This is a genomic window from Pseudomonas sp. Marseille-Q1929, assembly GCF_017316265.1.
GTDB lineage: Bacteria > Pseudomonadota > Gammaproteobacteria > Pseudomonadales > Pseudomonadaceae > Aquipseudomonas.
Genome location: NZ_JAFLWU010000034.1, coordinates 1 through 51,520, shown reverse-complemented (window position 1 = coordinate 51,520; position 51,520 = coordinate 1). Strand labels below are relative to the sequence as shown.

General features: G+C 57.1%; 46 protein-coding genes. 38 read left to right on the top strand and 8 right to left on the bottom strand.

What is annotated here, in order from left to right; all coding sequences use genetic code 11:
* Positions 1-173: 173 nt before the first annotated feature.
* The 3 genes from mupP to J1G37_RS25555 form a co-directional block, all read right to left on the bottom strand.
* The gene (gene mupP, locus J1G37_RS25565; RefSeq protein ID WP_207046228.1) at positions 174-845 is read right to left on the bottom strand and encodes an N-acetylmuramic acid 6-phosphate phosphatase MupP; all 672 of its coding nucleotides are present in this window, start codon (positions 843-845) and stop codon (positions 174-176) included.
* A gap of 4 nt (positions 846-849) precedes the next feature.
* Positions 850-1,548 (bottom strand): bifunctional 2-polyprenyl-6-hydroxyphenol methylase/3-demethylubiquinol 3-O-methyltransferase UbiG, encoded by a 699-nt coding sequence (gene ubiG, locus J1G37_RS25560; protein ID WP_017734479.1) that lies wholly within the window; start codon positions 1,546-1,548, stop codon positions 850-852.
* Between the two features lie 64 nt (positions 1,549-1,612).
* A complete protein-coding gene (locus tag J1G37_RS25555; RefSeq protein ID WP_207046226.1) occupies positions 1,613-2,944 on the bottom strand; it encodes a TRZ/ATZ family hydrolase in 1,332 nt (443 codons plus the stop codon).
* A 109-nt stretch (positions 2,945-3,053) separates the two neighbouring features.
* Here J1G37_RS25555 and mtnA point away from each other — a divergent pair, with 109 nt between their 5' ends.
* From mtnA to J1G37_RS25420, 27 genes are all read left to right on the top strand, one after another.
* The gene (gene mtnA, locus J1G37_RS25550) at positions 3,054-4,124 is read left to right on the top strand and encodes an S-methyl-5-thioribose-1-phosphate isomerase (RefSeq protein ID WP_207046224.1); all 1,071 of its coding nucleotides are present in this window, start codon (positions 3,054-3,056) and stop codon (positions 4,122-4,124) included.
* Positions 4,125-4,547: 423 nt separating this feature from the next.
* Complete coding sequence (gyrA, locus tag J1G37_RS25545; RefSeq protein WP_207046222.1) at positions 4,548-7,202, top strand: DNA gyrase subunit A; 2,655 nt, start codon at positions 4,548-4,550, stop codon at positions 7,200-7,202.
* A gap of 243 nt (positions 7,203-7,445) precedes the next feature.
* Positions 7,446-8,531 (top strand): 3-phosphoserine/phosphohydroxythreonine transaminase, encoded by a 1,086-nt coding sequence (gene serC / locus J1G37_RS25540; protein ID WP_207046220.1) that lies wholly within the window; start codon positions 7,446-7,448, stop codon positions 8,529-8,531.
* Positions 8,531-9,625 (top strand): prephenate dehydratase, encoded by a 1,095-nt coding sequence (pheA, locus tag J1G37_RS25535; protein ID WP_003172650.1) that lies wholly within the window; start codon positions 8,531-8,533, stop codon positions 9,623-9,625. The genes serC and pheA overlap by 1 nt, the downstream gene beginning before the upstream one ends.
* Before the next feature lie 9 nt (positions 9,626-9,634).
* Positions 9,635-10,747, top strand: a complete 1,113-nt coding sequence (gene hisC / locus J1G37_RS25530; protein WP_207046218.1) for a histidinol-phosphate transaminase — start codon at positions 9,635-9,637, stop codon at positions 10,745-10,747.
* Positions 10,748-10,775: 28 nt separating this feature from the next.
* Positions 10,776-12,986: a bifunctional prephenate dehydrogenase/3-phosphoshikimate 1-carboxyvinyltransferase gene (locus J1G37_RS25525; RefSeq protein WP_242551730.1), complete on the top strand. Its 2,211-nt coding sequence runs from the start codon at positions 10,776-10,778 to the stop codon at positions 12,984-12,986.
* Complete coding sequence (gene cmk / locus J1G37_RS25520) at positions 12,983-13,672, top strand: (d)CMP kinase (protein ID WP_124528091.1); 690 nt, start codon at positions 12,983-12,985, stop codon at positions 13,670-13,672. Before J1G37_RS25525 ends, cmk begins: the two co-directional genes overlap by 4 nt.
* A gap of 120 nt (positions 13,673-13,792) precedes the next feature.
* The gene (rpsA, locus tag J1G37_RS25515) at positions 13,793-15,478 is read left to right on the top strand and encodes a 30S ribosomal protein S1 (RefSeq protein WP_207046213.1); all 1,686 of its coding nucleotides are present in this window, start codon (positions 13,793-13,795) and stop codon (positions 15,476-15,478) included.
* Positions 15,479-15,626: 148 nt separating this feature from the next.
* Positions 15,627-15,911, top strand: coding sequence for a hypothetical protein (locus tag J1G37_RS25510; RefSeq protein WP_207046211.1), 285 nt, complete (start codon positions 15,627-15,629; stop codon positions 15,909-15,911).
* 131 nt (positions 15,912-16,042) lie between these two features.
* Complete coding sequence (gene ihfB / locus J1G37_RS25505; protein ID WP_003189779.1) at positions 16,043-16,339, top strand: integration host factor subunit beta; 297 nt, start codon at positions 16,043-16,045, stop codon at positions 16,337-16,339.
* A 23-nt stretch (positions 16,340-16,362) separates the two neighbouring features.
* Positions 16,363-16,605, top strand: coding sequence for a lipopolysaccharide assembly protein LapA domain-containing protein (locus J1G37_RS25500; RefSeq protein WP_207046209.1), 243 nt, complete (start codon positions 16,363-16,365; stop codon positions 16,603-16,605).
* A 337-nt stretch (positions 16,606-16,942) separates the two neighbouring features.
* The gene (locus J1G37_RS25495) at positions 16,943-18,289 is read left to right on the top strand and encodes a Wzz/FepE/Etk N-terminal domain-containing protein (protein WP_207046207.1); all 1,347 of its coding nucleotides are present in this window, start codon (positions 16,943-16,945) and stop codon (positions 18,287-18,289) included.
* 302 nt (positions 18,290-18,591) lie between these two features.
* A complete protein-coding gene (gene wbpA, locus J1G37_RS25490) occupies positions 18,592-19,905 on the top strand; it encodes a UDP-N-acetyl-D-glucosamine 6-dehydrogenase (protein ID WP_034112505.1) in 1,314 nt (437 codons plus the stop codon).
* An 80-nt stretch (positions 19,906-19,985) separates the two neighbouring features.
* On the top strand, positions 19,986-20,936 hold the full coding sequence (locus tag J1G37_RS25485; RefSeq protein WP_034112507.1) for a Gfo/Idh/MocA family oxidoreductase: 951 nt from the start codon (positions 19,986-19,988) through the stop codon (positions 20,934-20,936).
* 279 nt (positions 20,937-21,215) lie between these two features.
* On the top strand, positions 21,216-21,833 hold the full coding sequence (locus J1G37_RS25480; protein ID WP_207046205.1) for a NeuD/PglB/VioB family sugar acetyltransferase: 618 nt from the start codon (positions 21,216-21,218) through the stop codon (positions 21,831-21,833).
* A 56-nt stretch (positions 21,834-21,889) separates the two neighbouring features.
* Positions 21,890-23,068 carry a DegT/DnrJ/EryC1/StrS aminotransferase family protein gene (locus J1G37_RS25475; RefSeq protein ID WP_207046203.1) on the top strand — a complete coding sequence of 393 codons (1,179 nt, stop codon included), beginning with the start codon at positions 21,890-21,892 and terminating at the stop codon, positions 23,066-23,068.
* Positions 23,069-23,204: 136 nt separating this feature from the next.
* The gene (locus J1G37_RS25470) at positions 23,205-25,199 is read left to right on the top strand and encodes a nucleoside-diphosphate sugar epimerase/dehydratase (protein WP_034112556.1); all 1,995 of its coding nucleotides are present in this window, start codon (positions 23,205-23,207) and stop codon (positions 25,197-25,199) included.
* A gap of 88 nt (positions 25,200-25,287) precedes the next feature.
* The gene (locus J1G37_RS25465; RefSeq protein ID WP_207046201.1) at positions 25,288-25,872 is read left to right on the top strand and encodes an acyltransferase; all 585 of its coding nucleotides are present in this window, start codon (positions 25,288-25,290) and stop codon (positions 25,870-25,872) included.
* Positions 25,869-26,960 (top strand): DegT/DnrJ/EryC1/StrS aminotransferase family protein, encoded by a 1,092-nt coding sequence (locus tag J1G37_RS25460; protein WP_207046199.1) that lies wholly within the window; start codon positions 25,869-25,871, stop codon positions 26,958-26,960. Before J1G37_RS25465 ends, J1G37_RS25460 begins: the two co-directional genes overlap by 4 nt.
* Positions 26,944-27,459 (top strand): DapH/DapD/GlmU-related protein, encoded by a 516-nt coding sequence (locus J1G37_RS25455; protein WP_207046197.1) that lies wholly within the window; start codon positions 26,944-26,946, stop codon positions 27,457-27,459. The genes J1G37_RS25460 and J1G37_RS25455 overlap by 17 nt, the downstream gene beginning before the upstream one ends.
* Entirely contained in the window at positions 27,456-28,859 is a 1,404-nt protein-coding gene (locus J1G37_RS25450; protein WP_207046194.1) for an oligosaccharide flippase family protein, read from the top strand. The genes J1G37_RS25455 and J1G37_RS25450 overlap by 4 nt, the downstream gene beginning before the upstream one ends.
* Positions 28,856-29,992: an O-antigen ligase family protein gene (locus J1G37_RS25445; protein ID WP_207046192.1), complete on the top strand. Its 1,137-nt coding sequence runs from the start codon at positions 28,856-28,858 to the stop codon at positions 29,990-29,992. Before J1G37_RS25450 ends, J1G37_RS25445 begins: the two co-directional genes overlap by 4 nt.
* 12 nt (positions 29,993-30,004) lie before the next feature.
* Positions 30,005-31,108: a glycosyltransferase gene (locus J1G37_RS25440; protein WP_207046190.1), complete on the top strand. Its 1,104-nt coding sequence runs from the start codon at positions 30,005-30,007 to the stop codon at positions 31,106-31,108.
* Between the two features lie 106 nt (positions 31,109-31,214).
* Positions 31,215-33,062, top strand: coding sequence for a hypothetical protein (locus J1G37_RS25435; RefSeq protein WP_207046188.1), 1,848 nt, complete (start codon positions 31,215-31,217; stop codon positions 33,060-33,062).
* A gap of 20 nt (positions 33,063-33,082) precedes the next feature.
* Complete coding sequence (locus J1G37_RS25430) at positions 33,083-34,312, top strand: glycosyltransferase family 4 protein (RefSeq protein WP_207046186.1); 1,230 nt, start codon at positions 33,083-33,085, stop codon at positions 34,310-34,312.
* Between the two features lie 8 nt (positions 34,313-34,320).
* Positions 34,321-34,914 (top strand): sugar transferase, encoded by a 594-nt coding sequence (locus J1G37_RS25425; RefSeq protein ID WP_207046184.1) that lies wholly within the window; start codon positions 34,321-34,323, stop codon positions 34,912-34,914.
* 114 nt (positions 34,915-35,028) lie between these two features.
* Positions 35,029-35,361 carry a ComEA family DNA-binding protein gene (locus J1G37_RS25420; RefSeq protein ID WP_207046182.1) on the top strand — a complete coding sequence of 111 codons (333 nt, stop codon included), beginning with the start codon at positions 35,029-35,031 and terminating at the stop codon, positions 35,359-35,361.
* A gap of 17 nt (positions 35,362-35,378) precedes the next feature.
* On the opposite strand, the gene J1G37_RS25415 is transcribed toward J1G37_RS25420, so the two are convergent.
* The gene (locus J1G37_RS25415; RefSeq protein ID WP_207046180.1) at positions 35,379-35,957 is read right to left on the bottom strand and encodes a TetR/AcrR family transcriptional regulator; all 579 of its coding nucleotides are present in this window, start codon (positions 35,955-35,957) and stop codon (positions 35,379-35,381) included.
* Positions 35,958-36,087: 130 nt separating this feature from the next.
* Between J1G37_RS25415 and J1G37_RS25410 the strand changes: the two genes are divergently transcribed.
* Positions 36,088-36,732: a GntR family transcriptional regulator gene (locus J1G37_RS25410; protein ID WP_207046178.1), complete on the top strand. Its 645-nt coding sequence runs from the start codon at positions 36,088-36,090 to the stop codon at positions 36,730-36,732.
* A gap of 15 nt (positions 36,733-36,747) precedes the next feature.
* Positions 36,748-37,596, top strand: coding sequence for a DUF1989 domain-containing protein (locus tag J1G37_RS25405; RefSeq protein WP_207046176.1), 849 nt, complete (start codon positions 36,748-36,750; stop codon positions 37,594-37,596).
* 8 nt (positions 37,597-37,604) lie between these two features.
* Here the strand turns inward: J1G37_RS25405 and J1G37_RS25400 are convergent, their stop codons facing one another.
* Complete coding sequence (locus J1G37_RS25400) at positions 37,605-37,772, bottom strand: DUF2897 family protein (protein WP_008437727.1); 168 nt, start codon at positions 37,770-37,772, stop codon at positions 37,605-37,607.
* 111 nt (positions 37,773-37,883) lie between these two features.
* Complete coding sequence (gene eat, locus J1G37_RS25395) at positions 37,884-39,248, bottom strand: ethanolamine permease (RefSeq protein ID WP_124528130.1); 1,365 nt, start codon at positions 39,246-39,248, stop codon at positions 37,884-37,886.
* Positions 39,249-39,662: 414 nt separating this feature from the next.
* Between eat and kdpF the strand changes: the two genes are divergently transcribed.
* The 6 genes from kdpF to J1G37_RS25365 all read left to right on the top strand — a co-directional run bounded on the left by kdpF (position 39,663) and on the right by J1G37_RS25365 (position 47,641).
* Positions 39,663-39,752: a K(+)-transporting ATPase subunit F gene (kdpF, locus tag J1G37_RS25390; RefSeq protein WP_003218754.1), complete on the top strand. Its 90-nt coding sequence runs from the start codon at positions 39,663-39,665 to the stop codon at positions 39,750-39,752.
* Between the two features lie 10 nt (positions 39,753-39,762).
* Positions 39,763-41,457: a potassium-transporting ATPase subunit KdpA gene (kdpA, locus tag J1G37_RS25385; RefSeq protein ID WP_207046174.1), complete on the top strand. Its 1,695-nt coding sequence runs from the start codon at positions 39,763-39,765 to the stop codon at positions 41,455-41,457.
* Positions 41,458-41,469: 12 nt separating this feature from the next.
* Entirely contained in the window at positions 41,470-43,527 is a 2,058-nt protein-coding gene (kdpB, locus tag J1G37_RS25380) for a potassium-transporting ATPase subunit KdpB (protein WP_207046171.1), read from the top strand.
* 64 nt (positions 43,528-43,591) lie between these two features.
* Entirely contained in the window at positions 43,592-44,137 is a 546-nt protein-coding gene (gene kdpC / locus J1G37_RS25375) for a potassium-transporting ATPase subunit KdpC (RefSeq protein ID WP_207046169.1), read from the top strand.
* A 125-nt stretch (positions 44,138-44,262) separates the two neighbouring features.
* Positions 44,263-46,914, top strand: a complete 2,652-nt coding sequence (locus J1G37_RS25370; protein WP_207046167.1) for a sensor histidine kinase KdpD — start codon at positions 44,263-44,265, stop codon at positions 46,912-46,914.
* Positions 46,915-46,951: 37 nt separating this feature from the next.
* Entirely contained in the window at positions 46,952-47,641 is a 690-nt protein-coding gene (locus J1G37_RS25365; RefSeq protein WP_207046165.1) for a response regulator, read from the top strand.
* 136 nt (positions 47,642-47,777) lie between these two features.
* Here J1G37_RS25365 and J1G37_RS25360 read toward each other — a convergent pair whose 3' ends face one another.
* Positions 47,778-48,815, bottom strand: a complete 1,038-nt coding sequence (locus J1G37_RS25360) for a patatin-like phospholipase family protein (protein ID WP_124528135.1) — start codon at positions 48,813-48,815, stop codon at positions 47,778-47,780.
* 196 nt (positions 48,816-49,011) lie between these two features.
* Here J1G37_RS25360 and J1G37_RS25355 point away from each other — a divergent pair, with 196 nt between their 5' ends.
* From J1G37_RS25355 to J1G37_RS25345, 3 genes are all read left to right on the top strand, one after another.
* Positions 49,012-49,290 carry a hypothetical protein gene (locus tag J1G37_RS25355; protein WP_017734442.1) on the top strand — a complete coding sequence of 93 codons (279 nt, stop codon included), beginning with the start codon at positions 49,012-49,014 and terminating at the stop codon, positions 49,288-49,290.
* A 43-nt stretch (positions 49,291-49,333) separates the two neighbouring features.
* Positions 49,334-50,095, top strand: a complete 762-nt coding sequence (locus J1G37_RS25350) for a CHAD domain-containing protein (RefSeq protein ID WP_207046163.1) — start codon at positions 49,334-49,336, stop codon at positions 50,093-50,095.
* 155 nt (positions 50,096-50,250) lie between these two features.
* A complete protein-coding gene (locus tag J1G37_RS25345) occupies positions 50,251-51,048 on the top strand; it encodes a thioesterase family protein (protein ID WP_207046161.1) in 798 nt (265 codons plus the stop codon).
* A gap of 3 nt (positions 51,049-51,051) precedes the next feature.
* On the opposite strand, the gene J1G37_RS25340 is transcribed toward J1G37_RS25345, so the two are convergent.
* Positions 51,052-51,414, bottom strand: coding sequence for an Mpo1-like protein (locus J1G37_RS25340; protein ID WP_207046158.1), 363 nt, complete (start codon positions 51,412-51,414; stop codon positions 51,052-51,054).
* Positions 51,415-51,520 lie beyond the last annotated feature (106 nt).

Sequence of the window (51,520 nt, the reverse complement as noted above, 5' to 3'; positions counted from 1 at the left end):
CAATCACCATGCTTACGGCGTTGAGTTTGAACTCGCTGGAATAGGACTTTCGCATCATCTGCACACCTCAGGTTTGGGCGCCATCATAGTGCCCTATTGATGTGTCCAAATTCATTAGGCCAGTTCAAGCCAGCTCCCACATTGACATCAGCGGTTTTGAGATAGGTAAGCAATCAGCAACTGCACAGTGCGTTATCCAGCACCTTGCGCAGTTCCAGCGGGTGGTCCACCACCACGTCGGCGCCCCAGTTGCGTGGGTTGTCGTCCGGGTGGATATAGCCGTAGGTCACCGCCGCGGTGCGGGTGCCGGCATCGCGGCCAGACTCGATGTCACGCAGGTCATCGCCCACGAACAACGCGCTGGCCGGGTCCAGGTCGAGCATCTTGCACGCCAGGATCATCGGCTCCGGGTCCGGCTTGCTGTTTTTCACGTGGTCCGGGCAGATCAGCAGGGCCGAGCGCTCGGCCAGGCCCAGTTGCTGCATGATCGGTTCGGCAAAGCGCAGCGGCTTGTTGGTGACCACGCCCCACACCAGCTTGGACTTCTCGATGTCCGCCAGCAGTTCGGCCATGCCGTCGAACAGTTTGCTGTGCACCGCGCAACCCTTGAGGTAACGCTCCAGGAACTCCAGGCGCAGTTCTTCGAAGCCTGGGGATTCCGGGTCCATCGAAAAGGTCACGGCGACCATCGCCCGCGCACCGCCGGAGATTTCATCGCGGATGTGCGCATCGTTGATCGGCGCCAGGCCGCGGTCGGCGCGCATGGCCTGGCAGATGGCGATAAAGTCCGGCGCGGTGTCCAGCAGCGTACCGTCCATATCGAAGAGAACCGCTCGCAACTTCACAGGCTTACTCCTCGCGCAGGGTCTGGATCATGTAGTTGACGTCGACGTCGCTGGCCAGCTTGTAGTGCTTGGTCAGCGGGTTGTAGGTCAGGCCGATGATGTCCTTGACGGTCAGCCCGGCCTGGCGGCTCCAGGCGCCCAGCTCGGACGGGCGGATGAATTTCTTGAAGTCATGGGTGCCACGCGGCAGCAGCTTCATGATGTATTCGGCGCCGATGATCGCGAACAGGTAGGCCTTGGGGTTGCGGTTGATAGTGGAGAAGAACACCTGGCCGCCTGGCTTGACCATGCGGAAGCACGCGCGGATCACCGAGGACGGGTCCGGCACGTGTTCGAGCATTTCGAGGCAGGTGACCACGTCGAACTGCTCGGGCATTTCCTCGGCGAGGTCTTCGGCGGTGATCTGGCGGTATTCGACGTTCACGCCGGATTCCAGCTGATGCAGTTGGGCCACGGCCAGTGGCGCTTCGCCCATGTCGATACCCATCACCGTGGCGCCGCGCTGGGCCATGGCTTCGCTGAGGATGCCGCCGCCGCAGCCGACGTCCAGCACCTTCTTGCCGGCCAGGTTGACGCGTTCGTCAATCCAGTTGACCCGCAGCGGGTTGATGTCGTGCAGGGGCTTGAACTCGCTTTCGCGGTCCCACCAGCGGTGAGCCAGGGCTTCGAATTTGGCGATTTCGGCGTGGTCGACGTTGCTCATGGTGCATCCTCTAAATCTGATAAATCGGTTTGTCGGTCTTGAACGTGCGGCGTCAAGGCCAGCGTTATTCGTGGTGCCCGCTGATGCGCTTGCCCCAGGCCATGGCCGTGGCGGTCAGTTGCTGTTCATCCATGCGGGTCAATTGCCGATCGTCGAGCAATTGCTTGCCGGCGACCCAAAGGTGTTTCACGCAATCCCGTCCGGTGGCATATATAAGCTGTGAGACTGGATCGTAGACCGGTTGTTGCGCCAGCCCCGACAGATCGAAGGCGACCATATCCGCCGCCTTGCCGACTTCCAGTGAGCCAATCTCGCTTTCCAGGCCCATGGCCCGTGCGCCATTGAGGGTGGCCATGCGCAAGGCGCGGTGGGCATCCAGGGCGGTGGCCGAGCCGGCGACGGCCTTGGCCAGCATCGCTGCCGTGCGGGTTTCACCCAGCAGGTCGAGGTCATTGTTGCTGGCGGCGCCATCGGTGCCGATGGCCACATTGACGCCAGCCTGCCACAGGCGCTCTACCGGGCAGAAGCCGCTGGCCAGTTTCAGGTTCGATTCCGGGCAGTGGATCACGCTGGTGTTGCTTTCTACCAGCAAAGCCAGGTCGTCCTCGCTGATTTGGGTCATATGAACGGCCTGGAAGCGCGGGCCCAACAGCCCAAGGCGGCCCAGGCGTGCGAGCGGGCGCTCGCCGGTCTGTTCGACGGCTTGCTGCACTTCAAAGGCGGTTTCGTGCACGTGCATGTGGATCGCGGCGTCCAGCTCTTCGGCGATCACGCGGATTTTTTCCAGGTTGGCATCGCACACGGTGTAGGGCGCGTGGGGGCCGAAGGTGACCTTGATGCGCGGGTGGTGCTTGAGGTCGCCGAACAGCTCGACACCCTGGCGGATGGCCTCGTCGGCGCTGCCGGCGCCGGGAATCGGGAAGTCGAGGATCGGAATCGCGATCTGCGCACGCATGCCGCTGTTATGCACGCAGTCACTGGCGACCTTGGGGTAGAAGTACATGTCCGAGAAACAGGTGATGCCACCCTTGAGCTGCTCAGCGATGGCCAGGTCGGTGCCGTCGCGTACGAACGCCTCATCGACCCACTTGGCCTCGGCGGGCCAGATGTGTTTTTCCAGCCAGGTCATCAGCGGCAAATCATCGGCCAGGCCGCGAAACAGGCTCATTGCCGCATGCCCGTGGGCGTTGACCAGGCCGGGGCTGAGCAGCATGCCCGGCAACTCGCGGACCTCGGTGGCTGCCAGCTTCAATGCCGCCGCCCGTGGGCCGATAAAGGCGATGCGCCCATCACGGATGCCCACGCCATGTTCCTTGAGCACCACGCCGGCAGGTTCGACGGGCACCAGCCAGGTGGGCAGTAATACCAAGTCGAGCGGGGCGGCAGTGGCGGTCATCGCGGGCTTCTTCCCAGGCAGCTATAAAAGAAGGCCGAAGTATACCCGAGCGTCCTGGCTGGCGGATCGCTATAATCGGCGGCTTTTGTTCATGAGTGCGGAGTAAGGGATGCGCGATCGACTGTTGGCTGCGGAGAAAGTGAAGGCCATCGATTGGCGTGATGGCGCGCTGTACCTGCTCGATCAGCGTGCCTTGCCGTCCCGGGAAAGCTGGGTGGCGTGCTCCACGGTTGAGGCGGTGGCCGCAGCGATTCGCACCATGGTCGTGCGCGGTGCGCCGGCCATCGGCATCAGCGCGGCCTATGGCCTGGTGCTCGCCGCCCGTGAACGTATCGCCGAGGGCGGTGACTGGCAGGCTGCATGGGAAGAAGACTACGCACTGTTGGCTGAAAGCCGTCCCACCGCGGCGAACCTGTTCTGGGCCCTGAAACGCATGCGCGACCGTCTGGACCGGCTCAAAAAGCACGCTGATCCGCTGGCAGTGCTGGAGGCTGAGGCCATTGCGATTCATGAAAGTGATCGGGAAGCCAACTTGAACATGGCCCAGCTGGGCGTCGAGCTGATCCGCAAGCACCAGGGCAACGCCCAAGCGATCCTGACCCATGGCAACGCCGGCGCCTTGGCTACGGGTGGTGTGGGCACGGCCCTTGGGGTGATTCGCGCGGCCTTCCTGGAAGGCATGGTCGAGCAGGTCTACGCCAACGAAACCCGCCCCTGGCTGCAAGGCTCGCGGCTGACTGCCTGGGAGCTGGCGGGCGAGGGCATCCCGGTGACGGTGAATGCCGACTCGGCGGGCGCGCATATCCTCAAGACCAAAGGCGTGACCTGGGTGATCGTCGGCGCCGATTGCATTGCCGCCAATGGCGATGTGATCAGCAAGATCGGCACCTACCAGCTTGCCGTGTGTGCCATGCACCATGGTGTGCGCTTTATGGTGGTGGCGCCGAGTTCGACCGTCGATTTGATGATGGCGACGGGCGATGACGTCGCGCTGGAAGAGCGTGATCCGGGCGAGTTGCTGGAGATTGTCGGGCAGCGCCTGGGGGTGGATGCGTTCAATCCGGTGTTTGACGTGACGCCGGCGGATCTGATCGACGTGATCGTCACGGAGAAGGGCATTGTCGAACGGCCGGATGTGGCCAAGATGGCCAAGTTGATATGCCGTAAGCGTCTGCATTGAGGGCTCTTTTGCCACTGAAATCGCTATCGCAGGCAAGCCAGCTCCCACACTGACGGTGTACGCCGATTAAAATGTGGGAGCTGGCTTGCCTGCGATTGGCCCTCAAAGTCAACAAAACCCTCGGATCTACCCACAAAAAATAGCCTCAACGCTTCTCTAAGCCCCTCTCGTCCCCCTCAAGCCTGTCACCCGTCAACTAACTATGCTCCATGCGCATCTGGGGGATAGGTGCGTGGCGGCGATTGTGATAACATCCGGCGGTTTCCAAGGCCGCCCCGAGGGGTTGCCTATAACGTGCAGATCCGTGTCATAACTCGTTGATTTGTCGTAAGTCGTTGTCAGGCACCGTGCCGGCAGCGGCGAGCTTCGTTCGTCCCATATGGATGTGACGAGGTTTCACCCGAAAAAGGAATCAGGCTTCTCATGGGCGAACTGGCCAAAGAAATCCTCCCGGTCAATATCGAAGACGAGCTGAAACAGTCCTACCTCGACTACGCGATGAGCGTAATTGTCGGTCGGGCACTGCCTGATGCGCGCGATGGCTTGAAGCCCGTGCACCGGCGTGTGCTGTTCGCGATGAGCGAGCTGGGTAACGACTGGAACAAGCCGTACAAGAAATCTGCCCGTGTTGTCGGTGACGTGATCGGTAAGTATCACCCTCACGGCGACACTGCGGTGTACGACACCATCGTTCGGATGGCGCAGCCGTTTTCCCTGCGCTACCTGCTGGTAGACGGCCAGGGCAACTTCGGTTCGGTCGACGGCGACAACGCCGCGGCCATGCGATACACCGAAGTGCGCATGACCAAGCTGGCGCACGAGCTGCTGGCTGACCTGCACAAAGAAACCGTGGACTGGGTGCCGAACTACGACGGCACCGAAATGATCCCGGCTGTGATGCCAACCCGTATTCCCAACCTGCTGGTCAACGGTTCCAGCGGTATCGCCGTGGGCATGGCGACCAACATCCCGCCGCACAACCTCGGTGAAGTCATCGACGGTTGCCTGGCCCTCATCGACAACCCTGAGCTGACCGTCGATGAGCTGATGCAATATATTCCCGGCCCGGACTTCCCGACCGCCGCGATCATCAACGGTCGCGCCGGCATCATCGAAGCCTACCGCACCGGCCGTGGCCGCATTTACATGCGCGCCCGCTCGATGATCGAAGACATCGACAAGGTCGGTGGCCGTCAGCAGATCGTCATCACCGAACTGCCTTACCAGCTGAACAAGGCGCGTCTGATCGAGAAGATCGCCGAGCTGGTCAAAGAGAAGAAGCTGGAAGGCATCACCGAACTGCGCGACGAGTCCGATAAAGACGGTATGCGCGTGGTGATCGAGCTGCGTCGTGGCGAAGTGCCTGAGGTGATCCTCAACAACCTCTACGCCCAGACCCAGCTGCAAAGCGTGTTTGGTATCAACGTGGTTGCACTGATCGACGGCCGCCCGCGCATCCTGAACCTCAAGGATCTGCTCGAAGCCTTCGTGCGTCACCGCCGCGAAGTGGTCACCCGCCGTACCGTGTTCGAACTGCGCAAGGCCCGCGAGCGCGGCCACATCCTGGAAGGCCAGGCGGTTGCGCTGTCGAACATCGACCCGGTGATCGCCCTGATCAAGGCCTCGCCAACCCCGTCGGAAGCCAAGGAAGCGCTGATCAGCACGCCTTGGGAGTCCAGCGCTGTGGTAGCGATGGTCGAGCGTGCCGGTGCCGATTCGTGCCGTCCAGAGACCCTGGACCCACAATACGGTCTGCGCGAAGGCAAGTACTTCCTGTCGCCGGAACAGGCCCAGGCCATCCTGGAGCTGCGCCTGCACCGCCTGACCGGCCTGGAGCACGAGAAGCTGCTGGCCGAGTACCAGGAGATCCTCAACCAGATCGGCGAGTTGATCCGCATCCTCAGCAGCGCCGTGCGCCTGATGGAAGTGATCCGCGAAGAACTGGAAGTGATCCGCGCCGAATACGGCGACGTGCGTCGCACCGAGATCCTCGATGCCCGCCTCGACCTGACCCTGGGTGACATGATCCCGGAAGAAGAGCGCGTGGTGACCATCTCCCACGGTGGCTACGCCAAGACCCAGCCTTTGGCTGCCTACCAGGCCCAGCGCCGTGGTGGTAAAGGCAAATCGGCTACCGGCGTGAAGGACGAGGACTACATCGCTCACCTGCTCGTGGCCAACAGCCACACCACGCTGCTGCTGTTCTCCAGCAAGGGCAAGGTGTACTGGCTCAAGACCTACGAGATCCCGGAAGCCTCCCGTGCCGCCCGTGGTCGTCCGTTGGTCAACCTGCTGCCGCTGGACAGTGATGAGTACATCACCACCATGCTGCCGGTCGAGGAATACACCGAAGGTCACTTCATCTTCATGGCGACTGCCAAAGGCACCGTCAAGAAGACCCCGCTGGAATCCTTCAGTCGCCAGCGCAGCGTGGGTCTGATCGCCCTGGAACTGGACGAAGGTGACGTACTGATCTCCGCCGCCATCACCGATGGCGAGCGTGAAGTCATGCTGTTCTCCGACGGTGGCAAGGTAACGCGCTTCAAGGAATCCGACGTTCGCGCCATGGGCCGTACCGCCCGCGGTGTGCGCGGCATGCGCCTGCCAGAAGGGCAGAAGCTGATTTCGATGCTGATCCCGGAAGAAGGCAGCCAGATCCTTACCGCTTCGGCGCGTGGTTACGGCAAGCGTACTGCCATCAGCGAGTTCCCGGAGTACAAACGTGGCGGCCAGGGCGTGATCGCCATGGTCAGCAACGACCGCAACGGCCGTCTGGTCGGCGCGGTCCAGGTGCTCGATGGCGAGGAAATCATGCTGATTTCCGACCAGGGCACCCTGGTACGTACCCGTGTGGCCGAAGTGTCGAGCCTGGGCCGTAACACCCAGGGCGTGACGCTGATCAAGCTGGCCAGCGACGAGACACTGGTGGGCCTGGAGCGAGTCCAGGAGCCATCGGAAGTCGAAGGCGAGGAGCTGGAAGGTGAAGGCTTCGATGGCGAGGTGATCGCAAGCGGCGATGACAACGTGGACGAGCCAACCCTCGACGCTGCCGCAGACGAAGAAGAACCGCAGGAATAAGCGGACACACAGGGGGCGGATGAAGATTCGCCCCCTTGTTGTTTGTCCCCTTTGAAACAACATGTCCTTTGGCTGGACGCGGTCAATGTGGGAGCTGGCTTGCCTGCGATGGCAGCGCCGCGGTATCACTGCGATACCGAGGTGCCCTTATCGCAGGCAAGCCAGCTCCCACAAGGGTTCGCTCCAGAGAAAGGGTGTTGCCGAACATGATTGCAGCCCCACCAGATCAGAGTGAGATTGGATGTGAGCAAGAGAGCCTATAACTTCTGTGCCGGTCCCGCGGCGCTTCCTGAAGCAGTCCTGCAGCGTGCGCAGGGTGAACTCCTCGACTGGCATGGAAAAGGCCTCTCTGTGATGGAAATGAGCCATCGCAGCGATGAGTTCGTGTCCATTGCCAACAAGGCCGAGCAGGATCTGCGCGACTTGCTGGACATCCCATCAAACTACAAAGTGCTGTTCCTGCAAGGCGGCGCCAGCCAGCAGTTCGCGCAGATCCCACTGAACCTGCTGCCGGAAGATGGCACTGCCGACTATATCGACACCGGTATCTGGGGCCAGAAGGCCATTGAAGAGGCCTCGCGCTACGGCAACGTCAACGTCGCCGGTACCGCCAAGCCCTACGACTACTTCGCCATTCCAGGTCAGAACGAGTGGAAGCTGTCGAAGGATGCGGCCTACGTCCATTACGTGCAGAACGAAACCATCGGCGGCCTGGAATTCGACTGGGTGCCGGAAGTGGGCGACGTGCCGCTGGTGTGTGACATGTCCTCGGACATCCTTTCGCGCCCGATCGACGTGTCCAAGTACGGCATGATCTACGCCGGCGCGCAGAAGAACATTGGCCCGAGCGGCATCCTGGTCAACATCATCCGTGAAGACCTGCTGGGTCGCGCCCGTTCGCTGTGCCCGACCATGCTCAACTACAAGGTCGCGGCCGATAACGGCTCGATGTACAACACCCCGCCGGCGTTCGCCTGGTACCTGTCCGGCCTGGTGTTCGAGTGGCTGAAAGAGCAGGGCGGTGTCGCCGCCATGGGCAAGCTCAACGAAGAGAAGAAGCGCACCCTGTACGACTTCATCGACGCCAGCGGCCTGTACAGCAACCCGATCAATCTCAGCGACCGCTCGTGGATGAACGTACCGTTCCGCCTGGCTGACGACCGCCTGGACAAGCCGTTCCTGGCCGGCGCCGACGAACGCGGCCTGCTCAACCTCAAGGGTCACCGTTCGGTCGGTGGCATGCGCGCCTCCATCTACAACGCTGTCGACATCCACGCGATCAACGCGCTGGTTGCCTACATGGCAGAGTTCGAAAAGGAACACGGCTAATGTCTGAGCAAGAACTCAAGGCCCTGCGCGTACGCATTGACAGCCTGGACGAGAAGGTCCTGGAGCTTATCAGTGAGCGTGCGCGATGCGCCCAGGAAGTGGCGCGGGTGAAGATGGCGTCCCTGGCGGAAGGTGAAGTGCCGGTGTTCTACCGGCCTGAGCGTGAAGCCCAGGTGCTCAAGCGCGTGATGGAGCGCAACAAAGGGCCGCTGGGTAACGAAGAGATGGCGCGGTTGTTCCGTGAAATCATGTCGTCGTGCCTGGCCCTGGAGCAGCCGCTGAAAGTGGCTTACCTCGGCCCTGAAGGCACCTTTACCCAAGCGGCGGCCATGAAGCACTTCGGTCACGCGGTGATCAGCAAGCCAATGGCAGCGATCGACGAAGTGTTCCGTGAAGTGGCAGCCGGTGCGGTGAATTTTGGCGTGGTCCCGGTGGAAAACTCCACCGAGGGCGCGGTCAACCACACCCTGGACAGCTTCCTTGAGCACGACATGGTGATCTGCGGCGAAGTCGAGCTGCGTATCCACCACCACTTGCTGGTGGGCGAGAACACCAAGACCGACAGCATCAGCCGTATCTACTCCCATGCGCAGTCCCTGGCCCAGTGCCGCAAGTGGCTGGATGCGCACTACCCGAATGTCGAGCGCGTGGCGGTGTCCAGCAACGCCGAAGCGGCCAAGCGGGTCAAGGGCGAGTGGAATTCGGCGGCGATCGCCGGTGATATGGCAGCGGGCCTGTACGGCCTGACACGCCTGGCTGAGAAAATCGAGGACCGCCCGGATAACTCCACGCGCTTCCTGATGATTGGCAGCCAGGAAGTGCCGCCGACTGGCGACGACAAGACCTCGATCATCGTCTCCATGAGCAACAAGCCCGGCGCGCTGCATGAGCTGCTGGTGCCGTTCCATGACAACGGGATTGACCTGACGCGCATCGAGACTCGTCCTTCGCGCAGCGGTAAATGGACCTACGTGTTCTTTATCGACTTCATCGGCCATCACCGCGACCCGCTGGTCAAGGGTGTGCTGGAGAAAATCAGTCAGGAAGCGGTGGCACTCAAGGTGCTGGGCTCCTACCCGAAAGCGGTTTTGTGAGGCGTTAACATGAGTGGCAACTTCCTCGCCCTGGCGCAGCCGGGCGTGCAACAACTGTCGCCTTACGTCCCGGGCAAGCCTGTGGACGAGTTGGCGCGTGAGTTGAACCTGGACCCGGCGAAGATCGTCAAGCTGGCCAGTAACGAGAATCCGTTGGGCCCAAGTCCCAAGGTGTTGGCAGCGATTCGTGAAGAGCTGGCCGAGCTGACGCGTTATCCCGATGGCAACGGCTTTGCCCTGAAGTCGCTGCTGGCCGAAAAGTGCCGGGTCGAGCTGAACCAGGTAACCCTGGGCAACGGCTCCAACGACATTCTTGAGCTGGTCGGCCGTGCTTACCTGGCGCCGGGCCTCAACGCGGTATTCAGTGAGCACGCGTTTGCCGTCTACCCGATCGTCACCCAGGCGGTTGGCGCAGATGCGCGGGTGATTCCGGCGAAGGACTGGGGTCACGACCTGCCGGCCATGCTGGCGGCCATCGATGCACAGACCCGCGTGGTGTTTATTGCCAACCCGAACAACCCGACCGGGACCTGGTTCGATGCGCAGGCGCTGAACGATTTCCTGCAGGACGTGCCCGAGCACGTGCTGGTGGTGCTGGACGAGGCCTATATCGAGTACGCCGAAGGCAGCGATCTGCCGGATGGTCTGGACTTCCTGGCGGCCTACCCGAACCTGCTGGTCTCGCGCACGTTCTCCAAGGCTTATGGCTTGGCGTCGTTGCGGGTTGGCTACGGTTTGTCCACGGCCGTCGTCGCCGATGTGCTAAACCGCGTACGCCAGCCGTTCAACGTCAACAGCCTCGCCCTGGCGGCGGCCTGTGCGGCGGTGAAGGATGCCGAGTACCTGGAAGAAGGCCGTCGCATCAACGAAAGCGGCATGTTGCAACTGCAGGAAGGTTTCCGTGAGTTGGGCCTGGGCTGGATTCCGTCCAAGGGCAACTTTATCTGTGTCGATCTTGGCCAAGTGGCGGCCCCGGTGTTCCAGGGCCTGCTGGCTGAAGGTGTGATCGTGCGCCCGGTGGCCAACTACGGCATGCCGAACCACCTGCGTATCACCATTGGTTTGCCGGCCGAGAACGCCCGCTTCCTGGAGGCGTTGGCCAAGGTTCTGGCTCGTGGTTGATGTCACTGCAATGCAACCTGATGTGCCTATGATCGGTCGCCTGGTGGTGGTCGGCCTGGGGTTGATCGGTGGCTCCTTTGCCAAAGGCCTGCGTGAAAGCGGGTTGTGTGGCGAAGTGGTCGGTGTGGACCTGGACCCGCAATCGCGCCAGTTGGCGGTTGAGCTTGGGGTAGTCGATCGCTGTGAGGCGGACCTGGCGCTTGCCTGCCAGGGCGCGGATGTGATCCAGCTGGCTGTGCCGATCCTGGCCATGGAGAAGTTGCTGGCGTTATTGGCTGGCATGGACCTGGGCCAGGCGATCCTGACGGACGTCGGCAGCGCCAAGGGCAATGTGGTGCGCGCGGCGCAACTGGCCTTTGGCGGCATGCCTGCGCGCTTTGTGCCGGGGCATCCGATTGCGGGCTCCGAGCAGAGCGGGGTGGAAGCTTCCAACGCGCAGTTGTTCCGTCGCCACAAGGTGATCCTGACGCCTCTGGAGCAGACCGATCCGGCCGCGCTGGCCGTTGTGGATCGGCTCTGGCGCGAGCTGGGTGCGGACGTCGAGCATATGCAGGTCGAGCGCCACGATGAAGTGCTGGCGGCGACCAGTCATCTTCCGCACCTGCTGGCCTTTGGCTTGGTGGATTCGCTGGCCAAGCGCAACGAGAACCTTGAGATTTTCCGTTACGCCGCCGGTGGCTTCCGTGATTTCACGCGGATTGCCGGCAGTGATCCGGTGATGTGGCACGACATCTTCCTCGCCAATCGCGAAGCGGTGTTGCGTACCCTGGACACCTTCCGCAGCGACCTCGACGCCTTGCGTGACGCGGTTGACGCGGGTGATGGGTACCAATTGCTGGGCGTGTTCACTCGTGCGCGGGTGGCGCGGGAGCATTTCAGCAAGATCCTGGCGCGTCGCGCCTACATGGAAGCGGCGGTGGATGCCGATGAACTGACGTTCCTGGCCAATCCGGGTGGCTGCTTGAGCGGTCGTATTCGTATGCCGGGCGACAAGTCGATCTCCCATCGCTCGATCATGCTGGGTTCGTTGGCTGACGGTGTGACGGAAGTCGAAGGTTTCCTCGAAGGCGAAGATGCCTTGGCGACCTTGCAGGCGTTTCGCGACATGGGTGTGGTGATTGAAGGACCGCACCATGGGCGCGTGACCATTCACGGCGTGGGCTTGCATGGCTTGAAGGCCGCGCCAGGGCCGATTTACCTGGGGAACTCCGGTACGTCCATGCGGTTGCTTTCCGGGCTGCTGGCCGCGCAAAGCTTCGACAGTGTGCTGACGGGCGATGCTTCTCTATCCAAGCGCCCCATGAATCGTGTGGCCAAGCCGCTGCGGGAAATGGGCGCGGTGATCGAGACCGGCCCTGAAGGGCGGCCGCCGCTGACTATTCGTGGCGGCCAGGCGTTGAAAGGGCTGACGTACGCGTTGCCGATGGCCAGCGCGCAGGTTAAGTCCTGCCTGTTGCTGGCCGGGCTGTACGCGTCAGGCAAGACCTCGGTGACCGAGCCTGCGCCGACCCGTGATCATACCGAGCGCATGCTGCGCGGTTTTGGTTATCCGGTGACGGTTGACGGGGCGACGGCGTCGGTCGAGTCCGGGCATGCGCTGACGGCAACCCGTATCGAGGTGCCGGGGGATATTTCTTCTTCGGCGTTTTTCCTGGTGGCCGCTTCGATTGCCGAAGGCTCCGACTTGTTGCTGGAGCACGTTGGCATCAATCCGACGCGTACCGGGGTGATCGACATCCTGCGCCTGATGGGGGCGGATATCACTTTGGAAAACCCGCGTGAAGTGGGTGGGGAGCCTGTGGCCGATCTGCGTGTGCGCGCGGCGGCGTTGAAGGGGGTCGAGATTCCCGAAGCGCTGGTGCCGTTGGCGATCGATGAGTTCCCGGTGCTGTTTGTGGCGGCAGCTTGTGCAGCGGGGCGCACCGTTTTGCGGGGCGCTGAAGAGCTGCGTGTTAAAGAGTCTGATCGTATTCAGGTCATGGCCGATGGTCTGCTGGCGCTGGGGGTCAAGTGTGAACCGACCCCTGATGGGATTATTATCGACGGTGGCCCGATTGGGGGTGGTGAAGTCCATGCTCACGGTGATCATCGGATTGCCATGGCCTTCAGCGTTGCTTCCCTGCGGGCGGCAGCGCCGATTCGTATCCGTGACTGCGCCAATGTTGCTACATCTTTTCCGAACTTTCTTACACTGTGTGCCCAAGTCGGCATCCGTGTAGCCCAAGAGGCTCAATTGTGAATATTAAAGCACCGGTGATTACCATCGACGGGCCAAGCGGCTCGGGCAAAGGCACGATCGCCGGCATCCTGGCCAAGCGCCTGGGTTGGTGCCTGCTGGATTCCGGCGCGCTGTATCGCCTGCTGGCGTTTGCTGCGCGCAACCATGGCGTGGACCTGACCAACGAAGAATCCTTGAAGCTGCTGGCGGCGCATTTGGATGTGCAGTTCGTCGGGGCGACGGAAGGTCATCCGCAACGCATCATCCTGGAAGGGGATGATGTGACCGACGACCTGCGCAATGAGCAGGTCGGTTCCTGGGCCTCGCAGATTGCCGCGTTGCCGGCCGTACGTGATGCATTGCTGCAGCGCCAGCGGGCTTTTCAGGAACCGCCGGGCCTGGTGGCTGACGGGCGTGATATGGGAACGGTGGTGTTTCCCGAGGCGCCGCTGAAGGTTTTCCTGACTGCCAGCGCCGAGGAGCGGGCTCGCCGCCGTTACTTGCAGTTGAAGGGCAAAGTCGATGGTGTTAGTCTGTCGAGTCTGCTAGATGAGATCCGTGCACGTGATGAGCGTGATACCCAGCGCGCAGTAGCCCCGCTCAAACCGGCGGCTGATGCGATACAGTTGGATTCCACGGAGTTGTCCATCGAGCAGGTGCTGGAACGCATCTTGAGCGAAATCGCCATTCGCGATATCGCCGGGTGACCAAGAAGGCCGCAGGGGACCAGTCATAGTCCTGCGGTGGCTTCTTTTAACTGAAACTGACCCACACCGTCTGGGGTGTGGAGATGGGCGTATTCTTCGCCCTTATCAACAGGAATTAAAATGAGCGAAAGCTTTGCGGAACTCTTTGAAGAAAGCCTAAAAACCCTGAACCTTCAGGCAGGCTCCATCATCACCGGTGTTATCGTTGATATCGATTACCAAGCTCGCTGGGTAACCGTTCACGCTGGTCTGAAGTCTGAAGCTCTGATCCCGCTGGAACAGTTCTACAACGATGCTGGTGACCTGACTATCAATGTCGGTGACGAAGTTCACGTTGCTCTGGACTCGGTTGAAGACGGTTTCGGTGAAACCAAGCTGTCCCGTGAAAAAGCCAAGCGCGCTGAATGCTGGATTGTTCTCGAAGCAGCCTTCGCAGCTGAAGAAGTGGTCAAGGGCGTTATCAACGGTAAGGTTAAAGGCGGCTTCACTGTCGACGTTAACGGCATCCGTGCGTTCCTGCCAGGTTCTTTGGTCGACGTTCGTCCAGTGCGCGACACCACGCACCTGGAAGGCAAGGAACTCGAATTCAAGGTCATCAAACTCGACCAGAAACGCAACAACGTTGTCGTTTCCCGTCGCAGCGTCCTGGAAGCAGAGAACTCCGCCGAGCGTGAAGCTCTGCTGGAATCCCTGCAGGAAGGCCAACAAGTCAAAGGTATCGTCAAGAACCTCACCGATTACGGCGCATTCGTCGATCTGGGTGGCGTCGATGGCCTGCTGCACATTACCGACATGGCTTGGAAGCGTATCAAGCATCCATCTGAAATCGTCAACGTTGGCGACGAGATCGATGTAAAGGTTCTGAAATACGATCGCGAGCGCAACCGTGTTTCCCTGGGCCTGAAGCAACTGGGTGAAGATCCATGGGTTGCTATCAAAGCCCGTTACCCAGAAAGCACTCGCGTAACCGCGCGTGTTACCAACCTGACCGACTACGGCTGCTTCGCTGAGCTGGAAGAAGGCGTGGAAGGCCTGGTACACGTTTCCGAAATGGACTGGACCAACAAAAACATCCACCCTTCGAAAGTCGTACAAGTCGGCGACGAAGTGGAAGTTATGGTTCTGGACATCGACGAAGAGCGTCGTCGTATCTCCCTGGGCATCAAGCAGTGCAAATCTAACCCATGGGAAGATTTCTCTGGCCAGTTCAACAAGGGCGATAAAATCTCCGGCACCATCAAGTCGATCACCGATTTCGGTATCTTCATTGGTCTGGACGGCGGCATCGACGGCCTGGTTCACCTGTCCGACATCTCCTGGAACGAAGTTGGCGAAGAAGCTGTTCGTCGTTTCAAGAAGGGCGACGAGCTGGACACCGTTATCCTGTCGGTTGACCCAGAGCGCGAGCGCATCTCCCTGGGTATCAAGCAGCTGGAAAGCGACCCGTTCTCTGAATACGTTCAGGACAACGACAAAGGCGCAATCGTTAAGGGCATCGTGAAAGAAGTTGACGCTAAAGGCGCCATCATCACTCTGGCCGACGATATCGAAGCGACTCTGAAAGCCTCCGAAATCAGCCGTGACCGCGTTGAAGACGCGCGCAACGTTCTGAAAGAAGGCCAGGAAGTAGAAGCCAAGATCATCAGCGTTGATCGCAAGAGCCGCGTGATCCAACTCTCCATCAAGTCGAAAGACGAAGTGGAAGAGAAAGAAGCTATCCAGAGCCTGAAATCGGCTCCGGAAGCTGCACAAGGCGAGACCACCATGGCCTCCCTGCTGCGCGAAGCAATGGCTAAGCAGAACTAAGTTCTGTAAAGCTGTAGAAAAAGGGCGACTTCGGTCGCCCTTTTTTGTGCCTGAAATTCGTTGAATCAACAACGAAGAACCAAGCGGTATGAGCGATTGTCAGAACTGACTATAGTCGTTTGAAAGTGTTGACTCAGTAAGGGGTGGAATGAACAGACTTGTCGTGATATTCGCGGTGGTAATGCTTGCGGGGTGCTCTGCCACCAGTGCCAAGACCCACGCCCGGCACGGTGTCAGCGGCATCGAGATCGATTGTTCGGGGCTTGGCTCAGGCTGGGACAAGTGTGAGAAGCGCGCGGCCCGTGAATGCAAGCTGCAGGGCTACAAGGTTGTCACCAGGTCTAGCGATGCGAAGGATGAGGAGGGCGACTACCTGTTTGGCTGGAATCCGGCAGGTGCTGTCACTCGGACGATGTTGGTGATCTGTAATTAGGCGCGTAAGTCGCGTTTTGCCGCCTTGCGCTAACCCGTAGATAAGTTGGTATATGGGCTGTTCAAATTCGTCAAGTCATGCTAAAACCTTCGAAGCGCTTTTCCTAGCTGCTTGAAAAAGAAGGGAAAAATATGACGAAGTCGGAGTTGATCGAACGAATTGTCACCCATCAAGGGCTGCTTTCATCCAAGGATGTAGAGCTGGCCATCAAGACCATGCTTGAACAGATGTCCCAATGTCTGGCTACCGGCGATCGGATTGAGATCCGCGGGTTTGGGAGCTTCTCGCTGCACTATCGTGCGCCGCGGGTTGGGCGTAATCCCAAGACCGGGCAGTCGGTCAGTCTCGACGGTAAGTTCGTTCCTCACTTCAAGCCGGGCAAGGAGTTGCGGGATCGGGTGAACGAAGAGGAAGAAGAGGGTGTCTGATAGCTTTCGGTAGGGAGAAAGGTATGCGTGGAGTTAAGCGTGTCGTTGCGGTGTTTTCAGTCTTGGCTGCTGTGCTGGTGGCATTGGGCTTTGTGCTGGAAAACCAGCAAGGTATGGCCCTCTCGTTCCTCGGTTTGGAGACTGCACGGATGCCGGTGTCGGTGTTTGTGGTGGTGGCATTGATTGTAGGGATGTTGGTGGGGCCGTTCCTCGGCGTTTTGGTTCGTGGTCGCCGTCATAAATCGACTGTTTCGGTCCGAAATTAAAGGCTGTCATGTTGTGGCGGTTGAGCATTTTTCAGTAACCGTCTGTCAGTTTTTTTCCTCCAAAAATCGCATCAATGTCTGTACCGTCGCGCAATGATTCGGCGTTACGGCTAGCGAGTAAGGCTGGTAACCTTTTCGGAAATGCCTTACAGATAAGTCTTGGCTTGTAATATGTCAGAGAGATGGCAAAATGAAATCTGTTCTCGATTACAGACATTTTGTGCACTAAATGCTCGGCGGAGACGCTGGGTTTTGGTGGTGGTAAAAATAGGATAAAAAATACACAATTTGATCTGCATGACGAGCCCGAAGTTTCTCTTGAAGGCAGGTTTTCGTTGTGAGTAGTTTCCAAACCCCCTCTATTTCCTCGTCCGATGAAATCGATCTCTTCGCTCTTTGTCGCACAGTGTGGCAGCGTAAGGCTTTAGTTCTTTATGTGACGGCCTTAGTTGGAGTTGCCGCCAGTACGTATGCTTTCCTGGCGATTCCTGAATATAAGGTCAGCAGCCTTTTGCGTCCGGCGGCAATTAATGAGCTAGACGCTTTGAATCGCTCTGAGATTTATAAACTTCCACCAGGTGAAGCATTAATTAAGGTGGGAGCTTCTTTGGAGTCTTATGAGGCCCGCCTGGGCTTTTTTAGGGCAAATCAAAAGCTGTTCAGCAAATTTGAACGCCCCGGCAGAACTCTTGAGCAAAGCTTTGAAGAGTTTAATGCCAATTCAATTAATCTGATCGTTCCAGAGTCTGAAAAGACAAATGCCTTGAGTGCTTATGTCAAGCTTGAGATGAACTATCCCGAAGGTGTGGACGGGGTGGCGATACTCAATGGCTTTGTACAATATGCAATCGCTAACCAGCAACAGCAGATTTCCGCTGACATGGAAGTTATTGTCAGGAACCGCTTGAGCGAGATCGCTGGCAAGCTCAAGGCCGCGCGGTCCAGCTATGACAATGACAAAGCTGCCAAGATCGCTACGTTGAGTGAAGCTGACAGTGTCAAACGTGCCCAGTTGCAGGATGAATTGAAGGCTCTCCGTGCCCAACTTAAAACCCAGCGTGCTGACCGTGTAGCGCAGTTGAACGAAGCAATAGCTATTGCGAGTTCTCTTGGCATCCTTAAGCCGACGACACCTTCTTCGCTGGGAGATACTGGGGGACGAAGCGGTCAGTCGGTGATGCGCACAGAGGTAAATAACAATCAGATTCCTCTGTACTTCATGGGCGTAGATGCACTGATGGCGGAGCGAGCCGTGCTGCAGAAGCGAAGCTCGGATGACTTTACCGAAGTTAGAATTGCCCAAATAGCCCGCGATCTTCAGCTTCTGCAGACTAACCGTGAGGTTGAAGTGCTCAAGCAGCGGCAGAATGAGGAGCTTTTCCTCAATGGTGTGGAGGCATTGCGCGCCGAACAGGCGCGGTTGCGTAACCTGAACGTAGACATGAGTGGTTTGAAGCTTGTGACGATTGACAAGGAAGCAATCGAACCGCTTGGTCCCGCCAAACCTAAGAAGATATTGGTTATATTGGCCGGCGTTGTGTTGGGTTTGGTGCTCGGCATCATCACCGCTTTGGTGAGCGCCGCTGTTCAGCGTCGACGCGACCACGGCCTGAACGTGCCAGCATTGGCGAACGCTTCGGTGCCTTCAAAAAAAATCACGTTGAAAGATGAAGGTTCGCTCTGAAATGGGGTCGTTGTGGCTGTCTATGGCTGGCCCGGCGTGATGGCGTTACGATATTTGTGGTGCCTCTTAACCGTGCGACGCTATCTTTATGCGGATTTCGGAACGAAGCTATGATTTAATCCGTACCATGTCTGATACGAAGTGATTCGCCATTAGAGGCGGCCCTCAGGCCATTCGCTTGATGAACCTGCCGATACTGGCGGGCCCGATTGAGGTGGGGGGCGAATGGGCAATATGAAGTTGCCCAAAGTCGGATCACACATTGGCTTTAAAAATTATATGGTTTAATCGGAGCGTTACAGATGCACCTGCAGAAGCTGGCCAGTGTTGCTAAGTTCAAAAGTAAGGAAGCGTTGATCGGGATTGTTGGTCTTGGTTATGTCGGGCTGCCCTTGATGCTTCGTTATAATTCAATTGGTTTTCGCGTACTGGGTATAGATATTGATGCGAAAAAGGTCGCGGACCTTAACGCAGGCATAAGTGACATCGAGCATATCTCTTCATCCAAAGTTGCTGCTGCGCGCAATTCGGGCTTTGAAGCCACCGCTGAATTTGCTCGCGCTGCCGAGTGCGACGCGTTGATCCTGTGTGTGCCCACGCCGCTGAACAAGTATCGTGAACCCGACTTGAGTTTCGTCATTGCCACCACGGACTCGATCAAACCTTACCTGCGCGCAGGTCAGGTTGTGTCGCTGGAAAGCACTACCTATCCCGGTACCACTGTCGAAGAGCTACTTCCCCGCGTTCAGGAAGGTGGTTTAGTGGTGGGTGAAGACATCTTTTTGGTTTACTCACCGGAGCGTGAGGATCCCGGTAATCCAGACTTCGAGACCCGCACCATCCCGAAAATTATCGGCGGCGACACGGCAGCATGTCTGGAAGTAGGTACCGCTCTTTACGAACAGGCGATTGACCGAGTGGTTCCAGTCAGCTCTACCAAAGCGGCAGAGATGACCAAACTACTGGAAAATATTCATCGCGCCGTCAATATTGGCTTGGTTAACGAAATGAAAGTCGTTGCTGACCGTATGGGAATCGATATTTTTGAAGTCGTGGATGCCGCCGCCACGAAGCCATTTGGCTTTACAGCTTACTACCCTGGTCCCGGGCTGGGCGGACACTGCATTCCGATCGATCCGTTCTATTTGACGTGGAAGGCCCGCGAATACGGTTTGCACACTCGATTCATCGAGCTTTCGGGTGAGGTTAACCGAGCAATGCCCGAGTATGTCGTCAGTAAGCTGGCAGATGGTCTCAATGAGCGCGGCAAGCCGCTCAAAGGCAGCAAAGTCCTGATCTTGGGCATTGCCTACAAGAAGAACGTGGACGATATGCGCGAATCTCCGTCGGTAGAGATCATGGAGATGCTCGAAGCCAAAGGCGTCACAGTTGCTTACAGCGATCCACACGTTCCAGTATTTCCCAAAATGCGCGAGCACCATTTTGACCTCGCCAGTGTGGCGCTGACTGCCGATACTGTGGCGGGGTATGACGCAGTTGTTCTGGCGACAGACCACGAAAAATTCGATTACGAACTCATCAAGTCCTCCGCTCAACTGATCGTGGACAGCCGTGGCAAGTACCGCCAGGCGGCTCCTCATATCGTTAAGGCTTGATCAAGCCGACTTGAACGACGCGTGCTTTCGGCGCCCATTGTGTTGTGCGCCGAAAATCCTCGAATGCCTAGGGAAGAATCATGAAAAATTTTGCATTGATCGGCGCTGCGGGGTACATCGCCCCGCGTCACATGCGGGCGATCAAAGATACGGGCAATGTGTTGGCTTCTGCTTATGACATCAATGACTCTGTTGGCATCATCGACAGTCTGTCCCCAGACAGTGAGTTTTTCACCGAGTTTGAGCGGTTTCAGGAGCACGCCTTTCGTTTGAAGCGGGATCCGAAAACGGCACTGGATTACGTGGCTATCTGCTCACCCAATTATCTGCATCATGCCCACATTGCCGCAGGCCTGCGGTTGGGGTGTGATGTAATTTGTGAAAAGCCACTTGTCCCCACTACCGAAATTCTCGATGAGCTTTCGCGAGTTGAGCAAGAGACTGGCAAGCGTGTCTTTAACATATTGCAGCTTCGACATCACCAAGCCATTCTCGATCTGAAAGAGAAGGTAGCCAGTGAGAAAAAAGAAGCGAAGTATGAGGTCGAATTAACCTACATGACCTCTCGCGGAAAATGGTACATGGAAAGCTGGAAAGGTGATCCGCGCAAGTCATTCGGTGTGGCGACTAATATTGGCGTCCACTTTTACGACATGCTGCACTTCGTTTTTGGCAGCCTGGAACGCAATGTTGTGCACTTTGTCAGCGAGCATAAAGCAGCAGGCTATCTGGAGTACGAGAAAGCACGAGTCAGGTGGTTCCTGACTATTGATGCCAATGATTTGCCAGCCTCTGTGAAGGGCAAGAAATCTACCTATCGTTCCATTACTGTCGATGGTGATGAACTTGAGTTTTCCGAAGGTTTCACTGACCTCCATACAACCAGCTATCAGGAAATATTGGCTGGTCGTGGTTATGGCATAGAAGACGCGCGTCACTGCGTACAGACTGTCGAAACCATTCGGGCTTCGAAGGTTGTGCCACCCTTAGATGGGGAAGGTCATCCAATACTGGCAGAACTATTGGGGTGACATCCCAATGGAGGATGACTGTTGTAGTCATCCTCTTGCGCCGTCATTGGGCAATTGGCAGGATTAATTAGCGTCATCGATAGGGCGGATTAACTTTTCTTTATGAAGTTATTTAGTTGTATAAAGTAAGAACGCGCAGTATTTATTGATTCTGGTTGTTGTCGATTGGCGGCAGCTTTGTGAGAAGAGTTTGGCGTGTCGTTGTGGTTGGTCACTGGTGAGCCTTCGCGCCCGAGTGTTTCGAAACCTCAAGGCCGCAGGCTGTTTAGGAGAGAGTCTTTGAAGCGGCTTGCGATTGTAGGTGCTGGTGGCCATGGGAAGGTCGTGGCGGAAACCGCCGAATTTTGTGGTTGGCAACACATAGAGTTTTTCGATGACAATTGGCCGGCGCGAACGGCAAATAGCCACTGGGCTATCACGGGTGATATGTCCTTGTTGCTGAGACGAATGGCAGAATTTGATGGCGTCGTAGTCGCGATTGGCAGCAATAGTGTGCGCCATTCGAAATCGATTGAGTTGGAGAACGGTGGGGCCCGTCTGGCCACGTTGGTACATCCCTCCGCAACGGTCAGTCCCCGTGCAAGGATAGGTGCTGGCTCTGTGGTTTTTGCCGGGGTTGTCGTGAACGTGGATGCCACCGTGGGTCAAGGGGCAATTCTCAATACGGGGTGTAGTATTGATCATGACTGCCACCTGGAGAGTTTTGTTCATATAAGCCCTGGTGCCAGGCTGGCAGGCGGTGTTGCGGTTGGAGATTTGAGTTGGGTCGGTATAGGCGCGACTGTCATACAATCGGTCCGTATTGGTAAAAAAGTGACTGTCGGTGCGGGCGCGGTGGTAGTGGGTGAGGTTGCCGATTTGCTCACAGTGGTTGGCGTGCCGGCGAAGGCGCTGTAAATGAATGGGCGTACGCAGCGCCTTTATTTTTTATCCGAACTCACAGGAATTGTTTTGTGCTGAATACACATTTTTCCCCTTGGCCTTCTTTTACTGTCGAAGAGGCGGATGCTGTACGAAGTGTAATCCTCTCGAACAAAGTCAATTACTGGACCGGTACCGAGTGCCGGGAGTTTGAGAAAGAGTTTGCCGCCTGGACGGGCACTGAATACGCAATCGCACTCGCCAATGGCACCGTAGCTTTGGATTTGGCACTTCAGGCTCTGGGTATTGGTGCGGGTGATGAAGTGATCGTGACGTCCCGGACGTTCCTCGCCTCTGTTTCCAGTATCGTCAATGCGGGTGCTGTTCCGGTGTTCGCTGATGTAGACCCCGATTCACAAAATATTACAGCGCAAACCATCGAGGCCGTCATAACACCCCGTACCCGAGCGCTGATTTGTGTGCATCTGGCAGGTTGGCCCTGTGATATGGATCCGATCATGGCATTAGCACAATCCCATGATCTGAAAGTTATCGAAGACTGCGCCCAAGCTCACGGTGCTACCTACAAAGGTCGGCCTGTCGGGTCAATCGGGCACGTTGGAGCCTGGTCGTTCTGTCAGGACAAAATCATGACCACCGGGGGTGAAGGTGGAATGGTCACCACCAATGACCGTGAACTCTGGCGTTCCATGTGGGCGTTTAAAGACCACGGCAAAAGCTGGGAAGCGGTTTACGAGCGCGAGCATCCGCCTGGTTTTCGATGGCTGCATGAAGGGTTTGGGACAAACTGGCGGATGCTTGAAGTGCAAGGGGTTGTTGGGCGTATCCAGTTGCGTCGGATGGCTGCCTGGCGTGACAGTCGTAATGGAAATGCACAACGTATTTGGGATTGCGCAGCCGAGTTGAAAGGGCTGCGAGTACCTGTACTGCCGTTGAATTGTGTGCATGCCGCCTATAAATGTTATGTTTTTGTGGATCCTGAAAAACTTCAACCCGAATGGAGTCGTGATCGTATTCTGTCGGAAATTGCTGCTTTGGGAGTGCCATGCTTTTCGGGTTCATGTTCAGAGGTGTACCTTGAGAAGGCGTTTGATGGCACTGGCTGGCGCCCTGCCGAACGCTTACCTGTGGCGAAAGTTTTGGGCGAGACCAGCTTGATGTTTCTGGTTCACCCAACGCTTAGTCAGGTGGAAATAGACGAGACCTGTGCTGCGTTGAAAACGGTAATGAAGGCAGCAACAGGCGACTAAATTTTAAGTCGTGCTGCTCTACATGAGCGGGACTCTCGGATTTGAGATTAAAGGCATACGATGGTGCGTGTCCCACGGGAGCACGCATTGTTATTGATGTAGGTTGCAGGAGCAGTACAAGGTGTTTGAAGGGGTTATGGAGAGATTTAGAGCGTTGCTGCTGGCTTTGCCACGTCGTCAGAAGCGTCTGATTCAGGTTGCCACAGACGTCGTACTGGTCTGGCTGGCACTTTGGATGGCGTTCGTGGTGCGCCTAGGCATTGACGAAATGGTTAACCCCATTATCTTTCATCCTTGGTTGTTCTTCAGTGCTCCCCTTGTGGCTGTGCCGCTTTTTATCCGATTTGGGATGTATCGGGCAGTCATGCGCTACTTCGGTAATGACGCCCTGGTCGCGATTATTAAAGCTGTGAGCCTGTCGTCGCTGATACTGGGATTGGTTGTTTATTGGTACAGCAATCATCAGAACGTAGTACCGCGTTCCATTATCTTCAACTACTGGTGGCTGAGCCTCATCATGATTGGTGGTTTGAGACTCGCCATGCGCCAATACTTTCTTGGTGACTGGTTTGCGGCCTCACAGCATGTACCTTTCACTAATCGTGAAGATGGCCTTCCCCGCGTGGCTGTCTATGGTGCCGGCGCAGCCGGAAACCAGTTGGTCGCAGCATTGCGCATGGGGCGGCTGATGCGACCAGTCGCCTTTATCGATGACGATGTAAGCATCTCAGACCGCATTATTTCCGGTCTTCAAGTCTACAAGCCAAAGCACATTCAGCGCATGATCGAAGTGACTGGCGCACAGGAGATCCTGCTGGCGATTCCATCCTCCAACCGTGGGCGTCGCCGCGAAATTCTGGGTTTCCTCGAAGGCTTTCCACTCCATGTGCGCAGCGTTCCAGGCTTCATGGATTTGGCCAGCGGTCGCGTCAAGGTTGACGATATTCAGGAAGTTGACATCGCCGACTTACTGGGTCGCGATACAGTCCCCGCGCAAGAAGATCTATTGGAGCATTGTATCCGGGGACGAAGTGTTATGGTCACCGGAGCCGGTGGCTCTATTGGTTCGGAGCTGTGTCGCCAGATTCTCTCGTTACGTCCCACGACATTGCTATTGTTCGAGCACGGTGAGTTTAATCTGTACAGCATTCTGAACGAACTGGAGCAGCGAATCGCTCGAGAGTCGCTGCCGGTGCGTTTGTTGCCAATACTCGGTTCGGTACGTAACCAAAGCAAATTGCTTGATGTAATGAAAGCCTGGCATGTCGACACCGTCTACCATGCGGCAGCTTATAAGCATGTGCCTATGGTCGAACACAACATTGCTGAGGGCGTCCTAAATAATGTACTAGGGACGCTGTATACTGCCCAGGCCGCGCTTCAGTCCGGTGTGGCAAACTTCGTGTTGATTTCCACAGATAAAGCAGTGCGCCCAACCAATGTCATGGGCAGCACCAAGCGGCTGGCCGAGATGACCCTTCAAGCTCTGAGTCGTGAGGCTGCGCCCATTTTGTTCGGGGAAAAATCCAACATTTCCCAAGTTAACAAAACCCGTTTCACGATGGTGCGTTTTGGCAACGTACTGGGGTCGTCAGGTTCTGTAATCCCACTTTTTCACCGGCAAATCAAATCGGGTGGGCCCTTGACGGTGACCCACCCGAAAATCACACGATATTTCATGACGATACCTGAAGCGGCTCAATTGGTAATCCAGGCGGGGTCCATGGGGCTTGGAGGGGACGTATTCGTGTTGGACATGGGCGAGCCTGTCAAAATTGTCGAACTAGCGGAAAAGATGGTCCATCTGTCGGGCTTGAGTGTGCGCTCGGAAAAAAATCCCCAAGGTGATATAGCAATTGAATTTACTGGGTTGCGTCCTGGAGAAAAGCTCTACGAGGAGTTGTTGATAGGCGACAATGTGGCCCAAACCCAGCACCCTATGATCATGAGCGCCAACGAAGATCATATTTCCTGGGAAGCGCTGAAAGTCAGATTGAATCAGTTACTTGCTGCAGTGGATGAAGACGATTACACGCGTGTGCGCCAGTTATTACGAGAAACCGTCAGTGGTTATACACCTGACGGTGAAATAGTCGACTTGATGCATCAGCAACGTCGTCTTGAGCCGTGATTGATCGTTAAATATTTTTATCTGTTTATGCATGCTTGTCTCACGTGCCATGCACATACACGTTGATAACGTTTTGTAGAGAAGACAAATGAATTATACGGTACATCCCAGTGCAATTATTGATGACGGTGCGAGTATTGGTGACCGCTGCCGTATCTGGCATTTTGTGCATGTGTGCGCCGGGGCGGTTATCGGGGCGGAGGTTTCACTTGGGCAGAACGTCTTTGTTGGGAACAAAGTTCGTATAGGCAACCAATGCAAGATTCAGAATAACGTCTCGGTCTACGATAATGTTGTATTGGAGGACGGGGTGTTTTGTGGGCCTAGTATGGTGTTCACCAACGTATATAATCCACGTTCGCTTATTGAACGTAAAAGCGAATACCGCGATACGTTGGTGAAGCGAGGCGCAACACTCGGCGCCAATTGCACCATTGTGTGTGGCGTCACCATTGGAGCGTTTGCGTTTGTTGGCGCAGGTGCGGTCGTCAATAAAGACGTACCCGCCTATGCGTTGATGGTCGGCGTCCCAGCCAAACAGATTGGTTGGATGAGTGAGTTCGGTGAGCAGCTTGAGCTTCCATTGCGTGGCGAGGGTTCACAGCGTTGTCCGTACTCTGGGGCGAGTTACGTGCTTGTCGATAATAAGTTAGAAAAAGTGGAAGCGAAATGATGGAGTTCATTGATCTTAAAGCTCAGCAGGCGAGAATTAAAGATAAGATTGATGCGGGGATCCAAAATGTCCTCGGGCACGGAAAATATATATTAGGTCCTGAAGTTTTTGAGCTCGAAGAACGGCTCGCGGAATATACGGGTGCGAAATATTGTATTACATGCGCTAACGGAACGGACGCACTTCAAATTGCGCTGATGGCCTTGGGTGTTGGTCCTGGAGATGAGGTAATCATCCCTGGCTTCACTTACATTGCCACGGCTGAAACCACCGCGCTGCTGGGTGCAAAGCCTGTATACGTCGATGTAGATGCAAAAACATACAATCTTGATCCAGCCTTGATCGAGGCGGCTATCACTGAGCGCACGAAAGCGATTATCCCAGTCTCGTTGTATGGGCAATGCGCGGATTTCGACAAGATCAATAGTATCGCTAAAAAACATAATCTTCCGGTAATCGAAGATGCGGCACAAAGTTTTGGTGCGACTTACAAGGGGCGTAAGTCCTGCAATTTAAGCTTGATTGCCTGTACCAGTTTTTTTCCTAGCAAACCCTTAGGCTGCTACGGGGATGGCGGTGCGATTTTTACCAGCGATGATGAACTGGCCAAAGTAATGCGTCAGATATCCCGGCACGGCCAAGATCGCCGTTATCATCATGTTCGCGTGGGCGTCAATAGCCGCCTTGATACATTGCAGGCTGCCATTCTGTTGCCGAAGCTCGAGCTGTTTCAAGAAGAAATTGGCCTGAGGAACACTGTTGCAGCTACTTATGATTGTTTATTGAAAGCGCTGCCGGTTATCACACCTTTTATTGATGCGTCGAACATTAGTTCCTGGGCTCAGTACAGTGTGTTGGTGTCTGATCGAGAAGTGCTTCAGGAAAAGTTGAAGACGCTTGGCATCCCGACAGTGGTGCACTACCCCATACCGCTGAACAAACAGCCTGCGGTTGCCGATTTAGATGCAAGGCTGCCCGTGGGGGACAGAGTTGCAAATAATATAATGAGTTTGCCAATGCATCCGTATTTGTCACAGGATGCGTTGACAACGATTGCAAATGGGTTGAAAAATGCCCTACAAGATTAAGCATGTTGTCGCGTGGCTGATTCGCTCGGCGGTACTGTGGAGTGCGAATTTTCTATCGCGGCATAAAGTGTTGCAGGCGAAGAATATCCACGTCTCTGTCGTGCTGGGCGGTGAAACATCGATCACCGGAAATTTGGACAATCTTTCTATTGGCGAGTTGACCTATATAAACTTTGCTCAAATTGAAGTGGGTAACAATTCGCGTGTGCAGATCGGCAGTGGATGCGCAATTGGCTACAGGGTCAGTATAAAAGCGCGTACCCATTCGCTAATGAAACCTACGTCAAATCTCGACGGGGAGATCGTGTATAAGGAAGCCGATATTGTTATTGGCGACAACGTATGGATTGGTGATGGTGTGTACGTGCGTGAGGGCGTGTCTATTGGTAATAATGTCGTGATTGGAGCAAATAGTGTAGTCACCAAAAGTTTTCCTGATAATGTTATTATTGCCGGCGTTCCTGCAGTCGTTATAAAAGCGGGAGCCAGTGCGCTTTGAATTTAAAAAACATCTCGGCCTTTTCGATAGGTACACTGGGTGCGGCAGTGGCGGGTATTATTACCATTCCGCTGCTGACATGGTTGGTTTCTCCAGAAGATATAGGTCGGTTTAATATATATCAATTGGTAATAGGCTTTGGGGTGTTGTTTTTATCTCTCGGCCTAGATCAAACATTTGCGCGCTATTATAATGAAGAAGTTGACAAGTACAGGCTGCTTTTAGATTGTTATCTGCCTGGGGTTTTTATTTTTTTGCTCGCTTTGATTCCGACTGTTTGGATGAAAGATGAGATTTCACAGTTTTTGTACGGTGAGGTAAAAACGTCCTATGTCGTTTTAACTGCGGTTTGCGTATTTGTCATGTACCTGCTCAGGATTTCTAGTGTGATACTGAGGATGAACGGTGATGGCGTATTCTATTCGATCAATCAAGTGCTGCCCAAAGGGTTGCTTTGTGTTTTCTTGGTTTTCAACTTTTTCCTGAGTGGGCATTCAAATTTCAGTATTGTGTTGCTGCTAAGCTTTGTTGCCTTGCTCGTTGTTGTGCCACAGTTTGCCAGTGTGGTATTTACCTACGTTAAACGCAATCGTGGAGGTGCTGCGGCTGTTGTTGATCGCCGACAGCTTTTTGCTTTTGGGCTTCCGCTTTTACTGTCCTCTCTTATATATTGGGCCGTGACTGCAATTGGTTCGGTTTTACTCAAGGATATGGTTGGCCTTGACGAGCTTGGATTGTACGCGGTTGCTATAAATTTGGCGGGTGTGGCGGTCGTATTTCAAAATATCCTTTCTGTAGTATGGGTGCCTATCGTATACAAATGGGTTTCTTCAAATGAAGATTTGTCCCGTATAGATGGTGTGTTGAGTGTAGTATTATTTTTCGTAGTCGTGCTGACATCCCTAGTGGGTATCTTCTCGGGATTTGTGGACTTTTTGCTTCCTGTAGAGTATTCGGCAGTTAAGTATTTGCTCATGTGTGCTGTGTTACAGCCATTTTTTTATGCTCTTTCTGAAGTGAGTGGTATAGGTATTTCTGTTGTTAAGAAAACGTACTTGAACGTTGTCGGAAATTTCTGTGTTTTGATTTTGTGTTTTGCGTGCGCGTATTTCCTAATCCCTCTTTACGGTGCGGCCGGCGCTATCATGAGTAATACCATCGCGTTTTTTGTGTTCTTGATCTTTCGAACGGAGTTCTCTGCAAGGCACTGGCGGAATATCCCTCGACGGAAGTTGTACCTGTCCACATTCGCTTGTGCATGCTTGAGCATTTTTTGCCTGCAAGTAAAGCAATTGCCTATTGTGATTTTGTCTTGGGGTGTGGTTTTAATATTTGCGTGTGTGGTTTTTCATGCGGAACTAAAGTTGGTTGTCAGCTATCTGTCTAGGTTTAGAAAATGATTAAGGGGTTTCGGTATTACTACGTACTTATATTTTTTGTGATGTTCCTGTCATTTTTCTCCTTGGCGGAAAATCTATTCATTTCGATTTTTTTTCGGTGGGGGTTTATTTTTTCGTTGGCCCTGTGCTCGTTATTTTTTATTATCATCTTTCTCGATCGAAGTGCGTTGCGAGCGATGATATGGATCTATCTGCTAGTAGGGCTTATATTTATTCAGTACGCGTCTGCAGTTTTTGCTGGGCGTGAAGAGGTTGTCAGGTCACTAGAGAATGGGCTGCAATTTTTGTTTAGTATGGTCGTGCTTTACTTTTCTTTTTCGTACTCAAAAAAATATGATACGCGCGGCGTTTCTGGCATTGCGTTGATGTTGCTTTTGATTGCTGTGTTTTTGTTGATGTATCATGTCATTGAAAGGCAGTTGTTTTTTCAGAATGCCAATTCGTTGGGCATGATTGCTTATCTGATGATCTGTTCAATATTGTTTTTCAGGCCTCGGTTGGCGACGTGGGCGTGGGTATTCGGTGTCGCTTTGATTCTAATATCTGAATCTCGCTCATCGCTACTGGGCTTGCTAGTGTTCTTTACAACCTATGCAGTACTGCCACGACTATTACGTCTCCGTTTGAGTGGGGTGTACTTTTTTTCGTTTGTTGTGGCGACCGCGGTGGTGCTGTCCTTTTCTGTAGGTATTCTTTTTCCAGAACTGAATGCTGAAATGAATCGGCTTTCAAGAGAGATCTTCCAGAAGAACCTGGATTCAGGCCGTAGCTCTATGTGGAGCATGCTGTTTGAGTTGATGGAGGGTTATGAGGTCTGGGGGCGAGGTGGTGGTGTTCAAGTTAAAGATATCTCGAGTATCGAGTATTCTGCACATAATCTCTACTTGCAGGTTTATATGCAGCTAGGGTTGGTGGGTGAATTTATGTTGATTGCGCTGCTTTATTCAATATGGAACTTTTCCTTTAATGGTCGGGATGTCTATAAAGTCCGCATCGCGGCGTCTGCTTTTATTGGGTTGTTGGTAATTAATTGTTTTGAAGTGACGCTATTTCAAAATAACCTGGTGTTGAGCTTGCCCATTCTGGTGTTGGTTGGCATCGCGGCAGGAAGTCGATCTCCAGCTAATGATTGATAGGTGTTGAGTATGAAAATCGTCTTGCTATCAGGTGCCTCTTCCATTCACACAGTTCGATGGGCGGACGGTTTGAGCGCAGTGGGTCACGAAGTCCATGTGATATCGCAGCACCCCGTCGCCGATTCATTTAGTGCTGGCGTTACTGTGCATGAGTTTCCATACCGTGGGATTGTAGGTTATTTCACAATGGTTGGCCCTGTTCGTGAGTTGTTGGGTCAACTAAAACCAGATATCGTCAATGCTCATTATGCAAGTGGTTATGGTACGACCGCTCGCCTGGTTAACTACCACCCGTGGATAATGTCTGTTTGGGGAAGCGACGTCTACGATTTTCCTCACAAAAGCCCTTTGCACAAATGGTTGGTGACTGCGAACTTAAAAGCAGCTGATGCTGTTGCTTCGACGAGCTGGTGTATGGCTGCAAGGACTCAAGCGTTAGTTCCTGGGCTCGATGATATTTCAGTGACGCCCTTTGGGGTTGATATGACGGCGTACGCTGACATCGCTCATGCCGCAACACGTGATCCTGATCGAATTACAATCGGTACTGTAAAGACACTTGCACCCAAATATGGTGTAGACACTTTGATAGAAGCTTTCTCGATTGTGGTGGGCGAGATGGAACAGAAGGATCCCAAGATAGCGGACAAGTTATTTCTTCGTCTAGTCGGCGGCGGTCCCCAGACAAGAGAGTTGCAAATACTGGCAGAAAAACTGAAAATAGCGGATCGAGTTTCCTTTGTAGGGCAAATACCTCATAAAGAAGTACCTCAGGAGCTTGGTAAGCTGGACGTATACGTCGCGCTCAGCCGCCTTGACAGTGAAAGCTTTGGAGTCGCTATCATCGAAGCGGGCGCTGCTGGTCTGCCGGTGGTCGTCTCAGATGCGGGTGGGTTGCCTGAAGTTACAGTCCACGGAAAGACGGGGTTGGTAGTGCCGCGGGACGATCCGCGAGCAGCGGCCACTGCAATGATGAGCCTGATTGAAGATCAGGAATTACGCGAGCAGATGGGCAGGGCTGGAAGAGAGCATGTGCAATCTCACTACAGCTGGCCTGTCTGCATTGAGACAATGCTTCATGTTTATCAGAATAATACCGGTGTTTCCGGCTAGTCTGTCGGCGTGATGTGCAAACTGAGTCTGCTGATCCAGGTCGCTGCGACGGCTTTGTGATAGCTGGATGAGTTCTGTTTTTAATATTTAATACGGATTTTAATATATGTGCGGGATATTTGGATTGGTTTCTGCGAGCGGGCAGAAAGTCAATAAGGCAAGTCTCAACATATTGGCTGATCATGCCAGGCAGCGAGGGCGTGATTCCAGTGGATTGATTTACTTTGATAAACAGGGCTGCCAAGTTAAACGTGCGGACTATGATGTAAATAACTTGCTCTCCAAAGTAGCCCCCTACGAATCTCAGGCGGTTTTTGGTCACAGTCGACTGATTACGAATGGCCTTGCTGACAATCAGCCTGTTGTTCGTGGTGATATTTGCGTTATCCATAACGGTATCATCGTGAATGATGCGGATGTATGGGGCCTGATCGAGGCTGAGCGCAAGCTTGAAATTGACAGCGAAGTGATTGCTGCAATCACTGAGAAGTACCTTGAAGATAATGGTACTGATCTGAGTAAGCTCAGTGATAAGATTTTGTCTTTGTGCAAGGGCGTCATTGCATGTGCCATTATTTTGCCGAAAATTGGAAAAGCTGTCTTGTTTTCCAATAATGGCAGTCTGTACTTAGGGCAGTCTGAGGATGGTGTATGCTTTTCCTCTGAAAGCTATCCGTTGACGCAGATACACTGTACCCATATTACCCAGATTAAAGAGCAAGCGGTGATTTTGGACATCCCGGAGTCTGCCTCTGCCTCTGCCTCTGTCTCTGTCTCTGTTTCCGATGATCGTAAGCGCACCCATAATATTATTCCGCCGTTCAAGTATAATCAGGCTGAGGAGAAGCTGCTTCAGTTTAACCTCCCAGAATTGCATCGGTGCACGAAGTGCGTGCTTCCCGAGACAATGCCTTATATTTCTTTCGACGCGGCTGGCGTGTGCAACTACTGTAATACTTACACTCTCCGCAATGTGCCAAAACCAAAAGAAGATCTCTTTAATTTGGTAAAGCCGTATCGACGCAACGGTCAACTGGATTGCATTGTTCCGTTTTCGGGCGGGCGCGACAGCTGTTATGGCCTTCACTTGATCGTCAAGGAACTGGGTATGAACCCTGTTACCTACACCTACGACTGGGGCATGGTAACCGACTTGGGCCGACGTAACATTAGTCGTATGTGTGCCGAACTAGGTGTTGAAAATATTATCATTGCTGATGATATTGACAAAAAACGTAAAAATATTGCTACCAATCTGCGGGCCTGGCTCAAGTCACCCCATCTAGGGATGATTAGTATTCTGACAGCGGGTGACAAGCACTTTTTTCGCCACGTAGAAACCGTCAAACGTCAGACAGGGATCGGACTCAACCTGTGGGGGGTTAACCCACTAGAGGTGACTCACTTCAAAGCGGGCTTTCTTGGCATTCCTCCTGATTTTGAGGAGAAACGCGTCTATATGAATGGCTGGCGAAAGCAGCTTGAATATCAAAGCCTGCGTTTCAAAGCCATGTTGAAAAGTCCAGGTTACTTTAACTCTTCACTCTGGGATACGTTGTCGGGTGAGTACTATCGTAGTTTTACAGAGAAAAAAGATTATTACCATATCTTCGACTACTGGAGCTGGGACGAGAATACTATTGACGACACTTTGATCGGTGAGTACGACTGGGAAACTGCCGTGGATACCTCCACTACTTGGCGTATTGGCGACGGTACGGCGGCGTTTTATAACTATATTTATTATACCGTTGCCGGTTTTTCTGAGCACGATACCTTTCGAAGCAACCAAATTCGGGAAGGGGTTATGACACGCGATCAGGCACTGGAACTGGTGAAGAATGAGAACCAACCTAGATATCAGAATATTCGCTGGTACCTGGATGCACTGGGTATGGACTTCGATCAAGTCATCAAAGTGGTGAACGCCATTCCAAAACTTTATAAAGTCTGAAGAGGTTGGATTATTTTCAGATGAAGAAGACCATTTGGTATATCACGAAGTATTTTTCGCCAAAAACCGCCAACAGTCCTGGGGGGCGTGGTTGGTTTTTGGTCGAGGAGATGAACAAATCTGGCTGTGAGACGGTCGTAATTACCTCGGACTCCAATAATTTGGTTGATGTGCCCGAGTTGAGTCGTCGCGTCACCGAGCAAACGGTTTCCGGTGTAAGGATTATTTGGCTGCGTACACTAAAATATTCCGTTGCAAAATCTGTAATCAGGATTCTGAGTTGGTTTCACTTTGAGTGGAACCTGTTTTTCCTGAACAAGAAAACTTTGCCTCGGCCTGACGTGATTGTCGTTTCCAGCCTTTCATTACTTACAATTATCAATGGTTTGTTGTTAAAGCGTAAGTATAACTGTCGACTGGTTTTCGAGGTGCGCGACATATGGCCACTCACGATTGTAGAAGAGGGCGGATTCAGCAGTGGAAATCTGTTCGTCAAGGCGTTATCTGTTATCGAAAAACTGGCGTATAAGCGGTCAGATTTGATTGTGGGTACCATGCCTAATCTTTCGGAGCATGTACGTGCCGAGACGGGGTTTTGCCGTCCGGTATTTTGCATCCCCATGGGCGTGAGCGACGATCACCTGAACCAGGTAAAAGAGTTGCCAGATGATTACGTGAAACAATATTTCTCGGCACCTAAGTTTAGAGTTGTTCATGCCGGCACCATCGGCATTACAAACGCTTTAGAGGTGTTCTTTGAAGCGGCCGCGTTGATGCAAGACTATGCTGATATCGAGTTCTTGATGATTGGTGACGGCGCGTTGAAGGCCCACTATCAAGAGAAATACGGTCACTTGTCTAACCTTGTCTTCGCTCCAAAAATTTCACGGGACATGGTTCAGTCAGCGTTGACCAAATCCGATCTGCTGTATTTTTCTGTGTATGCGTCAAAGGTCTGGCACTATGGGCAGTCTCTCAATAAGGTGATTGACTACATGCTTGCCGGCAAACCAGTCATCGCTTCTTATAGCGGCTATCCCTCCATGATCAACGAGGCGGAGTGCGGCGTTTATGTGCCAGCCGGGGATGTTGGATCGTTGGTTTCGGGGATTCTGGAGATGAAGTCCAAGAGTGCCGAAGAGCTCGAAGAGATGGGCGCACGTGGACGCAAATGGCTGCTGGATAACCGAAACTATCCAAAATTAGCGCAAGATTACCTGTCGTTGCTATTCAAGGAAACCAGTCGTTGAAACGGTTCATGGACATCCTCATTTCCGGGATCGCGTTGATCTTACTGTCACCGGTGATCGCGTGGACGTCTTGGAAAATTCGTAAAAATCTAGGGGCACCAGTCGTGTTCCGGCAGGTGCGCCCTGGCTTGAACGCCAAGCCCTTCATACTAGTAAAGTTTCGTAGTATGCGTGACGCAAACGATTCGAAGGGAACTCCGTTGCCAGACGCCGAGCGCATGACGCCGTTTGGACAATTCCTTCGTTCCAGCAGCCTGGACGAACTTCCTGAACTCTGGAGCGTTCTCAAGGGGGATATGAGTTTAGTTGGCCCTCGCCCGTTGTTGAACGAATATCTGCCGCTGTACAGTTCTGAACAAGCACGGCGTCACGAAGTGAGGCCTGGCATTACGGGCTGGGCTCAGGTCAATGGACGAAACTCTCTAAGCTGGGAAGATAAGTTCAAGCTTGATGTTTGGTATGTCGATAATCGTTCTATCTTGCTGGATTTCAAGATACTTTTTATGACCGTCCATAAAGTTCTCGCCCGAGAAGGTATCAGTGCTGACGGTGAAGTAACGATGTCGAAGTTTTCAGGCTCGAAAAGATCTGATACAGATTAGTGGTGCTTACACTCTGTAACTAACTCGTTTTTGACGTTTTCCCACCATCACCTAAGTTTGAAAAGCAGCTTCGGAAAGCTGCTTTTCTCTCATAGTTGTCAAGGAGCGTCACCCATGCAAAACACCTACATTTCTTCCCTGATCTTCGCCTTCCTCACCACTCTCTCCGTCACTACCACCGCAGCCCCTTCGATCAAACCCGAAGCGCCAACCCCCATCACTGCGCAAATCACTAAGGCCGAGCAAGCTGCCAAGGTCAACCTGAACGCCGCCGACGCTGAAACCCTACGTCGTGACTTGTTTGGTATCGGCGCCGCCAAAGCCAAGGCGATCGTTGCCTACCGCGATAGCAACGGTCCGTTCACGGCAGTGGATGAGTTGTTGGAAGTGAAGGGCATCGGCAAGGCGTTGCTGGAGAAGAACCGAGACAGGCTGTCGCTCAATTAAGCAGTCCAGAAGGCCGATCATTGATCGGCCTTTTCATCCTCCCGGATTCGCGTTTTCAAGGTGTCTCGCACCACGTCCATGATCCGCGTTGCCAACTGCGGATTCTCGACACTCCTGGCGAGCACCAGCGCGCCCACCAGTGTCGACATCATCACCAGTGCCTGAGCGTCAGCACGGCCCTCACCCAACGCTGTTTCAATCTGTTTGAGCCGTGCGTCGAGCACTGCATCCGTTGTCGGACTAGGCTGGCCTCGCAGCCCTAGTTCGGAACACATGGTCGGCAAAGGGCAACCCTGATCCGGAGAGCTCTGGTGCCAATCCGACAGGTAGCTGTCGATGAACGCGTCCAAAGGCCGTTCCTGGCTGAACAGCATCTCGCAGTGGGCATCGAGCTCTGCGGCCGAAGCGAGCAGGGCTTTTTCCACCAGTTCGTCCTTCGACTTGAAGTGTGCGTAAAACCCGCCATGCGTCAGGTTCAGCGCTTTCATCAGCGGTTGCAAGCCGGTGGCGCCAATGCCGTCGCGGCGAAAGCGCACCGACGCTTCCTTGATGATGCGCTGATGAGTTTGAGCTTTATGGTCTTGGGAGTAACGCATAGGGCTGCCTCGGTAACGAGATGGCAGTTTAACGGAGTTGAACGTTATTACACATCCAGCGAAGCGCAGCGGTTGGCACGAAAAGTGATTACGTCTACGCAGAGGATTGTTCAACAATCATGGGGGAGTGATGGCACTCAGTTTGTCGTTAGCCGATCAGATCGCGCTGGAACTTCGTGCCGACATCATCGGTGGGCGGTTGCTACCTGGCATGGCGTTGGTCGAGGTGGAGTTGGTGAGGCGTTACAACGCCTCGCGCAACACGATTCGCGAAGCCTTGCATCGCCTGGGGCAAGAAGGCCTGACCCGGTACGTGCGAAACAAGGGGGTGATGGTCCGGCGCCTGGAGCGTGAAGAGGTGCGTGATGTGTTTGTAGTGCGACGCACCCTGGAGTTACAGGCCATCGCCCAGAGCGGCGCATTGACCGCCGATCAGTCCGAGCGCATGCAAAACGCTATCGACGCCACCACCCTGGCGCGGGAGCGTGAAGATTGGCGCGCCGTGGCCACCCACAGCCTGGTGTTCCACCAACAGATTGTCGGGATGATGCGCAGCCCGTTGTTCGATGAGTTTTTCGCCCAGGTGATCGCCCAGTTACGCCTGGTGTTTTGTGCGGCGCCCGATGAGCAGCGGTTCCAGTCGCCCTGGCTGGAGCGTGATCGCGAGATCTACGCGCTATTGGTCCAAGCGGACAAACCGGCAGCAGGGCAGGCGCTGAGTTTGTATCTGGACGATTCGGAACGTGTGTCGCTGGCTCTGTTCACTCGCCCTTGATCAAGGAGTTCCACGATGTATAAAGACTATCCGGCGGCTTATCAGGTCAGCAAAGGCCCGGCGCTGCAGGTTGATACGGCGTTTTACGAGCGTATCCGCGATCGTGCCGACCAACGTACCTTGATCGAACAATTCGAAGTGCCGATTCGTACGGGCAGGGCGTGGAAAGTGCCGGCCGGGCATGTGTTCCGGGTGACCACGCCGGTTGGTCCGCAGGTGGGCGACTTTAACGTGTGGAACGCCCATGACCCGCGCGAACGGCTCTGGGCGGCACGCACGCGGCAGTTGCAGGGCGCCCATGTCAGCACCCATGACCGCTTGTGGTCGAACCTGCCGTTTCTGCGCCCCCTGGTGACCATCACCGATGACAGCCTGGCGAGCTATGGCATCGATGAACATGGCGGGCGCCTGCATGACCTGCTCGGTACGCGCTGCGACCCTTATGTGAACCGCATGCTCACCGGCGAGGACTTCCATCACCATTGCCATTCGAACCTGACGCGTGCGGTTTTGCCCCACGGCCTGACGGAGTTCGACGTGCATGACGTGCTGAACATTTTCCAGTGCACCGGGCTCAATCAGGACGACATGTATTTCATGAAGGCGTGCCCGGCGCAGAAGGGTGATTACCTGGAGTTCTTTGCCGAGATTGATCTGCTGTGCGCGCTGTCGACGTGCCCGGGTGGGGACCTGTCACTGCCGATGTGGGGGCCGGATGCGCAGGATCCGCTGACGGTGTGTCGCCCGCTGGGTGTCGAGATCTATCGGTTGGAGGAGGCGTTGCTCAGCGGCTGGAGCCAGCCGGAACGTGCTGCCTACAAGGGGCAGCACGGGTTGCATATTGCCAAGGCTGCTTGGGAGTAACCCAAGGCTCAGCGATCTTGCGCGTCCTTGGCGTCCGCCTGGGCGTTGCGTTCTGCCACGCGTTTGCGTTGTTCGTCGGTGAGTTCCACCTTGTTGGCGCTGTCCCGCAGCATCAGCAGGCCACCGACGATCGACCCGATCGCCACCACTAAAATCAACCACGCATACCACGGCATAAGGCTCTCCTTGAGGCAGATTGCCGTGGGAGAATTTTCCCACGGGAATAACTGCTTTGAGTAACGGGCTTTCTCAGTAGTTCAGTGTAGGCCCGTTCTGCCTCCAGTAGATCAGAGCCCGGTCAACATCGCATCTGCCGGGGCATCGGCACGGTGCTGCGCGGTCATCTGGAAGTAGGCAAACCCTACCGCCATGAAGCCCAGGAAGATCAACCCGATCAACGTGTTGAACCAGGCCATGGCCACCAGGCACACCACCGCCAGTACCAGTGCGATGCCCGGCACGATCGGATAACCCGGCGCGCGGAAGGTACGCTCCAGCAGCGGCTCGGTCTTACGCAGCTTGAACAGGCTGAGCATGCTCATGATGTACATCACGATGGCGCCGAACACCGCCATGGTGATCATCGCAGCGGTGAGCGTCATGCCGCCCAGGTTGATCAAACCGTCGCTGTAGATTGCCGCGATACCGACCACACCACCGGCGAGGATGGCGCGGTGGGGTGTCTGAAAACGCGACAGCTTGGCCAGGAAAGAGGGCAGGTAACCGGCGCGGGCCAGGGCGAAGAACTGACGCGAATAGCCGAGGATGATGCCGTGGAAGCTCGCCACCAGGCCGAACAGGCCGATCCACACCAGCATGTGCAACCAGCCGGAGTGGTCGCCCACCACGGTTTTCATCGCTTGCGGCAGTGGGTCGTTGATGTTCGACAAGGTGCGCCAGTCACCCACGCCACCGGCGAAGAACATCACGCCCATGGCCAGGATCACCAGGGTCAGGATGCCGCTGATGTAGGCTTTTGGAATGGTGCGCTTGGGATCTTTCGCTTCTTCTGCGGCCATGGCCGCGCCTTCGATGGCCAGGAAGAACCAGATCGCAAAGGGAATCGCCGCAAACATCCCGGCAATCGCCGGCGCGCCAAATGTATCCGAACCGGCCCAGCCATTAAGGGCGAAGTTACTGAAGCTGAACGCCGGGGCGACCACGCCCATGAATACCAGCAACTCGGCCACGGCGAGTACGCACACCACCAGCTCAAAGGTGGCCGCGAGTTTCACGCCGAGGATGTTCAGGCCCATGAACACGAAATAGGCGCCGACGGCCGCATGTTTCGGGTCGAGCGCAGGAAACTGCACATTGAGATAAGCGCCGATGGCCAGGGCGATGGCGGGCGGGGCGAACACGAATTCAATGAGGGTCGCCAGCCCTGCAATCAAGCCGCCTTTCTCCCCAAACGCGCGACGGCTGTAGGCAAACGGTCCGCCTGCGTGGGGAATGGCGGTGGTCAGTTCGGTGAAACTGAAGATAAAGCAGGTGTACATCGCGGCGACCATCAACGACGTCACCAGGAAGCCCAAGGTTCCTGCCACGCCCCAGCCGTAGCTCCAACCAAAATATTCCCCGGAGATCACTAGGCCAACGGCAATGCCCCACAAATGCAGGGTGCCCAAGGTGGGCTTGAGTTGTGTGTTCATCGTGCTGCGCTCCCTGAACGGTTTGGAATGATTCAAGGTGTTGCAGCGGCCATGCCAGCCTGAGAATCATTGTCGTAAAGGCACGCAACTGTCGTCGGGGGGATGGTTTGGCGTTTGAATGTCGGCAGGGTTGCACCAGATGAGTGCGATGTTGTTTGCGCTGCCGTCATCGCGGGCAAGCCCGCTCCCACCCTTGACCGAGGTGTCATGACGAGCGCCGGTCAAACTGTGGGAGCCGGGCTTGCCCGCGATGAGGCCCTCCCAGCGCACACAAATCCCCCTGTAACCCCCGCATAAACCCACTCTTTACGCCGTCTTTACGCCCCACCCGCACCCTCGCTCTCGTTCCTTTACGCCACTCCTGCGGACAATTGCCCCACACGCGGCAATACGCCGCTAAACGGAGAAACTTCCATGAGCGTTCTGGACGGGGTGTCACTGCTATTGGCCGTGGCGCTGTTCATTTATCTGCTGGTTGCGCTGTTACGCGCGGATCGGAACTAGGAGCTTGGCCATGCACAGTTATGACTATTGGCTGATCATCGCCTTCTTTGCCGTGGTGTTGGTGCCGGCGCCGTTCCTGGGCCGCTTCTACTACAAGGTGATGGAAGGCCAGCGCACCTGGCTGAGCCCGGTCCTGGGGCCTGTCGAAAAAGCCTGCTATCGCCTCTCGGGCGTGGATGAGCATCAGGAACAAAGCTGGCAGAAGTACATGCTGGCCCTGCTGGCATTCAACCTTGCCGGCTTCCTGCTGCTGTTCGCCATCCTGTTGTTCCAGGAATACCTCCCACTGAACCCGCAGAAATTGCCGGGGCAGGAATGGACGCTGGCCTTCAACACGGCCGTCAGTTTCATGACCAACACCAACTGGCAGTCCTACAGCGGTGAGGCGTCCCTGAGCTACCTCAGCCAGATGGCCGGCCTGACCGTGCAGAACTTCGTCAGTGCGGCCACCGGCCTGGCCGTCCTTGTCGCGTTGTGCCGTGGGATCGGGCGCAAATCCGCGCAGACCTTGGGCAACTTCTGGGTCGACATGACCCGCGCCACCCTCTACGGCCTGTTGCCCCTGTGCCTGGTGCTCGCATTGTTCCTGGTGTGGCAGGGCGTGCCGCAGACCTTCGCGCATTACGTCGATGCGCTGACGATGCAGGGCGTGGATCAGGTGATCCCCCTCGGCCCGGCCGCCAGCCAGATTGCGATCAAGCAACTGGGCACCAACGGTGGTGGCTTCTTCGGCGTCAACTCGGCGCACCCGTTTGAAGACCCGACCGCGTGGGCCAACCTGTTCGAGGTGGCGTCGATCATCCTGATCCCGGTGGCGCTGGTGTTCACCTTCGGTCACTACGTCAAGGACCTGCGCCAGAGCCGCGCGATCCTCGGCTGCATGCTGGCCCTGTTCCTGATCGGCGGCGCTACCTCGCTGTGGTCCGAGTCCCAGCCCAACCCGACCCTGAACCACCCGGCCGTCGAGCAGACCGCTCCACTGGAAGGCAAGGAAGCGCGCTTCGGCACCACCGGCACCGTGCTCTGGTCGGTGACCACCACCGCGGCGTCCAACGGCTCGGTCAACGGCATGCAAGACAGCCTCAGCCCGCTGAGCGGCATGGTCGCGCTGGTCAACATGATGGTCGGTGAAGTGATCTTCGGCGGCGTCGGTGCCGGCATGTACGGCATGTTGCTCAACGTGTTGATCGCGGTGTTCCTCGCCGGTTTGATGATCGGCCGCACGCCGGAATACCTCGGCAAGAAACTCCAGGCCAAGGAAGTGCAATTGCTCGTCGTCACCTTGCTGGTGATGCCGGTAGGCGTGCTCGTCCTCAGTGCCATCGCCGCCAGCCTGCCCGGCCCGGCGAGTGCCATCAGCAACCCTGGCCCTCACGGGTTCAGCCAATTGCTCTACGCCTACACCTCCGCCAGTGCCAACAACGGCTCGGCGTTCGCCGGCCTCAGCGCCAACACCGCGTTCCACAACCTGATGCTCGGCCTTGGCATGTTGATCGGCCGCTTCGGCTACATCCTCCCGGTCCTGGCCCTGGCCGGCAGCCTGGCGATGAAGAAGGCCGCACCAATTGGCCAGAACAGCTTCCCGACCCATGGCCCGCTGTTCGTGACCCTGTTGACCGTGACCATCTTGCTGGTGGGCGGCCTGACCTTCCTGCCGACGCTTGCTCTAGGCCCCATCGCTGAACACCTGAGCATGGGCTTCTAAGGGGATATGAACATGAATATGCCTGCAAAAAACGCCGCTCCCGTGCAAACCCAGGAGCCCGCCAAAACCGCCATCTCCGCCCTGTGGCGCCCGGCGCTGGTCCAGGCGTTCGTCAAGCTCGACCCGCGCCAATTGCAACGCTCGCCAGTGATGCTGGTGGTCGAGTTGACCGCCATCCTCACCACCGTGCTGTGCTTTGTGCCCGACACTGCCGTGCCGACGTTTGTCGCCGTGCAAATCGCCGTGTGGCTGTGGTTCACCGTGCTGTTCGCCAACTTCGCCGAAGCCTTGGCCGAAGGGCGTGGCAAGGCCCGTGCCGACAGCCTCAAGGCCGGCAGCGAAGGCCTCAGCGCACGCCGCAAGGAAGCCGACGGCAGCTTCAAGGTCGTGCCGGCCACCAGCCTGCGCAAAGGCGATGTGGTGCGCGTCGCCGCCGGGGAAATGATCCCCGGTGACGGCGAGGTCATCGAAGGCATCGCGGCGGTCAACGAAGCGGCGATCACCGGCGAGTCCGCGCCGGTGATCCGCGAGTCCGGCGGCGACCGCTCGGCCGTTACCGGCAACACGCGGCTGGTGTCGGACTGGCTGCTGATCCGCATCACCGCCAACCCCGGTGAGTCCACCCTGGACCGCATGATCGCCCTGGTCGAAGGCGCCAAGCGCCAGAAAACGCCCAACGAAGTGGCGCTGGATATCCTGCTGATCGGCCTCACCCTGATCTTCCTGCTGGTAGTGGTGACCCTGCAACCGTTCGCCCACTTCGCCAATGGCAGCTTGCCGCTGGTGTTCCTGGTCGCACTGCTGGTGACGTTGATTCCCACGACGATTGGCGGCCTGCTGTCGGCCATCGGCATCGCCGGCATGGACCGCCTGGTGCGCCTCAACGTGATCGCCAAATCCGGGCGCGCGGTGGAAGCGGCGGGCGACGTGCATGTGCTGCTGCTGGACAAGACCGGCACCATCACCTTTGGCAACCGTCGCTGCTCGGCGGTGGTTGCGGCGCCAGGCGTCAGTGGCCGCGAGCTGGCCGAAGGCGCGCTGCTGGCATCTCTGGCGGACGACACGGCGGAAGGCAAATCCATCGTCGAATACCTGCGTGCGCTGCACCCCCAGGCCGAACCGTCCCTGGACGCACTGACCGCCGTCCCGTTCAGCGCCGAAACCCGCTTGTCCGGCGTTGACTACCAAGGCCGCGTATTCCGCAAAGGCGCGGTGGATTCGCTGCTGGCCTTTGTGGGCCAACAACGCCGCGACTTCGCACCCGCGCTGTCGCGGGAAATCGACAAGATCGCCCAAAGTGGCGGCACGCCGTTGCTGGTGTGCGCCGACGGCAAATTGCTCGGTGCGATTCACCTCAAGGACGTGGTCAAGCCCGGCATCCGCGAACGCTTCGCCGAACTGCGCAAGCTGGGGATTCGCACCGTGATGGTCACCGGCGACAACCCGCTGACCGCCGCCGCGATTGCTGCCGAAGCCGGCGTGGACGACGTCCTGGCCGAGGCCACCCCGGAGAAAAAACTCGCGCGCATTCGTCACGAGCAAAACGACGGCCGCCTGGTCGCCATGTGCGGCGACGGTGCCAACGACGCCCCGGCGCTGGCCCAGGCCGACGTCGGCATGGCGATGAACGACGGCACCCAGGCCGCGCGCGAAGCGGCCAATATGGTCGACCTCGACAGCGACCCCACCAAGCTCTTGGACGTGGTGCAGATCGGCAAGGAATTGCTGGTGACCCGTGGCGCACTGACGACCTTTTCCATCGCCAACGACGTGGCCAAGTACTTCGCGATCCTGCCGGCGCTGTTCGCCTCGATCTACCCGCAATTGGGCGTGCTCAACGTAATGCATTTGCAGAGCCCGCAGAGCGCGATCCTCTCGGCCATCGTGTTCAACGCGTTGATCATCGTGGTGCTGATTCCCCTGGCGCTGCGCGGCGTGCGTGTGCAGGCGGCAAGCGCGGCGGCCTTGCTGCGGCGCAACCTGCTGATCTACGGCGTGGGCGGGCTGCTGGTGCCGTTCGTGGGCATCAAGGCAATCGACATGCTGCTGACCGCGCTGCACCTGGTTTGACCCGATGCCTGTGGGTGCTCTCCCTGTGCCCACAGGTTGCAATGACTGAATTGAGGAACTTGAAATGTCCAACATCATCCGCCCGGCCCTGAGCCTGCTGGTGCTCATGACCCTGATTACCGGCGTCGCCTACCCACTGGTGGTCACCGGCGTCGCCCAAGTCGCCTTCCCCGACCAGGCCAACGGCAGCCTGGTGTACGACGCCAGCGGCAAGGTGCGCGGCTCCAGCCTGATCGCCCAGGACTTTACCGGTGACACCTGGTTCCACCCGCGCCCATCCGCCGGTGCCTTTGCCACGGTTTCCAGCAGCGCCAGCAACCTCGGCCCGAGCAACCCGGCATTGGCCACGCGCGTCTTCGAGGATGCGAATAAACAGCTAGTGCCAAGCCAGGGCCCGGTGCCTTTGGCCTCGTTGACTACCTCTGGCAGCGGTCTTGATCCACACTTGCCACCGGAGGCGATTGCCTATCAACTGGCCCGCGTGGCGGCGGCGCGGAATGTGCCGGTGTCGACCCTGCAACGTTTGCTCGATGAGCACATCGAAAGCCCGCTGGTGGGGCCGCCGGTGGTGAATGTGCTGGCGCTGAATATGGCCCTGGAAAAGTTGTAGGCAGTGGCACCGCCAATCGCGGGCAAGCCCGCTCCCACACTTGAAATGCATTCCCCTGTGGGAGCGGGCTTGCCCGCGATGACGGCCTCAAAGACTGCAAATAAACACCTGAAGGAACCCCCTACATGAGCGACTCCGGCCGCGCCGATGCCCTGCTAGCCGACCTGCCCCGCAACGGCCGTGGCCGGCTCAAAGTCTTCCTCGGCGCCGCGCCGGGCGTGGGCAAGACCTACGCCATGCTCCAGGCCGCCCACACCCAGCTGCGCCAGGGCGTCAAGTTGATCGCCGGCGTGGTCGAGACCCACGGCCGCGCCGAGACCGAAGCCCTGCTCAGCGGCCTGCCGCAGCAACCGCTGTTACGCAGTGAATACCGCGGCGTAATGCTCGAAGAAATGGACCTCGACGGCCTGCTCGCCGCCAAGCCCAAGCTGGTGCTGGTGGACGAACTGGCCCACAGCAATGCGCCCGGCAGCCGGCATGAAAAGCGCTGGCAAGACATCCAGGAACTGCTCGCCGCCGGCATCAACGTGTTCACCACGGTCAACGTCCAGCACCTGGAAAGCCTCAACGACCAAGTGCGCGGCATCACCGGCGTGCAGGTGCGCGAAACCCTGCCGGACTGGGTGCTGCAAGAGGCCGACGAACTGCTGCTGATCGACCTGCCATCGCGCGAGCTGTTGGAGCGCCTGCGCGACGGCAAGGTGTATGTACCGGAACAGGCCCGCGCGGCCATCGACGCATTTTTCACCCAGACCAACCTGATGGCCCTGCGCGAGCTGGCGATGCAGACCGCCGCCGCCCACGTCGATGACGACTTGGCCCAAGGCTACCGCCAGCTCGGCCAAGCCGCGCCAGCGGTGCGCGGTCGCCTGCTGGTGGGCGTGGACGGCGATGCCCAGGCCGAACGCCTGGTGCGTCATGCCAGCCGTGTCGCCCAGCGTCGGCATTTGCCGTGGAGCCTGGTGCATATCGATAACGGCGGTGCGCGGGACGAACAATCGCGCCTGCGCCTGCAAAACGCCCAACAACTGGCCGAACGCCTGGGCGGTGAAGTGGTGTTGCTGCGGGCCGGGGAGGTGGCCAAGACCCTGATCCAGCACGCCGCCGAACGCCGTGCCAGCCTGCTGCTGGTGGGGCAGTCGCGGATGCGCTGGCGTCGTCGCGTGTTTGGTGGCGGGCTGGCGGCGCGCCTGTTGCGCAATGCCCGTGGGTTGGAAATCAACGTCCTCGACAGCGACGATATCCCCGCGCCGCCGCGCCTGCCGGATGTGCGCGGGTTGGTGTGGTTCGACTACGGCCTGGCGGTGGTCGCGACCGTCGTCGCGGCGGCGGTGGCCTGGGCGGTGTCCAGCGTGTTGCCGTTGCCGAATATCTCTCTGGTGTTCCTCGCGGCGGTGCTGCTGGTGGCGGTGCGCAGTAGCCTGGGCCCGTCGCTGGTGTGCGCGGCGTTGTCGTTCATGACCTATGACTTCCTGTTTATCCCGCCGAATTTCTCATTCGCGATCCAGCGTGAAGAAGACGTGCTGACCTTGCTGTTCTTCCTGCTGATGGCAGCGCTCACCGGCAACCTCGCGGCGCGTCAACGCCGACAGTTGCAGGCGCTGCGCGACACCCAGGAAGAAACCAGCGAGTTGCTCGACCTGTCGCGCAAGCTCACCGCCGCCACTGACCGCCAGGCGGTGATCAGCGCGGCGGCCCATCACCTGGAAGGCTGGAGCGACCTCGACCTGTGCCTGGTCAATCGCGACGGCCAAGGTGGTTGGACGATCGAAACCGGTGGCCCGCTGACCCTCACCGAAGGCGAACGCGCCGCTGCGGATTGGGCCTGGCAGCACGATCAACCAGCCGGCATGGGCACCGGCACCTTACCGCTTGGACGTTGGTGGTGGTGGCCGTTATCCGCTGAAGAAGGGCCGCTGGGCCTGCTCGGTGTGAGCCCCAAACCGGGCCTGGAATTGAGCGGTCAGCGCCGCCGCTTGCTGACCGCCTTGAGCCAGCCGCTGGCGCAAGCCTTGGCCCGCGCGCAACTGGCGCAGGAGTTGGAGTCTGCGCGCTTGCACGGCGAAACCGAGCAACTGCGCAGCGCCTTGCTCGCCTCGGTGTCCCACGATTTGCGCACGCCGCTGACCTCCATGCGCGGCAGCATCGACAGCCTGCTGGCCCTCGGTGAGGCCATCCCCCTGGAGGACCGCCGCGAACTGCTGGAAGGCACCCGCGATGAAGCCGAGCGCCTCGACCGTTACATCCAGAACCTGCTGGACATGACGCGCCTGGGCCACGGCGCGTTGAAGCTGGCGCGGGACTGGGTCTCGCCGGGTGATATTGTCGGCAGCGCCCTCGGCCGCTTGCGCGCCGTACTGGCGCCGCTGCAGGTGCACACCGAGGTGCCGGCCCAGTTGCCATTGCTGTATGTGCACGCGGCGCTGATCGAACAGGCGCTGGTCAATGTGCTGGAAAACGCCGCGCGCTTTTCGCCGGCCCATGGGCGTTTGCAGTTGAGCGCGGGCGTCTTGGATAACCAGCTGTTTTTTGCCGTCGCCGACGAAGGCCCCGGCATCCCCGAGGACGAGCGCGCGAAGATTTTCGACATGTTCTACACCGCCGCCCGTGGCGATCGCGGCGGGCAGGGCACCGGTCTGGGTTTGGCGATCTGCCAAGGCATGGTCGGCGCCCACGGCGGGCATATCGGCGTGGCCGATGGCATCGACGGCCGCGGCACCTGCATCACTCTGTTCCTGCCGTTGCCGACCCAACCTGGCCTGGAGCGCGAGGCATGAGCTACCCTGTTTTCTCTCCCGATTCTGATTGGACACCATGAGCCAGACCGCGACGATTTTGGTCATTGATGACGAACCGCAGATCCGCAAATTCCTGCGTATCAGCCTGGCCTCCCAGGGCTACAAGGTGATCGAGGCCGGCACCGGCAACGAAGGCCTGGCCCAGGCGGCATTGAGCAAACCGGACTTGCTGGTGCTCGACCTCGGCCTGCCGGACATGGACGGCCAGCAGGTGCTGCGCGAATTTCGCGAGTGGTCCACGGTGCCGGTACTGGTGCTGTCGGTGCGCGCCAGCGAGGGGCAGAAAGTCGAAGCCCTGGACAGCGGCGCCAATGACTATGTGACCAAGCCCTTTGGCATCCAGGAATTTCTCGCCCGCGTGCGCGCGTTGCTGCGCCAGGCGCCGGTGGGGGAGGCCCAGGAAGCGGCGCTGTCTTTCGGCCCGTTGACCGTGGACCTGGCCTACCGCCGCGTGCTGCTGGACGGCGTCGAAGTCGCCCTGACGCGCAAGGAGTACGCGGTGCTGGCGCAACTGGCACGACATCCGGGGCGGGTGATTACCCAGCAGCAATTGCTCAAGGATATCTGGGGGCCGACGCACATCGAGGACAGTCACTACCTGCGGATTGTGGTCGGGCATTTGCGGCAGAAGCTGGCGGACGATCCAACGCAGCCGCGGTTTATCGTGACGGAGGCGGGCGTGGGGTATCGGTTGTTGAACACATAGATATTTGTTGTTTGTGCCGGCCTCATCGCGGGCAAGCCCGCTCCCACATTTTGATTTGTGAATACGTTCGAATGTGGGAGCTGGCTTGTCGGGTCGCCGCATCGCTGCGATGGGGCCATCAGCAGCACCCAAGATTTCAGCCCTGCTCACTCTCATACCGATCCAGGGTATCCCGCGCAATCTCCCGCCCCAGCGCGATCAACTCCGGCGCCTTGTAGAACTCGAAAAACCGGCACACCCGCTTCGGCACGTTGATCAACACATCCGGCGGGTACCCGGCAATCTTGTACTGCGCCAACGACGTCTGCATCACCTCGAAACTCTGGTTGATCAGGTCCAGCAACGACGCCGGCCCCACGTTATCGATGATGAACGAACCGGTCGCCGACTTCGGCGCGCCGGCCTTTTCCGGTGCGGCGGCGGGTTGTTGGGATTCGGGTTCCGCTGCGTCCAGCCAGGGGTTGATGTCGGCGGCTTCGGCCTGCAAGGCTTCCTGTTCCAGTTTCATCAATTGCTCGGCCTGCTTGCGCCGAAACGGCAAGTGCGAACCGAGTGATTTGGCCAGGCTGTTGAAGCGGCTCTTGAACGCCGGTGGGCGCTGGATCACCGGCAATTGGTAGTGCTTCTGGTTGGTGGCGTTGAGGTTGACCGCGATGATCAAATCGCAATGGCTCGACACCACCGGCACGATGGGCAGCGGGTTGAGCAGGCCGCCGTCCACCAGCATGCGGTTGCCTTGCATCACCGGCGTGAACAGGCTGGGGATCGCCGCCGAAGCACGCATGGCCTGGTGCAGGCAGCCTTCCTGGAACCAGATTTCCTGTTGGTTGGTGAGGTCGGTGGCGACGGCGGTGTAGGGGATGCGCAACTCTTCGATATTCAACTCGCCGACGATCTTGCGGATCTGGCCGAAGACCTTCTCGCCACGAATCGCGCCGAGGCGAAAGCTCACGTCTACCAGGCGCAGCACGTCGAGGTAATCGAGGCTTTCGATCCAGTTGCGGTACTCATCCAGCTTGCCGGCGGCGTAGATGCCACCGACCACGGCGCCCATGGAACAACCGGCGACGCAGGCGATGTCATAGCCCCGTCGCTCGATCTCTTCGATCACGCCGATATGGGCGTAGCCCCGGGCCCCGCCAGAGCCCAGCACCAAGGCAACACGTTTCTTCATGGTCATGTCCTACAGATGGCAGGTGCCCACAATGCACCCATTGAGGGGGCGGCTTCAATCTTCGCTGCGGGAGTGCTAAGCCTCGGGTATGCTCTGGGTATAGGTACTATCGTTTTCAGGCTAAGGACAAGGCACTTTTTCATGTAGGCAACGTCTACAACGTACGACTGTTTTTCTTTATTTTGAGGTGTCATCGATGAAAGCCTGGATGTGTGTGCCTGTGATCGTGTTGGCCCTGGCCGGTTGTGCCGGGAAAACCGCGTACCGCGATAGCTGCGGCACGCAATTGGATGCCGCTTGGCACGAGCTGGACCTGGCCAAGGCCGAAGGGTTCGCCGGGACTGTCAGCTATTCCAAGGCCCTATCCCTGCTGACTGGTGCCAAGACCCAGCAGCAATTTGAAGCGTTTGAAGGCTGCGCCAACAAGGCCGAGAAAGCGCGGTTCTATATTCGTGAGTCGCGCGCCGGGCGTTGATCCGAGCGGCGGGTAGGATTTTTCATCGGAGAGTGAGGGCAGGATGTCAGCGTTGGTCGATCAGCTAGTCGCTCAGGTCATTGGCCTGGAAGTAGGGTTGCTGAGCTGCCAGGCTCGGCTCGCCGCCGTCACCGACGATGAAGCCCTGCATGACCTGCGCACCACCGTGCGCCGCCTGCGCAGCTTGTTGCGCCCTTTGCGTGGGCTGCCAGGCGTGGAGCAGCTTGAATCGGCCGCCAGCGCGGTCGGCCAATTGACCACACCGCTGCGTGACCGCGAGGTGCTGGCGGCCTATCTGCACCAGCACGGCTATCACGATGCCGCAGATCGGCGCCTGCGCCTGCAACCCGAGGCATATCGCCACGTGGCGCAAAGCCCCGAGTTGGCGCAGTTGCTGCTGATCCTCGATGCCTTCCCACGCTTTATCCGCGCATCCGAACATCAGAAGTTGCTCAGGGGCCTGCGCTCGCGCATCGAGAAACGTCTGGCCAAGCAATGGCAGGCACTCGACGCCGCCTTGAAGGACCCAGGCCATGATCGCCACCGGCTGCGGTTGCTGATCAAGCGCGTGCGCTATGCCGCCGAGGCCTACCCCGAATTGAACAAACTCCCCACCAACGCCATGTCCCGCCTGAAGAAAGCCCAAGGTGCCCTGGGTGATTGGCACGACTGCTGGCAGTGGCTGGCCCAGGCCGCACGCCAGACGGATCTGCAGCCCTGCGTTGCCGTGTGGCAGCGCACCATGGCCAAGGCAGAAGGGCAGGCGGACCGCGTGCTGGATAAACTCCGCTCCGATTGTTTCTGACCCGGTCCGGCTGATCGTTCCCACGCTCCGCGTGGGAATGCATCCAGCGACGCTCCGCGTCCGACAATCGTCCGGCTTTTGGCCGGAATAGGCGCTGCACCAGGCCAACACGCTGGTTAAGATCCCCCATCCGTTTCCCTTGATGTGAGGCCGCCATGCGCTTTTGTGATTTGCTCGACGCCGCCCGTAGCCACCCGCAAGACGTCACCATCCCCGCCGAATGGGCCCAGGGCCGTGCCACCTTCGGCGGCCTGGTTGCCGCGTTGCAGTACGAAGCGCTGCGTGCCCAGGTTCCGGCAGATCGGCCATTACGCTCGCTGGCGATCACCTTCGTCGGCCCAGTGGCGCCCGATGTCCCCGCCAGTTACCAAGTCGAATTGCTGCGCGAAGGCAAGGCCGTCAGCCAATTACTCGGCCGTGTGGTGCAGAACGGTGAAGTCGCGACACTGGTGCAGGCCAGTTTCGGCGGGTCCCGTGAGTCGGAGATCGTGGTCGAAAGCGCAGCGCCGCCCGTGTTCAAACACTGGGATGAATGCCAGGAACTGCCCTACATCAAGGGCGTCACCCCAGAGTTCATGCGCCATTTGGCGATGCGTTGGAGTGTCGGTGGCCTACCGTTTACCGGTAACAAGTCCCGCGACATGGGCGGCTGGGTCCGACTGCGTGGGGATGTGAAGGAAGAACCGCTGACCGAGGCGCACATCCTTGCCCTGGTGGACGCCTGGCCCCCAGCCTTGCTGCCGCACCTGAAGAAGCCCGCGCCGGGCAGCACGCTGACCTGGACCATCGAGTTCATCCAGCCGTTGCAGGAGCTGACCACGCTGGACTGGTGCCAGTACTACGTAACCATCGAACACGCCCGCGACGGCTACGGCCATGCCGCCGCCGCACTGTGGAGCCCGAGCGGTGCGTTGATCGCCATCAGCCGCCAGACCGTGGTGGTGTTCGCCTGACACTCAGTGCCGCTGGCGCTGCCGCCAGGCGCGCCACCAGCCGCCGCTGAAGACAAAGCGCGGGAAGGTCACGAACTGCTCGACCACCAGGCGCTGCACCGCGTCTTTGCGATCACTGAACGGTTCACTGGCCTGGGCTTCGAGGCTATGGCCGTGGCGTTGCAACGCCAGGCCGGCAACGATGCCGACCACACCAATGGCGAAACTCGCCAGACTCAGGCTGAACACCCCGGACACAATCAACAGGAACCCGACGATAAACAGCGGCACGGCAATCAGGTGCAACGCCAGGTTGGTCGGGTGCTGATGGTTTTGCGGGTAGCTGCGCCATTGCCAGGCGGGGAGATTGGGGTGACGTTTGCCCATGGTGAAAAATCCTCTGTCCGTTGAAACAACTTGAACAGAGTTTTGGCTGTCTCTTATATGCATCTGACGCCGCCGACGAAGCTGACAGTTTAGGTATTGAATATAG

Coding starts and splice junctions, on each gene's coding strand:
- J1G37_RS25485 (WP_034112507.1), top strand. CDS start 19,986: ATGAAAAATTTTGCATTGATCGGCGCTGCGGGGTACATCGCCCCGCGT.
- J1G37_RS25340 (WP_207046158.1), bottom strand. CDS start 51,414: ATGGGCAAACGTCACCCCAATCTCCCCGCCTGGCAATGGCGCAGCTAC.
- J1G37_RS25360 (WP_124528135.1), bottom strand. CDS start 48,815: ATGAAGAAACGTGTTGCCTTGGTGCTGGGCTCTGGCGGGGCCCGGGGC.
- rpsA (WP_207046213.1), top strand. CDS start 13,793: ATGAGCGAAAGCTTTGCGGAACTCTTTGAAGAAAGCCTAAAAACCCTG.
- pheA (WP_003172650.1), top strand. CDS start 8,531: ATGTCTGAGCAAGAACTCAAGGCCCTGCGCGTACGCATTGACAGCCTG.
- J1G37_RS25355 (WP_017734442.1), top strand. CDS start 49,012: ATGAAAGCCTGGATGTGTGTGCCTGTGATCGTGTTGGCCCTGGCCGGT.
- J1G37_RS25525 (WP_242551730.1), top strand. CDS start 10,776: ATGATCGGTCGCCTGGTGGTGGTCGGCCTGGGGTTGATCGGTGGCTCC.
- J1G37_RS25555 (WP_207046226.1), bottom strand. CDS start 2,944: ATGACCGCCACTGCCGCCCCGCTCGACTTGGTATTACTGCCCACCTGG.
- kdpB (WP_207046171.1), top strand. CDS start 41,470: ATGAATATGCCTGCAAAAAACGCCGCTCCCGTGCAAACCCAGGAGCCC.
- kdpF (WP_003218754.1), top strand. CDS start 39,663: ATGAGCGTTCTGGACGGGGTGTCACTGCTATTGGCCGTGGCGCTGTTC.
- J1G37_RS25345 (WP_207046161.1), top strand. CDS start 50,251: ATGCGCTTTTGTGATTTGCTCGACGCCGCCCGTAGCCACCCGCAAGAC.
- wbpA (WP_034112505.1), top strand. CDS start 18,592: ATGCACCTGCAGAAGCTGGCCAGTGTTGCTAAGTTCAAAAGTAAGGAA.
- J1G37_RS25400 (WP_008437727.1), bottom strand. CDS start 37,772: ATGCCGTGGTATGCGTGGTTGATTTTAGTGGTGGCGATCGGGTCGATC.
- mtnA (WP_207046224.1), top strand. CDS start 3,054: ATGCGCGATCGACTGTTGGCTGCGGAGAAAGTGAAGGCCATCGATTGG.
- ubiG (WP_017734479.1), bottom strand. CDS start 1,548: ATGAGCAACGTCGACCACGCCGAAATCGCCAAATTCGAAGCCCTGGCT.
- J1G37_RS25370 (WP_207046167.1), top strand. CDS start 44,263: ATGAGCGACTCCGGCCGCGCCGATGCCCTGCTAGCCGACCTGCCCCGC.
- gyrA (WP_207046222.1), top strand. CDS start 4,548: ATGGGCGAACTGGCCAAAGAAATCCTCCCGGTCAATATCGAAGACGAG.
- J1G37_RS25500 (WP_207046209.1), top strand. CDS start 16,363: ATGCGTGGAGTTAAGCGTGTCGTTGCGGTGTTTTCAGTCTTGGCTGCT.
- J1G37_RS25460 (WP_207046199.1), top strand. CDS start 25,869: ATGATGGAGTTCATTGATCTTAAAGCTCAGCAGGCGAGAATTAAAGAT.
- J1G37_RS25440 (WP_207046190.1), top strand. CDS start 30,005: ATGAAAATCGTCTTGCTATCAGGTGCCTCTTCCATTCACACAGTTCGA.
- J1G37_RS25435 (WP_207046188.1), top strand. CDS start 31,215: ATGTGCGGGATATTTGGATTGGTTTCTGCGAGCGGGCAGAAAGTCAAT.
- J1G37_RS25420 (WP_207046182.1), top strand. CDS start 35,029: ATGCAAAACACCTACATTTCTTCCCTGATCTTCGCCTTCCTCACCACT.
- hisC (WP_207046218.1), top strand. CDS start 9,635: ATGAGTGGCAACTTCCTCGCCCTGGCGCAGCCGGGCGTGCAACAACTG.
- J1G37_RS25445 (WP_207046192.1), top strand. CDS start 28,856: ATGATTAAGGGGTTTCGGTATTACTACGTACTTATATTTTTTGTGATG.
- J1G37_RS25365 (WP_207046165.1), top strand. CDS start 46,952: ATGAGCCAGACCGCGACGATTTTGGTCATTGATGACGAACCGCAGATC.
- J1G37_RS25470 (WP_034112556.1), top strand. CDS start 23,205: ATGGAGAGATTTAGAGCGTTGCTGCTGGCTTTGCCACGTCGTCAGAAG.
- J1G37_RS25425 (WP_207046184.1), top strand. CDS start 34,321: ATGGACATCCTCATTTCCGGGATCGCGTTGATCTTACTGTCACCGGTG.
- J1G37_RS25350 (WP_207046163.1), top strand. CDS start 49,334: ATGTCAGCGTTGGTCGATCAGCTAGTCGCTCAGGTCATTGGCCTGGAA.
- J1G37_RS25415 (WP_207046180.1), bottom strand. CDS start 35,957: ATGCGTTACTCCCAAGACCATAAAGCTCAAACTCATCAGCGCATCATC.
- ihfB (WP_003189779.1), top strand. CDS start 16,043: ATGACGAAGTCGGAGTTGATCGAACGAATTGTCACCCATCAAGGGCTG.
- J1G37_RS25430 (WP_207046186.1), top strand. CDS start 33,083: ATGAAGAAGACCATTTGGTATATCACGAAGTATTTTTCGCCAAAAACC.
- J1G37_RS25405 (WP_207046176.1), top strand. CDS start 36,748: ATGTATAAAGACTATCCGGCGGCTTATCAGGTCAGCAAAGGCCCGGCG.
- kdpC (WP_207046169.1), top strand. CDS start 43,592: ATGTCCAACATCATCCGCCCGGCCCTGAGCCTGCTGGTGCTCATGACC.
- eat (WP_124528130.1), bottom strand. CDS start 39,248: ATGAACACACAACTCAAGCCCACCTTGGGCACCCTGCATTTGTGGGGC.
- J1G37_RS25510 (WP_207046211.1), top strand. CDS start 15,627: ATGAACAGACTTGTCGTGATATTCGCGGTGGTAATGCTTGCGGGGTGC.
- J1G37_RS25465 (WP_207046201.1), top strand. CDS start 25,288: ATGAATTATACGGTACATCCCAGTGCAATTATTGATGACGGTGCGAGT.
- J1G37_RS25410 (WP_207046178.1), top strand. CDS start 36,088: ATGGCACTCAGTTTGTCGTTAGCCGATCAGATCGCGCTGGAACTTCGT.
- J1G37_RS25455 (WP_207046197.1), top strand. CDS start 26,944: ATGCCCTACAAGATTAAGCATGTTGTCGCGTGGCTGATTCGCTCGGCG.
- kdpA (WP_207046174.1), top strand. CDS start 39,763: ATGCACAGTTATGACTATTGGCTGATCATCGCCTTCTTTGCCGTGGTG.